This is a genomic window from Thalassotalea coralli (genome assembly GCF_055786205.1).
Genome location: NZ_JBVVBK010000003.1, coordinates 461,374 through 519,044, shown reverse-complemented (window position 1 = coordinate 519,044; position 57,671 = coordinate 461,374). Strand labels below are relative to the sequence as shown.

The 57,671-nt window shown below is 40.4% G+C and carries 55 protein-coding genes (2 of these 55 only partly in view); 34 read left to right on the top strand and 21 right to left on the bottom strand.

What is annotated here, in order from left to right:
• The 3 genes from ACOB80_RS10540 to melR all read right to left on the bottom strand — a co-directional run.
• A protein-coding gene (locus ACOB80_RS10540) for a glycoside hydrolase family 97 protein (protein ID WP_473165780.1) crosses the window boundary here: on the bottom strand, positions 1–500 show its beginning. It extends 1,522 nt beyond the left edge of the window; only the first 500 of its 2,022 coding nucleotides appear in the window; its start codon is at positions 498–500; its stop codon lies off the left edge, out of view.
• 21 nt (positions 501–521) lie between these two features.
• On the bottom strand, positions 522–2,543 hold the full coding sequence (locus ACOB80_RS10535; RefSeq protein WP_473165779.1) for a hypothetical protein: 2,022 nt from the start codon (positions 2,541–2,543) through the stop codon (positions 522–524).
• A 105-nt stretch (positions 2,544–2,648) separates the two neighbouring features.
• Complete coding sequence (gene melR / locus ACOB80_RS10530) at positions 2,649–3,554, bottom strand: transcriptional regulator MelR (RefSeq protein ID WP_473165778.1); 906 nt, start codon at positions 3,552–3,554, stop codon at positions 2,649–2,651.
• Positions 3,555–3,767: 213 nt separating this feature from the next.
• On the opposite strand from melR, the gene ACOB80_RS10525 reads away from it, so the two are divergent.
• Both ACOB80_RS10525 and ACOB80_RS10520 read left to right on the top strand, forming a co-directional pair.
• A complete protein-coding gene (locus ACOB80_RS10525; protein ID WP_473165777.1) occupies positions 3,768–5,342 on the top strand; it encodes a sulfatase family protein in 1,575 nt (524 codons plus the stop codon).
• Between the two features lie 272 nt (positions 5,343–5,614).
• Positions 5,615–8,524, top strand: a complete 2,910-nt coding sequence (locus ACOB80_RS10520; RefSeq protein ID WP_473165776.1) for a TonB-dependent receptor — start codon at positions 5,615–5,617, stop codon at positions 8,522–8,524.
• A 72-nt stretch (positions 8,525–8,596) separates the two neighbouring features.
• Here the strand turns inward: ACOB80_RS10520 and ACOB80_RS10515 are convergent, their stop codons facing one another.
• Entirely contained in the window at positions 8,597–9,286 is a 690-nt protein-coding gene (locus ACOB80_RS10515; RefSeq protein WP_473165775.1) for a metallophosphoesterase, read from the bottom strand.
• Between the two features lie 294 nt (positions 9,287–9,580).
• Here ACOB80_RS10515 and ACOB80_RS10510 point away from each other — a divergent pair, with 294 nt between their 5' ends.
• A complete protein-coding gene (locus ACOB80_RS10510; RefSeq protein WP_473165774.1) occupies positions 9,581–10,234 on the top strand; it encodes a hypothetical protein in 654 nt (217 codons plus the stop codon).
• A 21-nt stretch (positions 10,235–10,255) separates the two neighbouring features.
• Here the strand turns inward: ACOB80_RS10510 and yjeH are convergent, their stop codons facing one another.
• Positions 10,256–11,500 (bottom strand): L-methionine/branched-chain amino acid transporter, encoded by a 1,245-nt coding sequence (gene yjeH, locus ACOB80_RS10505; protein ID WP_473165773.1) that lies wholly within the window; start codon positions 11,498–11,500, stop codon positions 10,256–10,258.
• Positions 11,501–11,651: 151 nt separating this feature from the next.
• Here yjeH and ACOB80_RS10500 point away from each other — a divergent pair, with 151 nt between their 5' ends.
• The 5 genes from ACOB80_RS10500 (at position 11,652) to ACOB80_RS10480 (ending at position 16,197) form a co-directional block, all read left to right on the top strand.
• Positions 11,652–12,077, top strand: a complete 426-nt coding sequence (locus ACOB80_RS10500; protein WP_473165772.1) for an Lrp/AsnC family transcriptional regulator — start codon at positions 11,652–11,654, stop codon at positions 12,075–12,077.
• A 189-nt stretch (positions 12,078–12,266) separates the two neighbouring features.
• A complete protein-coding gene (gene pgi / locus ACOB80_RS10495) occupies positions 12,267–13,904 on the top strand; it encodes a glucose-6-phosphate isomerase (protein WP_473165771.1) in 1,638 nt (545 codons plus the stop codon).
• 119 nt (positions 13,905–14,023) lie between these two features.
• Positions 14,024–14,746 (top strand): DNA alkylation repair protein, encoded by a 723-nt coding sequence (locus ACOB80_RS10490; protein ID WP_473165770.1) that lies wholly within the window; start codon positions 14,024–14,026, stop codon positions 14,744–14,746.
• Positions 14,747–15,091: 345 nt separating this feature from the next.
• A complete protein-coding gene (locus ACOB80_RS10485; RefSeq protein WP_473165769.1) occupies positions 15,092–15,346 on the top strand; it encodes a hypothetical protein in 255 nt (84 codons plus the stop codon).
• A 125-nt stretch (positions 15,347–15,471) separates the two neighbouring features.
• The gene (locus ACOB80_RS10480; RefSeq protein ID WP_473165768.1) at positions 15,472–16,197 is read left to right on the top strand and encodes a helix-turn-helix domain-containing protein; all 726 of its coding nucleotides are present in this window, start codon (positions 15,472–15,474) and stop codon (positions 16,195–16,197) included.
• Between the two features lie 2 nt (positions 16,198–16,199).
• On the opposite strand, the gene ACOB80_RS10475 is transcribed toward ACOB80_RS10480, so the two are convergent.
• A complete protein-coding gene (locus tag ACOB80_RS10475) occupies positions 16,200–16,511 on the bottom strand; it encodes a hypothetical protein (protein ID WP_473165767.1) in 312 nt (103 codons plus the stop codon).
• 228 nt (positions 16,512–16,739) lie between these two features.
• On the opposite strand from ACOB80_RS10475, the gene ACOB80_RS10470 reads away from it, so the two are divergent.
• The 3 genes from ACOB80_RS10470 (at position 16,740) to ACOB80_RS10460 (ending at position 19,514) form a co-directional block, all read left to right on the top strand.
• Positions 16,740–17,498: a SapC family protein gene (locus ACOB80_RS10470; RefSeq protein ID WP_473165766.1), complete on the top strand. Its 759-nt coding sequence runs from the start codon at positions 16,740–16,742 to the stop codon at positions 17,496–17,498.
• Between the two features lie 118 nt (positions 17,499–17,616).
• Positions 17,617–18,846 (top strand): coiled-coil domain-containing protein, encoded by a 1,230-nt coding sequence (locus tag ACOB80_RS10465; protein WP_473165765.1) that lies wholly within the window; start codon positions 17,617–17,619, stop codon positions 18,844–18,846.
• Between the two features lie 68 nt (positions 18,847–18,914).
• A complete protein-coding gene (locus ACOB80_RS10460; RefSeq protein ID WP_473165764.1) occupies positions 18,915–19,514 on the top strand; it encodes a YjaG family protein in 600 nt (199 codons plus the stop codon).
• Here the strand turns inward: ACOB80_RS10460 and ACOB80_RS10455 are convergent.
• The 3 genes from ACOB80_RS10455 to ACOB80_RS10445 all read right to left on the bottom strand — a co-directional run bounded on the left by ACOB80_RS10455 (position 19,507) and on the right by ACOB80_RS10445 (position 21,500).
• Entirely contained in the window at positions 19,507–20,046 is a 540-nt protein-coding gene (locus ACOB80_RS10455; protein ID WP_473165763.1) for a hypothetical protein, read from the bottom strand. The genes ACOB80_RS10460 and ACOB80_RS10455 overlap by 8 nt on opposite strands.
• A gap of 9 nt (positions 20,047–20,055) precedes the next feature.
• Positions 20,056–20,505, bottom strand: coding sequence for a DUF3429 family protein (locus tag ACOB80_RS10450; RefSeq protein WP_473165762.1), 450 nt, complete (start codon positions 20,503–20,505; stop codon positions 20,056–20,058).
• A 71-nt stretch (positions 20,506–20,576) separates the two neighbouring features.
• The gene (locus tag ACOB80_RS10445; protein ID WP_473165761.1) at positions 20,577–21,500 is read right to left on the bottom strand and encodes a LytTR family DNA-binding domain-containing protein; all 924 of its coding nucleotides are present in this window, start codon (positions 21,498–21,500) and stop codon (positions 20,577–20,579) included.
• A 128-nt stretch (positions 21,501–21,628) separates the two neighbouring features.
• Here ACOB80_RS10445 and ACOB80_RS10440 point away from each other — a divergent pair, with 128 nt between their 5' ends.
• Complete coding sequence (locus ACOB80_RS10440; protein WP_473165760.1) at positions 21,629–22,867, top strand: acyltransferase family protein; 1,239 nt, start codon at positions 21,629–21,631, stop codon at positions 22,865–22,867.
• A 4-nt stretch (positions 22,868–22,871) separates the two neighbouring features.
• Here ACOB80_RS10440 and rsmD read toward each other — a convergent pair whose 3' ends face one another.
• Entirely contained in the window at positions 22,872–23,468 is a 597-nt protein-coding gene (gene rsmD, locus ACOB80_RS10435) for a 16S rRNA (guanine(966)-N(2))-methyltransferase RsmD (RefSeq protein WP_473165759.1), read from the bottom strand.
• A 117-nt stretch (positions 23,469–23,585) separates the two neighbouring features.
• Here rsmD and ftsY point away from each other — a divergent pair, with 117 nt between their 5' ends.
• Genes ftsY through ftsX form a run of 3 tightly spaced genes read left to right on the top strand, consistent with a single transcriptional unit; the run spans position 23,586 to position 26,534 of the window.
• A complete protein-coding gene (ftsY, locus tag ACOB80_RS10430; protein ID WP_473165758.1) occupies positions 23,586–24,842 on the top strand; it encodes a signal recognition particle-docking protein FtsY in 1,257 nt (418 codons plus the stop codon).
• Between the two features lie 20 nt (positions 24,843–24,862).
• On the top strand, positions 24,863–25,561 hold the full coding sequence (ftsE, locus tag ACOB80_RS10425; protein WP_473165757.1) for a cell division ATP-binding protein FtsE: 699 nt from the start codon (positions 24,863–24,865) through the stop codon (positions 25,559–25,561).
• Entirely contained in the window at positions 25,548–26,534 is a 987-nt protein-coding gene (ftsX, locus tag ACOB80_RS10420; RefSeq protein ID WP_473165756.1) for a permease-like cell division protein FtsX, read from the top strand. The genes ftsE and ftsX overlap by 14 nt, the downstream gene beginning before the upstream one ends.
• A 1-nt stretch (position 26,535) precedes the next feature.
• On the opposite strand, the gene ACOB80_RS10415 is transcribed toward ftsX, so the two are convergent.
• A complete protein-coding gene (locus tag ACOB80_RS10415) occupies positions 26,536–27,759 on the bottom strand; it encodes an EAL and HDOD domain-containing protein (RefSeq protein ID WP_473165755.1) in 1,224 nt (407 codons plus the stop codon).
• A gap of 310 nt (positions 27,760–28,069) precedes the next feature.
• On the opposite strand from ACOB80_RS10415, the gene rpoH reads away from it, so the two are divergent.
• The 3 genes from rpoH to ACOB80_RS10400 all read left to right on the top strand — a co-directional run bounded on the left by rpoH (position 28,070) and on the right by ACOB80_RS10400 (position 34,581).
• Positions 28,070–28,939 carry an RNA polymerase sigma factor RpoH gene (gene rpoH, locus ACOB80_RS10410; protein WP_473165754.1) on the top strand — a complete coding sequence of 290 codons (870 nt, stop codon included), beginning with the start codon at positions 28,070–28,072 and terminating at the stop codon, positions 28,937–28,939.
• Between the two features lie 362 nt (positions 28,940–29,301).
• Entirely contained in the window at positions 29,302–31,779 is a 2,478-nt protein-coding gene (locus ACOB80_RS10405; RefSeq protein WP_473165753.1) for a TonB-dependent receptor plug domain-containing protein, read from the top strand.
• A gap of 189 nt (positions 31,780–31,968) precedes the next feature.
• Entirely contained in the window at positions 31,969–34,581 is a 2,613-nt protein-coding gene (locus ACOB80_RS10400; RefSeq protein ID WP_473165752.1) for a sensor domain-containing phosphodiesterase, read from the top strand.
• Between the two features lie 9 nt (positions 34,582–34,590).
• On the opposite strand, the gene ACOB80_RS10395 is transcribed toward ACOB80_RS10400, so the two are convergent.
• The gene (locus ACOB80_RS10395) at positions 34,591–35,598 is read right to left on the bottom strand and encodes a hypothetical protein (protein WP_473165751.1); all 1,008 of its coding nucleotides are present in this window, start codon (positions 35,596–35,598) and stop codon (positions 34,591–34,593) included.
• Between the two features lie 92 nt (positions 35,599–35,690).
• Between ACOB80_RS10395 and tatA the strand changes: the two genes are divergently transcribed.
• Genes tatA through ACOB80_RS10360 form a run of 7 tightly spaced genes read left to right on the top strand, consistent with a single transcriptional unit; the run spans position 35,691 to position 41,563 of the window.
• Positions 35,691–35,915 carry a Sec-independent protein translocase subunit TatA gene (gene tatA, locus ACOB80_RS10390; RefSeq protein ID WP_473165750.1) on the top strand — a complete coding sequence of 75 codons (225 nt, stop codon included), beginning with the start codon at positions 35,691–35,693 and terminating at the stop codon, positions 35,913–35,915.
• A gap of 3 nt (positions 35,916–35,918) precedes the next feature.
• The gene (gene tatB / locus ACOB80_RS10385) at positions 35,919–36,290 is read left to right on the top strand and encodes a Sec-independent protein translocase protein TatB (protein ID WP_473165749.1); all 372 of its coding nucleotides are present in this window, start codon (positions 35,919–35,921) and stop codon (positions 36,288–36,290) included.
• Entirely contained in the window at positions 36,287–37,042 is a 756-nt protein-coding gene (tatC, locus tag ACOB80_RS10380; protein WP_473165748.1) for a twin-arginine translocase subunit TatC, read from the top strand. The genes tatB and tatC overlap by 4 nt, the downstream gene beginning before the upstream one ends.
• A gap of 14 nt (positions 37,043–37,056) precedes the next feature.
• Positions 37,057–37,854 carry a TatD family hydrolase gene (locus tag ACOB80_RS10375; RefSeq protein WP_473165747.1) on the top strand — a complete coding sequence of 266 codons (798 nt, stop codon included), beginning with the start codon at positions 37,057–37,059 and terminating at the stop codon, positions 37,852–37,854.
• Positions 37,847–39,670: a sensor domain-containing diguanylate cyclase gene (locus ACOB80_RS10370; protein WP_473165746.1), complete on the top strand. Its 1,824-nt coding sequence runs from the start codon at positions 37,847–37,849 to the stop codon at positions 39,668–39,670. The genes ACOB80_RS10375 and ACOB80_RS10370 overlap by 8 nt, the downstream gene beginning before the upstream one ends.
• Positions 39,671–40,687, top strand: a complete 1,017-nt coding sequence (gene hemB / locus ACOB80_RS10365; protein WP_473165745.1) for a porphobilinogen synthase — start codon at positions 39,671–39,673, stop codon at positions 40,685–40,687.
• Between the two features lie 21 nt (positions 40,688–40,708).
• A complete protein-coding gene (locus ACOB80_RS10360; RefSeq protein WP_473165744.1) occupies positions 40,709–41,563 on the top strand; it encodes a DMT family transporter in 855 nt (284 codons plus the stop codon).
• Here ACOB80_RS10360 and ACOB80_RS10355 read toward each other — a convergent pair.
• Both ACOB80_RS10355 and rhlB read right to left on the bottom strand, forming a co-directional pair.
• Complete coding sequence (locus tag ACOB80_RS10355) at positions 41,560–43,062, bottom strand: Ppx/GppA phosphatase family protein (protein ID WP_473165743.1); 1,503 nt, start codon at positions 43,060–43,062, stop codon at positions 41,560–41,562. The genes ACOB80_RS10360 and ACOB80_RS10355 overlap by 4 nt on opposite strands.
• Before the next feature lie 18 nt (positions 43,063–43,080).
• Positions 43,081–44,340: an ATP-dependent RNA helicase RhlB gene (gene rhlB / locus ACOB80_RS10350; protein WP_473165880.1), complete on the bottom strand. Its 1,260-nt coding sequence runs from the start codon at positions 44,338–44,340 to the stop codon at positions 43,081–43,083.
• 161 nt (positions 44,341–44,501) lie between these two features.
• Between rhlB and trxA the strand changes: the two genes are divergently transcribed.
• Positions 44,502–44,828 (top strand): thioredoxin TrxA, encoded by a 327-nt coding sequence (trxA, locus tag ACOB80_RS10345; protein ID WP_473165742.1) that lies wholly within the window; start codon positions 44,502–44,504, stop codon positions 44,826–44,828.
• A 192-nt stretch (positions 44,829–45,020) separates the two neighbouring features.
• On the top strand, positions 45,021–46,280 hold the full coding sequence (gene rho / locus ACOB80_RS10340; protein ID WP_473165741.1) for a transcription termination factor Rho: 1,260 nt from the start codon (positions 45,021–45,023) through the stop codon (positions 46,278–46,280).
• 45 nt (positions 46,281–46,325) lie between these two features.
• Here rho and ACOB80_RS10335 read toward each other — a convergent pair whose 3' ends face one another.
• Complete coding sequence (locus ACOB80_RS10335; RefSeq protein ID WP_473165740.1) at positions 46,326–46,817, bottom strand: hypothetical protein; 492 nt, start codon at positions 46,815–46,817, stop codon at positions 46,326–46,328.
• 124 nt (positions 46,818–46,941) lie between these two features.
• Between ACOB80_RS10335 and ubiD the strand changes: the two genes are divergently transcribed.
• Positions 46,942–48,417, top strand: coding sequence for a 4-hydroxy-3-polyprenylbenzoate decarboxylase (gene ubiD / locus ACOB80_RS10330; RefSeq protein WP_473165739.1), 1,476 nt, complete (start codon positions 46,942–46,944; stop codon positions 48,415–48,417).
• A 37-nt stretch (positions 48,418–48,454) separates the two neighbouring features.
• Positions 48,455–49,150 carry an NAD(P)H-flavin reductase gene (fre, locus tag ACOB80_RS10325; RefSeq protein WP_473165738.1) on the top strand — a complete coding sequence of 232 codons (696 nt, stop codon included), beginning with the start codon at positions 48,455–48,457 and terminating at the stop codon, positions 49,148–49,150.
• A 42-nt stretch (positions 49,151–49,192) separates the two neighbouring features.
• On the opposite strand, the gene ACOB80_RS10320 is transcribed toward fre, so the two are convergent.
• Positions 49,193–49,864 (bottom strand): DUF2982 domain-containing protein, encoded by a 672-nt coding sequence (locus tag ACOB80_RS10320; RefSeq protein WP_473165737.1) that lies wholly within the window; start codon positions 49,862–49,864, stop codon positions 49,193–49,195.
• Between the two features lie 121 nt (positions 49,865–49,985).
• Here ACOB80_RS10320 and ACOB80_RS10315 point away from each other — a divergent pair, with 121 nt between their 5' ends.
• The 4 genes from ACOB80_RS10315 (at position 49,986) to ACOB80_RS10300 (ending at position 52,373) form a co-directional block, all read left to right on the top strand.
• Positions 49,986–50,177 carry an alternative ribosome-rescue factor A gene (locus ACOB80_RS10315; protein ID WP_473165736.1) on the top strand — a complete coding sequence of 64 codons (192 nt, stop codon included), beginning with the start codon at positions 49,986–49,988 and terminating at the stop codon, positions 50,175–50,177.
• A 139-nt stretch (positions 50,178–50,316) separates the two neighbouring features.
• Positions 50,317–50,766 (top strand): hypothetical protein, encoded by a 450-nt coding sequence (locus ACOB80_RS10310; protein ID WP_473165735.1) that lies wholly within the window; start codon positions 50,317–50,319, stop codon positions 50,764–50,766.
• A gap of 39 nt (positions 50,767–50,805) precedes the next feature.
• Positions 50,806–51,234: a DUF6559 family protein gene (locus tag ACOB80_RS10305; RefSeq protein ID WP_473165734.1), complete on the top strand. Its 429-nt coding sequence runs from the start codon at positions 50,806–50,808 to the stop codon at positions 51,232–51,234.
• 71 nt (positions 51,235–51,305) lie between these two features.
• Positions 51,306–52,373 carry a DUF5694 domain-containing protein gene (locus ACOB80_RS10300; protein WP_473165733.1) on the top strand — a complete coding sequence of 356 codons (1,068 nt, stop codon included), beginning with the start codon at positions 51,306–51,308 and terminating at the stop codon, positions 52,371–52,373.
• A 99-nt stretch (positions 52,374–52,472) separates the two neighbouring features.
• Here the strand turns inward: ACOB80_RS10300 and bfr (ACOB80_RS10295) are convergent, their stop codons facing one another.
• The 3 genes from bfr (ACOB80_RS10295) to ACOB80_RS10285 all read right to left on the bottom strand — a co-directional run bounded on the left by bfr (ACOB80_RS10295) (position 52,473) and on the right by ACOB80_RS10285 (position 53,804).
• Complete coding sequence (gene bfr, locus ACOB80_RS10295) at positions 52,473–52,940, bottom strand: bacterioferritin (protein WP_473165732.1); 468 nt, start codon at positions 52,938–52,940, stop codon at positions 52,473–52,475.
• Positions 52,941–52,949: 9 nt separating this feature from the next.
• Positions 52,950–53,414 (bottom strand): bacterioferritin, encoded by a 465-nt coding sequence (gene bfr / locus ACOB80_RS10290; protein ID WP_473165731.1) that lies wholly within the window; start codon positions 53,412–53,414, stop codon positions 52,950–52,952.
• Between the two features lie 195 nt (positions 53,415–53,609).
• A complete protein-coding gene (locus ACOB80_RS10285) occupies positions 53,610–53,804 on the bottom strand; it encodes a (2Fe-2S)-binding protein (RefSeq protein WP_473165730.1) in 195 nt (64 codons plus the stop codon).
• 163 nt (positions 53,805–53,967) lie between these two features.
• On the opposite strand from ACOB80_RS10285, the gene chrA reads away from it, so the two are divergent.
• A complete protein-coding gene (gene chrA / locus ACOB80_RS10280) occupies positions 53,968–55,110 on the top strand; it encodes a chromate efflux transporter (protein WP_473165729.1) in 1,143 nt (380 codons plus the stop codon).
• 80 nt (positions 55,111–55,190) lie between these two features.
• Here chrA and ACOB80_RS10275 read toward each other — a convergent pair whose 3' ends face one another.
• Together ACOB80_RS10275 and ACOB80_RS10270 are read right to left on the bottom strand one after the other, a co-directional pair.
• A complete protein-coding gene (locus ACOB80_RS10275) occupies positions 55,191–56,366 on the bottom strand; it encodes a heme biosynthesis HemY N-terminal domain-containing protein (protein ID WP_473165728.1) in 1,176 nt (391 codons plus the stop codon).
• Positions 56,366–57,671, bottom strand: partial view of a uroporphyrinogen-III C-methyltransferase gene (locus ACOB80_RS10270; RefSeq protein WP_473165727.1) — the 3' portion only. 8 nt of this gene lie beyond the right edge of the window; the window shows 1,306 of its 1,314 coding nt (coding positions 9–1,314); its start codon lies off the right edge, out of view; the stop codon is at positions 56,366–56,368. Before ACOB80_RS10270 ends, ACOB80_RS10275 begins: the two co-directional genes overlap by 1 nt.

Genomic DNA, 57,671 nt, shown 5'->3' with positions numbered 1-57,671 from the left:
TGGTAGTTTCCGGCAAAATTTAGAGATACTAGCTCGTCATTAACGTGTAATTCGTCTAATCCTGAGGTGATAAAACGGTAAGCAACACCGTTGTTGAACGCTCTAAAAGCGATACTAATGTGCTCGCCATAAGTTAAAACCAGCTCATTGTAATGCTCTATGACCTTTTCAGACTTTTGCTTTACCGCTGGAAAAATGGTGCTGTTTTTCTCATGGTAAGTTGTTGAAATACGTTTGCTATCGTTAAAAAGCTTTAAAGACTCCTGCGTATTAAGGGCCGCCTGAGCACGGCTAATCGTGAGCTTGCCGTCAATATAGAGGGAGTATAAAACTTGGGTTTGCGAGTGTTGGTTTTTGGTTAGCTCAATACTAAGTGCTAACTTCTCGTCTGGAGACTTTAGAGAGTAAGCCCCCAGTGCTTGAGTATTGCTCGCTTTTGCGGTGCTAGTTAAACAAGCCAGCACCATAAATGTAAATATTGCTCGTATCAATGATTTCATTTGTGGTCTCTACCAATTCGATTAAAGAGTTATCGACATTGGCTTATCGCCACGCCAAGGAAAACGGCTTTGTTCTCCGTTTTCATCGGTCACCAAAATAGTGAAAGACGTTTTATCTTCGTTGCGCTGTACACATAAATCAAAGCGATTACTAAAGGCTCTAATTTTATTTAAACACATCTTGTCCCAACTACTTGGCAGGTAAGGCGCAACATCAAATCGATTGAAGCCTGTTGGCTCGATACCAAAAATCCCTTCAGTAACAACGCGCGCATATAAAGCACTTTCAGCAGACAAATGACGTTGATTTCCTTCTGGCCACGCTTCAACCGCATATGGGACATGATCCCCTAACAATCGTTTACGAGAGTAGTATTTGAAGTAACGCATCGCGGTATCCGTTTCTTGCGCAGCAAAAATACCTCTAAAGGCGTACAAGGTCGCTCTGTCCCAAAAGGTTTTATTGCCAGCCTCGGTGTAGATACCGTTTTCATTCCAAAGATGAGGTGATAAAAGAGCGTCAAGCGTACCTTGTTTGTGCTTGAATACGCCCATAGTAAATGGTAGCGCTATCCAAGCTCTAAGCTTGTCATTACCTTCATAATATCTATAGGTATCAAAACCTTGAACATTCGCTGCAAAGTATTTGTCGATATTGTTCAATAGCGTTTTTGCTTGTTTCTGATATTTTGTCGCGATGGCGTCGCGGCCCAGTTCACGGTTTAAATGGGCTGATGAAATTAAACCACCATAAGCGAGCATATTAGTACTTAAATTGTAGTCACCTGCAGGAAATCTCCCTTCAAGTTCATCACTATCAGAGGCAATTACGCCCTGATCAGACAATTTATTTAGGCTAAACTCCAAGCACCAGTCGATCAGTGGCAACAGCTCTGTCGCTTGTTTTTCATCGCCATAAGCTAAAGCAAAGCGGCTTGCACCGTAGGCGATCATAGCGCAATCGCCTCTATCGCCTGCGCCATTCCAGTAATCGATACCTTCGGCAATGATGGAAGATGGGATTGGCTCAAATTTGTCGTTCATGTAACGGGCAAAGTGTTCAAAGCTGTTAATAGCAGATTCGTTACCATTGTCATTGCCAAGGAATGGGAAAAATGGGTTGATATATTCAGCTTGGTCATTTGCCCAGATAGCCGCGTAATAACGCCCTCCGCCGGGACCGTGCATTAAGCCGCCTTTAGTTCTAAAGATGCTTTCTGTACCGCGCAATTTAGCAAAATCAAACATTTGATTAAGCACAGGGTCTGGAGTTTCTAGTTGTAAGTCTTGTTGAAGGCTTTGAACAAACGCTTGGCGATTAGCGATTTCTTGTTCACCATTTAACTGCACCTTTTGCCCTTGCTTTATTGCAGAAAAAGTAACGAAGAAGTCGATTTGAGCATTTGGTGCTAATTGAGTACTGCCAATTGACTGGCTTTGTGCGCTAATGGTGTAACTACCATAGACACCCTGCTCTTTATCTGTTTTATAACGATAATTATTTGGCAAGAATTCGACTTGTTTTCCCTTGTTACTAGTATTGTGTAGTCGGTAACGCTCTATCATTGCTGGTTCAGTTGTACTTGGCGATAAGGTGCGCGTAAGGACAATTCCATCACCTAAATTCGTGGTAAGGCTTAATGTGCCATCAATGCTAGCTTTGGTGAGCTTTTCTTTGGTTACTATCTTTCCGTCGATTTTGATAACTGGTGCAACGTCTAGCGGAAATTCGTGAATTAAGCTGGCATGGGTATCATTAGGAATGGTACGTAGCATAGGCCATACTAGTTTGCGGTTTAACGTTAAATTACCGTGCTCATCATTACCATAGTAAATAATAGTGGAGATTTGTTCGCCACTCATCTCAATGTGATCTTGATGCTGATCATTAACTTGCCAAGTAATAGCGTTGCCATTCTTCTGCCACCGGTTTTCTAGTTGGTTGGCTAAATCATCTAGCGAACTATTTGATGCATAGCTAGTGGCGGTAAGCCCTAAGCACAGAGAAATAATGGTTTTTTTAAAGTGAGAACGAGTAAACACGGCGTCTCCAATAGTTTATAGGTTGTACGTTAATGACAGACATTTAAGCACTGAAATCACGTACAATGATTCCTGTATTTGAAGAAATGAATGCCAAAAAATAACTTAACTAGCAGCTTTGGGGTAAGACATGTTCATCTTAGACATTTGCTGTCGATATTGCTGAGGCGTTACTTGAAATTCTCGTTGAAATAAATCGTAAAACCGGCTGGTTGAGCCAAAGCCGGCTTCAAGAGCTATGTTCAATACAGCATCATTGGTATCAATCAATAATGCTTGGGCATGTTGTAAGCGTAGCTTGTTGATGTACTGTTTAATGGAGATTTTCATCACGCGATTAAACAATTTCATCGCATAATTAGGGTGTAGCCCTGTAACCTGAGCGACTTCTTCTATGGTAACTTTCTTATCGTAATTATCGGCAATAAAACGCAATATAGCCTGAATATGTGGTAAGCCAGAGACCAAAGAACGGCTTTCTAACTGGTTAGGCTGTTTTGATAAATTAAAGGTGGAATAAGGCTCTAGTGACATTCTGCGCAAGCGATTACGGATTTCATCAATCACGTGAATCATCAAGCGGTAGTCATTTTTTTCTAAATCGTTTTCCCATTGAGAAGTAATTAACTTATCCGTTGGATGTAAGCGATCTGCTACGAGAACTTCACCGTGTAAAATATCGCTAATAAATTGATCGGAAAATTTCCAAGTGAGAAAAGCCTGTAGCGGGATATAAATGTTAACCATTTCACCATCACCTTCAGATGCGATCATTTGGTGAGGGATTGACGCCCAAAATATAATCATCCGCCCTTCTGGCACACTGATCTTTTTACCATTGATGAGATAATCGGCTGAACATCCATAGAGGTAATTAACTTCGATGTGGCCATGCCAATGGCTTGACTCCATAATTTGCGGTTTGTGTCGTTGAAAACCGAAATTAAATTCGTGAGCCTGAACTGTTAACGGACTACTTTGATCAAATTGAATTCTATTTACCCATTCCATTTTGCTAGCCAAGGTTAGAAATCGAGAGTTCACGTTATCTAAATCGGGGCAGTTACTCAATGCTGATGTTATTTTATGGGAACAAAAAGTGTAAAAACGGGACGGATTGCGCTGGGCAGAAAATTTACTGTTAAGTGGTGGAAAAGATTAGGCATTTCGAGTGCGCAAATAGTAAAGCGAATTCAGCTTTGGGTATCGATAAATGGAAACATCATGATAAATAGATTTCAATTAACTTGGCGACATTTAGGTATTAAGACATTATTTTTATTGGCTTTAATTGGGTGCCAAACCGATAGCGCTAAGAATACACCAGCTCAGGATAATGTCGCTGCAACAGATAAAGTACTAGTAAACAAAAAGCCAAATATTCTTTGGATATACGTTGAAGATATCTCTCAGGATATTGGTGCCTATGGTAACGAATTAGTACATACACCTACGCTAGATGAAATTGCTGAACAAGGCATTCGGTTTGACAATACCATCATGTCTGCGCCGGTTTGCTCTGCGCAACGTTCAGCGATGATGACAGGGGTGATGCAAACAACACTTGGTGTACATAATCATCATAGTGCTCGCACTGAAGACGCTGCTTTTTTCTTGCCTAAACACGTAAAAACCGTTCCTGAACTGTTTAAGAAAGCGGGTTATTTCACCTTTAACCATGGCAAAGACGATTACAATTTTACTTATGATCGAAAAGCTTTGTATTCAGGTGCCTACGCTGAGCACCCTTTGTATGGAAAGTCTGGACTTAAAATTGACTGGAATGATCGTAAAGATAAAAGCCAGCCTTTCTTTGGCCAAATTCAATTAAAAGGCGGCAAGCATATCTTTTCTAAGAAATTTAAAGAGAAAGTTCAGTTTCCAATAGATAGAAATAAAGTCACCTTACCCCCCTATTACCCTAATGACGAATTAGTGATAGAGGAATGGGCTCGATATTTAGAGTCGTTACAAATTACCGATCGCGAAGTAAAGGCGATATTGGAGCGTCTTGAGCGTGACGGTGAGTTAGAAAACACCTTAGTTTTTTTCTTTGCCGATCACGGTATGCGCTTCTTGCGCCATAAGCAGTTTCTTTATGAAGGTGGGATTAAAGTACCTTTTATTTTGTATGGTAAAAATCAAGAACACTTCGTTAAACCCGGGGTTAGAAAGGAACTTATTACAGGCTTTGATATAGGAGCCACCACTTTAGCACTAGCGGGTATAGATCTTCCTGACTATTTTGAAGGAAGTAACTTTCTCGCCAACGACTTTAATCCTGCCGAGTATGTTATCTCTGCGCGAGATAGATGTGATTTCACTATCGATAGGATCCGTTCCGTGCGCACTGAACGCTTTAAGTATATACGTAACTTTATGCCTGAACGCTCTATGATGCAGCCAAGTTATCGGGATGAGTGGCAACTTACGCAAACCATGCGTGAACTTTATGAAAACGGCAAGTTAAACCCTGTTCAGTCTAAGCTATTTGCCCCAACAAGAGCCAAAGAAGAGCTATATGATTTAGAAAAGGACCCTCATGAAATTAATAACTTAGCGGCAAACCCGGCGTTTCAATCTGTCTTAATGCATCACAGAAATTTACTAAACAAATGGATCGTATCATCTGGTGATTTAGGTGAGAAACCTGAACATGAACCTGCTTTAAAACTTATGTTAGGCATTTGGGGGGACATGGCGATAAACCCTGAGTTTGACGTGTTAAGAGCAAAGTACCCTGAGCTGTCAGGATCACAATACCCACTAAAAAATGAAAAGTTCAAAATCGTCAACTAACAACTTTAGGGTTAGTAAATAGGAACAAAGCAGCCAAAAAAAGGCTGCTTTTTTGTTGAAAATATGACCGATTAAAAGCCCGCTATAATCCAAGAATAATACGTTTAATTCTTGGAAGTACCGCCTTCCATTCCTTTTGTAGACTCGAAAATGTCCTATAAGTGCAGCAGTAACGTCACGGTGGACAAAAGTATCCAAGCGAAACAGCTAATTAAGATAACGATACCAACAATTACTTAAAAATTATAAGAAGTTTACTTAAGGAGAGCACCTTGAATAGGTTAACAAAACGACGAGCTCCACTTGCTCAAGATAGTACCTTTAAGCTATCGCCAATCGCCCTTGCCCTTTTACTGACTGCCAGTGGTCAAGCCATGGCGTTTGACGCACCATCTGCAATGCAACAAGATAATGCGCAAACAGCAAGTGAAGAAGAGAAAAAGAAAGAAGCAGAAGATGAAACGGAAGTTATCGTTGTTTCAGGGATCAGAAACAGTCTTAAAGAAGCACAATCCATTAAAAAGTTATCAGACAACGTAGTAGATGCCCTTGTTGCAGAAGATATAGGTAAGTTTCCTGATGAAAACGTTGCTGAAGCACTACAGCGAATTCCTGGTATTAGTGTGACCCGCAAAAACGGTGAAGGACAAACGGTGACTATTCGAGGTCTAACGGGTAATTACAATATTACTACCTTTAATGGTCGTAAGCTGGCATCAGACAACTCATCTCGCGATTTTAACTATGACGTTATTGCTTCAGAATTAGTTAATGAAATTCGCGTACATAAGACCCCTTCTGCTCATTTACAAGAAGGTGCAATTGGTGGTGTGGTCGAGATATTTTCTCGTCGTCCATTAGATGTTGGCCCAGCGTTATCAGCTTCAGTTGAAGCTGACTACAATGAACGTGCCGAAGCATGGAACCCGAAATACTCACTTATTGCCAGTGAAATGATCACTGACGATTTTGGTGTACTATTTTCTGTTGTTCACACTGAAACGACTTCTCGTTACGATTCTTACTGGTCGAGTTGGTGGAGTGATAATTCTTACGCAGACTTTGGCAACAACGTACAAATTCCTGCAGGTGCTTCTGCTGATGATGTTATGCGCGCGCCAAGCTTTCCAAAAATTAATATGAACCGTGCTGATCGCCAAAGAACTGGTGGTACGTTAGCGTTGCAATGGCTACCGACGCCGGAAATCGATGTTAACTTTGACGCTTTGTACACGACCTATGATATTGAATCTTCTGGTCGCGTACTTTCACTAGCGACACCACGCTCTTGGGGACCTTTTGGTGAATATACTGAGTTTTCTGTAGGCTCTGATGGTTTTGTCGATAGCATGGCGTGGAATGATGCCACGTTAGAGTTACTTGAAGATAGTGAGCCACGTGAAAGTGAAACTTATCAAGTGGGTTTAAATGTTAACTGGATAATTGATGATGTTACCTTAAACTTTGATGCAGCATATTCTGCCGCAGAAAACGTTAATAAAGGTGATACCAACTTTGTTGTGGTTCGTGCGGCAGTAGATGCGGCATCAATTAACTTTAATAACGGTCAAACCATTCCTGATATTTGGTTATCTAGCCCACTCGATGAAACCGCTGACTACGGTGCACACTACTCTCGTCGAGATGGTGTAAATGTTGAAGATGAAACGGGTCGACTTGTGGTAGATGGCGTTTGGGAATTAAACGACGGTATTGTCTCAGAAGTCTTGTTCGGTGCAGGCTACAACATGCAAGAAAAAGACAGAGTACATTACACGCCAATCAACGGTTCTATTTTCGCGCTAGACTTTATGGACGAAATCAATCCAACCTATGACGCTGAAACAGTGATGATTGGCGGCCAAGAAATGTGGAAGTTGCCTGCTCATATTATCTTACCGGGCTCTAGTGATAACTTTGGTGGTAACGCCAATGTTCCTGCTAGTTGGGCAAGTATCGATGTTGATGCATTATATGAATTCTACAAAGAATTAGATCCTGACGCCTATGCAAAGGTTATCCCTTCTCTAAATGAGTCGGGTGGAAACACTTATGCGGTTAAAGAAGAAACTTGGCATGCCTACGGTGAAATCAAGTTAAGAGATGAGCTTTTCGATATGCCGTACATGTTAGATGCAGGTGTTCGTTACGTTCGAACTGAAGTTACCTCACATGGTTATTCGCAAGACCCAGCTAATATCGAATTTGATGCAGACGGAAAGCCAGCTAATGAAAACTGGCGTGAGCGTCATCTAGTTAACTTTAAAGGTGACTACAGCGAATGGTTACCTAGTATTAACTTCAGATTAGAGCTAACTGACGAATTAGTTTTACGATTAGCGGCATCTAAAGCTATAGCGCGCCCAGGTTTATCAAATTTAAGACCGATCACCTCAATTACGCCTTATGCTGAATCCAGTCAAGATGGCCGAATTGAAAGAACGATGTTTGAAAATGATCCTGGCCTTTCACCATATACAGCCAAGCAGTTTGATACGGCCCTTGAATGGTACTACAGCGAATCGGGTAATTTGGCCCTTGCCACTTTCTATAAAGATGTGGAAGCGTTTGTTAAAGATGACGTGACGACGGAAGTGATTGCTGGACAAGAATTTCAGGTGACTCGTCCATATAACGACACTGAAAACGCCTCGGTTATTCGTGGTTATGAAATTGCGTGGTATCAAACCTTCGATGAATTCTTACCTGAAGCTTTTGCTGGATTTGGTATTGCTTTAAACCATACGTACAACAACAGTGAGTCAGGTGAATATGATGTTGAAGGCAAAGAAATTCCATTTTGGGGACTATCTGAGCATCAATCTAATGCACACTTGTTCTATGAAAACCATGGCTTCAGTGCAAGTATTGCTTACAATCGCCGCTCTGATTTTGCCGCTCGCAAAGCCTGGCATTGGACTTATGAAACCTTTGGCTGGGTTGATAACGAACAAGCAACGTCTAATGCTTGGGAAAGCTTAAGTGTGAGCTTTGCCTATGACGTTACTGAAAATCTGCGAATTACCGCTGATGGTAATAACTTATTAGATCCTGAAGATGTGTTAACTGTTGATGCCGCTAATACAGAGTTATTAGCAGCTGGCGCTAGTTCTGCTCAATACTATTTGAGTTCAGCAAGTTATGGTCGCCGCTACTCAATTGGTTTGCGATACCAGTTCTAACACCCTTGCAATTGCCAGCAACAAGGATGTTGCTAGCTCTTGCATTTTTTGTTTTCCTTTCTTAGTTATAAACTAACGTTGTGATAATAATTTTGCCGCTTGCTTGGCAGAAATAATGGTTAACTCGCCTGTCTTTATTAAGGTATCAATACACAGCTGATTATTGCGCCAAAGTACTTGGTTTAAATTGTTGTGTCCGTGAATGGTAAAATCGATATTTTCAATACCTTTTGAATTTCTGTTAGTAGACGACAGCTCTCTTGACCACATTAATACTTTTCTGGTGGCTTCATCGTTAGCACAATCTAACCAATTGCTTGGAGAATCGGCGTGACTCACACCAATATCACCGTATGGAGATTTTATTGTTAAGGTTAAAGGCATTTTTCTGACAATTTTTTCAGCAATTGAGATCAGTTTGTTTTTGTCGTTAAACAGCGGATGAAGCCACTCTCCACCGTGCCTTAACATCACTTGCCAATGAATTGGGTTGTCAAAACCTTTTAACAGCATTTCTTCATGATTGCCCAATGTTGCATAAAACCATGGGCAGTCGAGTAAAGCTAAGCAGCCAAGAGAATCTTCTCCTCTGTCGACAATATCTCCCGAAGATATTAGGCGATCAACCTCAAAGCGAAATCCTATATCGGATAGATCATTAAGAAGCTTTTGCTTGTTCCCGTGAACATCGCCAACGAAGTAATCGTCACCTTTAAGGTTTACATCAAGCTGTTGCGATACGGTTAAATGGTTTATGTACATGCTAGGTTGTTCTTAACGCTTTGTTTCTATAATAAGGGCGAAATATCGCAACACGGCGAACGTTATATAGTTGCCCATACTACCTAATACCTAAACATTGTCTAGTTATGGTTGGCCGGTGGCGGGTTTACTCACGCTGGCTATACTCAAAAGGCTTTGCTGTAAGTTGTTTAGTTTGGTCTAAGGCTTACTGACACGAAAGGACGATACAGCAAAGTGATTAAGTAATTCTTAGGCAATACCAACCTTTCTACTAACACTAACTGAAGTTTATCGAGATTTAAGGAGATCGAGATGGAAGAGAACAGTCGTAGTGAATTTGAAGTAGCAGGTGATGACCTAGCATATGTTGAAAAGTTAGTTGATGACTTAGTTGACTCCGCAGTTGAAGACGCAGAACTCGATGGGGATCCCTGTCATGACTTAGCATTAGCTACTTATCTTGCTGGTTATCTTTACGGTAGTAATGATGCATTTAGAAAAATAACAGACTCAAACCCTGAGCTCGCATGGGACTTTGCTGTTAATGCGTCGGCGGCACAAAGTATCTGTAATATTCCAGGTGCAAGTGTTATTTCTTATATGCCACAAAATGCTTTTTATATTGGCACCATCATTAAATGGATTATCAAGAGGTTAGGCAAAGCCGCGGCGAAAAAAGCTCTGAAGAAATGGCTGAAAAAACGTTTGAAAAAATGGATTAAAGCATGGGCTGAAAAAGGGTGGAAAGGGATTTGGGATAAACTGAAAAAGAAAGTACCTGGCTGGATTTTGGAAATATTTGCTTTAACTATAATTCTCGAACTCATCGAATCAATTTTTGAAGAGCAAGGCGAGAATCTAAATGACAAGCAGAAAAAGAAACTGCAATGGATCAAGGAGCAACTTGAAAAAGGCAATATTACGCCAGAAGATGCCGCTGGAATGATAGAAAACTTACTGAAATAAACTGTTTGTGACCGCTCTAGTTTAAGCGGTCACCTTTTTGGTTCTTCGTCGCTGTTGTAATAGCAGTAAAGGTACTACTAGACAAATAATTGCCAAAGCATAAGCCATTAGAGAGCCTAGCCCTATAACCAAGGCAATACATAATGTTGTGCTGATATGAATGGTTTTCAGGTATTTTCCATTTAACAATTTGTACGCAGCAAGCATAGACATCAAGTAGATGAGTACAAAGACACCATTCACCCAAAAGATAAGTTGCTCAAGTTCTTTTCCCGTAACGTAGGTAACAGTTAATACAATGGACATGATGAATAGTATGGTGACTAACGCATGACTAGGCACCGAATAACGATTTTTATGAGCAAAGAAGTTTGGAAATACGCCATCTTCGCTATAACTAGCCAATAATCTAGCAACACTTGCGGTGTAAACATTAACCGTTGCTAGGCCTCCAGCGATACCTAGTATACAAATAACTAGCTGGATTACAGAAGGGAAATGATTCCCGTATACCTCTAACATGGCTAGATTACCTTTGGCTGGTTCCGTTAATAAAATCCAAGTACAGATAATATAAATAAGACCGACTAACACAGTGCCTATAAGCATTGCAGGTAACAGGTCTTTTTCAGGATTTTTAAAATCACTGGCTAAATGTGCCATGGCTTCAATACCGAGAAAACTCCAAAAAGCCAGGCCCATGGCAAGCAATAATGGTGACATCTCTGGTTGAGTGGTTATTAAAGGTAAAGCGGGGACCGAACTTGATAAGTAAACCTGAAAAGCAAGGGCAATAACAACGATAACGATTGCTAGTGTTAACCCAAGTTGCAGTTTGGCTGATAGCTTAATGCCTCTAATATTCAGTAAAAAAACGATTATGAGCATACACAACTGCGCTAACCAAGCTTGAGCTTCAGACAGCGGTAGAATCATTTGTACAAATTGCATTGTCATTAAAATAGCAGCGGGCGCACCTAGTGGCACGGCAAGTAAAAAGCTTATGCCAAGGGTTTTGCCTGCTATTTTGCCAAAGGCTTTCTCGACAAAATAAGCAGGACCGGCTGCGTGAGGATACTGAGCAGCCAATCGACCAAAAACAAACGTGACAGGTAATAGTGCTATTGTTAAAAGTATCCAACCTAAAAGCGCACTATGATGGGCTATTTCTATGGTACTTTGTGGAAGAATAAATACACTTGTGCCAAGCAAAGTGGTGGCGAGTAAACCTGCACCCTGAGTGCGGCTAAGCTTTTTCTGAGTCATTAATATTTATAGTCATTCCGTAAATTATATGTAGAATAATACTGCAATCTAAAATGACAATCTGCGTGTATTTACCGACAAAATGACGGAATTGCCAACATTTTGCTGGTGTATTATTTCACTGTGCAGCGCAAAGTCGAGAGAGGCTTAGATGGACAAGTTTGATTCAGCAATTATTGCTCAACTTAGGGTAAATGCTAGAGTGAGTGTTTCTGATATCGCAAACCAGGTAAATTTGTCGCGATCAGCGGTAACAGAGCGAATTAAAAAGCTTGAAAAAACAGGTGTTATTAAAGGGTATCATGTTGCTTTAAGCGAGTCACAGAAGCAAGCGGTACAAGTTTACTTTGAGATTAAACATCAGTGCGCGAAATGCAGCGAGGTTGTACCGCTGTTTAGGCAGTTCCCAGAAGTTATAACCTGTCATGGTATTAGCGGTGATATGGATTTAATTGTTCATGTAAAAGCGTCTAATATGACGCGGATACACGAAATTAGAGAATATTTGGACCACCAAGCAGATATCGTTAAAATTAAAACCCACGTAGTTATGAGTGAATGGATCAACAATACGTAAAAAATAAAAAATGTTGTAATAAAACTACATAAATGGAATTTTTTGGCAATAAGTGATACTTTTTTGTATTGTTTTTTGTTAAATTTAGAAAATAATTTGTTTGCCGCCTTAGAATAAAAATAAAAACAGGCGTAATAACAGCAAGTTATTTTATTTTTTGTGATGATGTGTAAAAGGTAGGAATCTACTATGTTAAATGAGTCTCCCCAGTGGCAAGCACTGACGGACCATTATAAAGAAATTAGACCCGTGCATATGCGCGATCTTTTTTCTCAGGATAAACAGCGATTTTCTTTGTTTTCGACGAAAGCAGCAGGTATTACGTTAGATTATTCTAAAAATCGAGTCACCGATAAAACCATTGAATTGTTAATTGATTTAGCGAAAAAAGCCGATTTGTCAGGTTATCGGAGCCGTATGTTTACTGGAGAAGCGATAAACTTTACTGAAAATCGTGCGGTACTACATACTGCACTGCGCAATTTTTCTGGTAAACCTGTGTATGTTGATGGCGAAAATGTAATGCCACACATTACACAAACGTTAGAAAAAGTAAAACTGTTCGTTGATGCTGTATCTTCTGGCGATAAAAAAGGGTATTCCGGCAAAGCATTTACCGATATTGTCAGTATTGGTATTGGCGGTTCTTTTCTTGGGCCTAAAATAATGTCGGAGGCATTGAAGCCTTATCGTCAAAAACAACTTAATGTGCACTTTGTTGCCAATGTCGATGGCTGCCATTTACAAGATGTTTTAGCTAAGCTAAACCCTGAAACCACTATGGTGGTCACTTCATCAAAAACGCTAACGACACAGGAAACGTTACGTAATACCGAATCAGCAAAGGAATGGTTTTTGCGCTCGGCTACTCAGCAAGACGTTCAATATAACTTTGCTTGCGTATCAACGAATATTGAAGCTGCTGAATCATTTGGTATAGACCCAGACAATATCTTTCCTATGTGGGATTGGGTTGGTGGTCGATATTCGGTATGGTCAGCAATTGGCTTGCCACTAGCGTTAGCGATTGGTTTTGACAACTATCAAGCCTTCTTAGAGGGAGCATTTGAAATGGATGAACATTTCTTAAATGCGCCACTAGAAGAAAATATGCCGGTACTTATGGGGCTGCTTGGTATCTGGTATCGCAATTTCCACGGTGCTCAATCGCAGGTACTCTTACCTTACTATCATTATTTACGTGGGTTACCTGCCTATGTTCAGCAATTAGATATGGAAAGTAATGGTAAATCTGTTTCGATAGATAACAAAGAGTTACCTTACGATACCGGCCCAATTATATGGGGAAGTGAAGGTACAAATGGGCAACACTCTTTTCATCAATTGATTCATCAGAGTAAAACGCCGATTCCTGTTGATTTTATGTTGCCATTGCATCCGCATCATGACGTAGCTAATCATCACGATATGCTAGCATCTAATTGCTTTGGACAATCTCAAGCCTTGATGGAAGGTCAGTCTGAAGAGCAAGTTATTGCCGCGATGACCAAGGCAAAATGTAGTACAGATGAAATCGAAAACTTGTCTAGTCATAAAGTAATGAAGGGCAACAAGCCGAGTAATACACTTATTTTTGACCGACTAGATCCTAAAACTCTTGGTAGCTTAATTGCTTTGTATGAACACAAAGTGTTTGTTCAAGGGGTTATCTGGGATATTAATTCTTTTGATCAGTGGGGTGTGGAACTAGGTAAAGCGCTTGGTAAGCAAGTGTTATCCAAACTAACCGATAGCGAAGAGCCTTTAACAATGGATGGTTCTACAAACGCGCTAATTGATATGTTTAGGCAAAGACACCAAAGTTAATTTTCTCTACATAGTGTTTTTGAAAAAGCTCGTCATTTGATGAGCTTTTTTATTTTATAGCCACTACTAATGATTCACGTTATGGTTAATTAACTTTAACTGATTACCAAGCTACCAATATGGCGTTAACTGAATTAGCGTTACAAATGTCAAATACCATCGTTGCTTTAAAAGATGAGGAAAGTGCGCAAGCCGCTAGTCGATTTTTTAAAACGGGCGAGGGGGAGTATGGCGAAAACGACTGCTTCCTCGGTGTGCGTGTGCCTGTTCTTAGACAATACGTAAAACAATTTAAACATGCAGCACTAAGCGATATAGAGAGCCTATTGCCGAGTCAATACCACGAGATAAGGCTTTTTGCTTTGTTTATGATGGTGGCGCTATTTGAACGATCAAAAAAATCACCTAAGGTGCAACAGCAAATCGTAAACAGTTATTTAGCTCATACCCAATATATTAATAACTGGGACTTAGTTGACAGTTCGGCTTATAAGATTTTGGGGCCTTATCTTCTTGAGCGTGACAAATCTGTACTGATAGAGTTTGCTCATTCTCGCTCGATGTGGGAACGCAGAATTGCCATGATCACCTGCTATTGTTTTATCAAGCATCATCAATTTAAGGAATCGCTGTATATTGCCGATCTGTTGCTTGAAGATAGAGAAGATTTGATTCATAAAGCCGTGGGTTGGATGTTAAGGGAGATTGCAAATCGCGATAAAAAAACGGCAGAGGGCTTTTTATTGAAGCACTATAAGAAAATGCCAAGAACTATGTTGCGTTATGCGATAGAAAAGTTTTCTAAAGAAGAGCGCAGCGCCTATTTAAGCGGAAATGTCTAGGGCGTGTTGATCTTTCGAGGCTATTTTTTGTAGCAATTACTCATGTTTTTAAACAAGACTGAGCTTATGCCGTGTGGTTATTCTACATAAATAAGCGATAACACAGTAAAAAGGCGTGATAAATGCTGTCCTTTGGATTCGTTTACATGCACTTTTTTCATTGTTACTTGCTCTTTGCGTAGAATAACGATGCGTATCACAAGTGCCGCGATAAAAACGCATTTAATCCGAACAAAATTTAACCATTAAAGTTCAACACGCCCTAATATTATGCGTTAGATCAATAAGGCTAAATGTTTCGCTTGTATGATGTAGAAATCACTTTCAACTCTTAAGCGATAGCACATGACAGACAAAAAGCTTATTATCATACTCAAAATCGTTATTGTTTTCGGCCTTTGTTTATTGCTGCTTGGTCATTACTTACTGAGTTATGCCAATTTGCCAGAAAAAATGGGCGTAACGGGTATTGTTATCAGTGCTGGTTGTATTGCTTTAGGGTTAGTCTGCTCACTACCGACAAAAATGTACTTAACCTTCGTTATTATGAAGCGAGAAAATGAAGAATCTGGCTTAACAGATAAAACCAAGGGCAAATAAAAAACCTATATCCTTGGTATGCCAAATATTCTTCTGTATCACGGCATATTCATCTGTATATTCCTGATATGATAGCCAAGAATACGCTTGAAAATTAAAGATAATCAAGCAATAAGGAATGTATTATGAAACTTGGTGAAAAAATAAAACAGTTACGCCAACAAGCTGAATTAACGCAACCGGAACTCGCTGTTAAAGCTGGCATTGAGCAGTCTTATCTATCGAAATTGGAAAATGATAAAGGCTCTCCTTCTTTTGATGTGATTGCTAAAATAGCTCAAGCATTTGATATGGACGCAATGTCACTTATTGAATCTTTAGATGCTAATTATTTGCATGAACAGCTATCTCACTTACCTGAAGTCGCCATTAAAATAGAATCTAAACGACTAGCACAAATGGCGAAAATGCGTTCTGCTTATATTGCCGCGACCATTACCATTGTAATCGGCGTGATGATGGTACTAGCCGGCAATACGCGCAGCTTGTTTTCTGAAGTTGTGCATCAATATGAATCCCGAGGACTTATTAATAAGGGAGAAGTTAATGAGCACTTCAGCCCTGTTAATATTATGTTGCTAAATGAAGATCGCGAGGCAACCAGAAAGAGAATAGAAGCTAACAAGACGCGAATAGATGAAATGATTGTGACTACCCGAAATTATATGGGTCATTCCTTTGTCGAACACTACGGACAGAAGCGGAGGTTCTTTCAAAAGACAGGCTCAAAAGAAGTCGGCTCTACAATTCGTGAGCTTTGTTTAATCTTGGGCTTTGCTTGCTTAGTAGGGGGCGGACTATTCATGGGCTATACCTTTCGCTTTCTCAACCCGGAAAAAATAGGAAACTAGCGTTACCCGTTTCGGTACTGTCTATACTCTGGGTGGTAGTCGATAAAGTCACACCAATTACTGAAATTCTTGTAAGTATATCGCTTGTCGCGCACAGTAATCCATTGTGAGGTAGCAAATGGTGGCAAGCGAAACTTCTTTTTATGACCGTCAATTGCAACCCAACAAGCAAGATCTTTAGAGGTATCGTTTTTAATTTTTACGCGAGGAAACCCTTCCAAGCTATACCCGAAAGTTGGCTTAAATTTCGCCTTAGCTTGTACATGTGGACAAGAAAATAAGAATATTATTAAAAATAAGATTTTTTTGCTCACGTAAATTACTCTCGTTTAGTGGTATATATAACAATAGCTTACAAGGGAAAATCTGTAGGTATTCCTCTGAATGCAATCGCTATTTGCTAATTATCTCAATAAATTTTACTTTTAGCCATTGAAAGCACAAACCCTAGTCTCCATAACTTATTCACAAAGAGAAAACTGCGACACAAATTATTGATAAAAAGTCGTAGTGATAAGAACAATACTATTGAGTGAAAAGACATGACAAACATCGTAGCAGTTAAAAAAGACCAACACCAAAACCTTAAAGTTTCTTCAAAGCGTGATTTATCTCAATTTGCTGGACAGCATATTGCACCAGTAAATGTTCGTGAATTTGGTCAAGCTTCTACAAGCTACCCAATTGTGCTTATTCATGACGAGCAGGCTAAACAATACCGTTGTGTTGCTATGCTTGGCTTGGAAACAGGTGAAAACTTATACTTAGAAGAAGAGAAGTGGCAAGCGATTTACGTTCCACAAGCATTTTCTACTATCCCTTTCTCTTTAGGTTTAGACCCTGATAAAGAGCAAACATTAACATCATGCATTGACTTAGACAGCCCATTTGTTGGTGAAGACAAAGATCTTGCGCTATTTGACGAGAATGGTGAAGAGTCAGAGTTCTACAAGTCAATCCATGATCAACTAGGTCGTTTATACGAAAGTGAAATTGCAACACAAAACTTCGTTAAAATGTTAGAAGAAAATGACTTACTACAAGAATTAGAATTGAAAGTTGATTTCAACGATGGTCAAAATAAGCGTTTAGTTGGCTTATTTGGTATCAACGAGAAGAAATTAATGGAATTAGCTGATGATAAAGTACTAGAAATGCATAAGTCTGGTGCATTTATGGCTATTTACTCTCTGTTATCTTCAGCAGGCCAAATCAATCGTTTAGCACAGTTAAGAAACACAGGTACTAACTCACAAAAAGTAGTAAACGTTCAGTTTGGACTTAAAAAAGAAGAGAAGTAAGCCTTCTATCACTTGTTAACCTAACGGTTATTTTATAAAAAGGGAGCAGTAAGCTCCCTTTTTTAATAGTTAAAGCTATGCTAATTTAAAAGGATACTGGTTAATTCAAGGAGTAAATATGGCGAAAAAGCCTCACTTGCCGAGTGAATTAGACGAGCAGCTACAAGAGTTATTGGAGCGCTCGCGAGCCAGTTTTGATGAACATCTTGTTTCTTTGCTTACGTCTTATCTAGGTGATGACGCACAGCAGCAAGCAACTCAACAGGACGATACTGAACGACTCTTGTTGCATGAATCTCTTGAGCTGGCACAACAAGAAAAGCAGGACATCGAAAAACAGTGGTCTAACGAATCAAAAGATCTCAAACAACAACTGGCATCATTAAACTCCAAATTAGAAGAATCCAATAAAGAAAACGAAACGCTCAGTCAAGCGTTAAGAGATAAACAGCTTGCCGTGACCGACCTCGAACAGGCGATATTATCGCTTGAGTCTGAAAACCAACAACTAGATATTCTAAAGAAGTCGCTCGAAGAAGAAGAGCAAACCAGCCAGCAACTTAAGCAACAATTTTTAGCCAATAGCGCAACATTCGATGTGCAAAATCAACAGATCAGCCAACTTACCTCTGAAGCCAACGAAGCCAAGGCGCGTAATGAGTTATTGCAAAGTCAGTTAACACAAGAGCAAACATCGAATAGTGAATTAGAGCAATACATAGCAAAACAAAAAAGTGAGTTAGAGCAGAGTGTGGAATTGGAAAATGAAGCAAAGTTAAAGCAACAATCGCTTGAACAAGAACTAGCGCAACTCAATACTGAAAAATCACAACTTGTGAGTGAACGTGCGCAATTAGAGCAAGAATTCTCAAATAAGAGTGAAAACTTAGCTGCCTCGGTTAGCAAATTAGAGCAGCAAACTGTTCAACTTCAACAGCAATTGCAAGATCAAAAGGATAAAGAGGCACAGCAGCTACAAGAGATAGAAGAGGTAAGGGCTCAATTAACGGAAAGAGAAACTCTTTTTTCTGAAAATGAGAGCAAAGTTGCTGAGTTAAGGGAAAATTTGGATAAAACTCAGAGCGATCTAGAGCAAGAGAAAAGCGCTTCAGAACAGGAGCGTCAGCAATTTTTGTCAGTAGAGAAAAAGCTCGACTCTATAATGCAGAAGCGTGCTCAACAAGAAGCTGAATATGAAAAAGCTCGCGATACTATCAAGTATCTAAGAGATGAAAATCATCAATTACAGCAAGAATTAGAAAATAAGGTGGCAACACTTGAGCAGCAAGTCACGGAATATCGATTACGTTTTGAATACGCCCAGCGAGAACTGACAAAAAAAGTGTGAACTTTAACCTGGTTAGGTATACTCACCTCATCAGCTCACCAACACATTGCAATGAGTTTGTTTTTATTGTGACTATTCGACTACCTTTCACCAAGTTAACGACTTGGCAGCAAAATGTTTTTGCGGCAGCTATTTTAGAACGCATGTTACCCAACTATCAGATGTTTAGTGAAGCAACTCAATTTGGTGATAGTGCATTACTAAAAAATCAATTGTCTTTAGTTTGGCAGCGCGCAGCTAAAGCAAAGTCGGCGAAGCTAAACGCTGATGCGCAACTAGAAAAGCTAGAGCCTAATATACCTGAGCCGAATGAGTTCGAGTTTTTCGGCGTTTTTCCTGCTTTAGATACTGTGATGGGGCTTGCGGCGTTATTACAGTTTCAGCAAGATAAAGAAGTTGAAAATATTGAGCAAGTATCTCGTTTGTCGGAAAACAGTGTCATGGCATACGTTGAGCTATTGTTAGCTGAAGAATTAGAAGAAGAGGGTGAGCTGGAAGACCTTACCCCTCAAATTAAAAAGCACCCATTGTATGAATGGGAGAAAGCGACGCAAAATGAGCTTTTTGATCTGTTAAAAAATGCACCTGAGAATGAAGCGACGATAAAAAAAGCTAAAGCGTTAGTCTTATCAGAAGGTGTGTCTAATTTAGGTGTAGAAATTATCTAGACGCAACCTTTTGTTCATCGATAGCGCTGCGCAGTTTGTTCAGCGCATCGACCGAAAACCCTTCATCGTAGAAAAATACCACAGTCCCTGATTGGTCTAAAAGAATAACTCTTGCATTATTTGGCGACATATTCCCCGTGAATTGCTGAATCTTGTCACCACCTTGATAGACAGTGATAACGCCTTGCCATAAGCTCTTTGGAATGCCTTTGCGCATACCGTTATCGATAACCGTACTGAACATGCGCGGAAACATCCCTTGAATGGTAGGAATTTCATAAACAGGTGTAGAAACTTGTGTCATATCTAAACCGATCAGCCAACGATCAATATCAAACTGACTATCCTGTTTATATCCTAATAATAAAATAGTCGTTGTGCCCAAAAAATATTGAGGTAATTCAATCACCTGTTTTTCTAAATTGTTACCTGTAACTTGAGGGAAAGCTTGAGAAACGGGTGTCTTGTTTGGGTAGTTTGTGCTGCAACCACTAATAATGATGACTAATATAGCTATGAGAAATGACTTCATGGTGTTGCCTTAGGTTGCTCTTGGTAATATCTGGTTAATCACGAACGCAATACCGTGAAGAGTAATGACGATGATCGTGACGCGGGTTCGCGTAGTTAGATAGTGAAGATCGCTCGCCGAAGGGTTATCGGTTACTAATTGCTTTTCCGCCATCAGCAGGCAAATGTAACTCAGCAGCAGTATGATCAGGCTAATGTTTATTGGCAGCATTAAACATAAAAAACTGAGTAGGCTGATGATGTTAGTTAGCAAGGGCAGTGATAGACCTAACGCCTTTCCTTGTAAATGCCACAGCGAGCCTGCAACAAAGTTAATAATGACTACAGAGTAATAAACAAATAATAGCTGACTGTCGATTTTCAATGGTAGCGAAGGATACAAACCTAGCAGCAAAAATAAAGCGAAAGGTAAGATACCTAAATAGGCAAGTGTGGTTTTTAACGGAACGTTTTGATACATGGTTGCACTGTAATTCTTTGTGATGTGAGGTAATACGTGTGCAACGATGAATAAGATTACTTTAGACTAAACTAGACCCTACTCAATTCTTGGATTTGTTGATCAAATTCACTTTTGTAACGTCGTGATAATTTAACTTTTTCACCGCTTTTTAGTTTAACTTCGCCATCTCCAGAACTAAGCATGGCTATATGGTCTATCTGATGAATATTGACTATATGTGATCGATGAATTCGCACAAATCCCAAGGAAACCGCTTTTTGACTAAATTCCGATAGCGTTGTGCGCATTGGATAAACGTCACCATTAATATGGAGATTAAGGTAATTTCCTGAAGACTGCGCCCAGGTGATATCTCGAGTGCTAATGAGAAACTCTTTGCCCAATTTTCTCACTAACATTTTTTCAGGTAATACTTGTGGGGTTCTCACTTGAATCGTTTCTGAATTTTTCTTTGTTTTCGCAAATTCAGTTTCGGTTAATTCAGCAATCGGTGAAATGTCACCTAGCCACTGTTTTACAGCATAACGATACACTTCAATGGCAACGACAAAAAAGAAAAAATTCCAAACATCTTTTCTTAGCTCATAGAGAAATTCAAACAGTAATGTGTGTAGGCTATCGGCAAAGTTATAGTCACTCGTTGAAAAAAGATAGGCTATTTCACGCATTGCCACCATAAGCGCAACATGGGCAAAACAAAACACAATGGCCGCACATAAGTATCGAAGCAGGGAAGTTAAATTATCGTGCCAAAGCCAAGGGCATTTTTTTGTAAACTGAGCGATCAATGGAATGAGTAACACCGTAGAAAATGCACTAGATAATTCCCATACAAATGGCTCCCACAGTGAGAAGCTGAGTTGATCATCTCGCATATCCTGCATTATCACAGTCGTCGCATTAACGATGCCATTAATAGCAAAGTAACCAAGCAATAACAGTAGTTCTGTTCGTTTTTTATATGTTTGGAACCACGTTTTTAACTGTGTCATAAAAAATATCAATCCCTAAATTCCACCGCTTATCACTTTTATCAATCAAAACAGTACGTTGATTCAAATATGAGCGTAAAGAGATGATACATATTTTATCAAGCTTTCATCAACATAATATTATAGGTATGACTTTACGCACTCAAAAACCAATAGAACCAATAGAACGAATTCCCGCTTTGGATTTATTGCGTGTTATCGCGATAGGGGTTCTCGTTTTCTACCACCACCTAATGATCTACGTGCCTGAATGGGGCTTTCATTTTAAGCTTGAATCTAGTTGGCGCTGGTTACAAAACGTGATGCTGTTAAGCTCTCCTTGGCGATTGGGCTTACTGTGGTTAGTGTCAGGTATATCTATGGGCTTTATGATGAAGAAGGTGCCGATAGGCGCTGCTTTCTATCGTCGTAGCACTCAACTGTTGTTTCCTTTATTAATAGGTGTGTTGATTGTCGTGCCTCCTCAGCTTTATGTTGAAATGAAGCAAGCGCAAGCCATGCCGCTAGATTTTGGCCAGTTTTTTTACGCCCTATATTTCGACCGACAGCACTATTTTGACAGCTTCACTGCCGGTATTTGGCCAAGTATCGATGTTAATCACTTATGGTTTATACGCTCTCTTTGGCAGTTCTCTTTAATTGCTATTCTGTTAACACCCTTATTGGCATTGTCCAAGGTGGAAAGAACGATCGCTGTATTGGCCAACCGCCTGACGTTATTGGTGGCGATCTTGTTTTTTATTATTGGCTATATCGAAATGAATTTATCGGGTGAAATTATTCGAGAGCTATACGGGTTAACCTGGTTCTTGTTTGGCTTTTTATTTGGCACAAAAAAAGCATTTTGGTTGTCGTTGGCAAAACACTGCAAGAGTTTTTTACTCTTGGCGGGAATTTCGGTTGTCATTGTGCAGCTCGGCTTTGTTTATGTTTGGCCAAAGCAAGAAGAAGCGGGAAATCTATTAATCTTGTTAAAAGGGTTTTATTGGCTAAATAAAACGGTGCTACCAATAGCAATTCTGGCTGCCGTTTATTCATGGTTGAATCGAGAAAATGACCGTATTAAAACGCTCAGTTCTTATGTTTTTCCTTTGTATATCGTGCATCAAACCATCAGTATTTTGCTTGCATATTGGTTATCTACAAGCGTTTTAAATGACTCTCTGTCGATAGAATGGCAAATGCTGTTATCTGGTGTGTTAGTACTGTTTGTAAGTGTTTGCTTACTATTTGTTATAGGAAAATTTAACTTTCTTCGAGTGGGCTTTGGCATGAAGCTCGTCGATATCCCTCAAGAAAAACAAGTTGTCATTCAACGGATTCTGTTCTGCTGTTGTTTGCCGGTCGGCTATGAGATTTTGTTTTAGCTACTTAACTCACTTGGTATAGACGATAGCAAACCTGACCCGCGCTTTTTTCTTTCAGCAATTGCCAGTTCGTTGGAATGATGGATGCAGAAAAGCTTTGTTCAGTTTCGATATACACTAGGCTGTCTTTTGCGAGCCAGCCTTCAGTTAACAGTGGAATAAGCTTTTCAACAAAGCCAAGGTTAAAAGGGGGGTCTACAAATACGATGTCCTGCGCTTTAGCAGGTTGAGCGGCTAAGTAGGTTAAGGTGTCGGTATGATGAATGTTGCACGACGTACTGTTTAACAATGTCGCATTGGCTTTTAATTGTTGGCTTGCTGCTTTATCTTTTTCTAACATAATGATGCTTGCCGCACCGCGAGAATATGCTTCAAAGCCCAAGCTGCCAGCGCCAGCAAAACAGTCCAAACAATCTGCACCATGAATATAGGGCATAAGCCAGTTAAACAAGGTTTCTTTAACTCTGTCTGTGGTAGGTCTTAACCCTTCAGAAGATAATACAGGAAGCTTTCTTCCTCGGTGCTTGCCGGCGATTATGCGGATACTACCCTTTGCAGATTGACCTTTTTGACGAGGGTGTGATTTTGAACCTTTTTTCATAGTGAAAAGCTTTTGTTTTGTGTCACAGAGTTAGGTGATAAACTAGCGGCAATTTTATCCTTTATCTATGCGTGATGACCACAACTATTCACGTATTTTAATGAAAGAAAGCGAATTATGTCGGAAAAAAAAGGTATGTTTTCTTGGTTAGGTTTTGGCAGCAAAAAAGAAAAGCAGCCTGAACCAGAAAAAGTAGAAACTGAACAGCAAGATACACAGGTGGAAGAGCAAGCTGAACAACAAGGGTCGGCAGAAACTTCACAAATAGACACAAAAGAAAGCTTGCCAGAAGCGTCAGCAACTGAACAAACTGTTGAACCAGAGCCAGAGCCAGAGCCAGAGCCAGAGCCAGAGCCAGAGCCAGAGCCAGAGCCAGAGCCAGAGCCAGAGCCAGAGCCAGAGCCAGAGCCAGAGCCAGAGCCAGAGCCAGAGCCAGAGCCAGAGCCAAAATTAGGCTTTTTTGCTCGATTGAAAAAAGGCCTAAGTAAAACCAGCCAAAATATTGGTGGAGGTTTATTCGGCCTGTTTCGCGGTAAAAAAATTGATGACGATCTTTTTGAAGAATTAGAAACGCATCTGCTTATGGCTGATGTTGGTGTTGAAACAACGATGAAGATCATCGAGTCACTTACTGAGAAAGCTTCACGCAGTGAATTAAAAGATGCTGAAGCGCTTTATGACCTACTAAAACAAGAGCTAAAAGACATTGTGGCACCAGTTGATAAACCACTGAGTGTTGAAGGACAAGGTTCTCCTTACGTGATTTTGATGGTGGGCGTAAATGGTGTAGGTAAAACAACCACTATTGGTAAAATGGCTAAACAATTCCAAGCACAAGGTAAGTCGGTGATGTTAGCAGCAGGAGACACCTTTAGAGCCGCTGCGGTAGAACAATTGCAAGTGTGGGGCGAACGTAACGATATTCCTGTTATTGCTCAACATACTGGTGCCGATAGTGCCTCGGTTATTTTTGATGCAATTAGTGCGGCTAAGGCGCGTGGCGTTGATGTACTTATTGCCGATACTGCAGGTCGTTTACAAAATAAAGCGCACTTGATGGAAGAGCTGAAAAAAGTGGTCCGTGTGATGAAAAAACAGGATGAGAACGCTCCTCACGAAATCATGCTTACTATTGATGCAGGTACTGGTCAGAATGCGTTAAGTCAAACACAATTGTTTGACGATGCTGTCGGTTTAACGGGCTTAACGCTCACCAAATTAGACGGAACTGCGAAAGGTGGCGTTGTATTTGCGGTCGCAGACAAATATAGTATTCCTATTAGATACTTAGGTGTTGGTGAAGGTATTGACGACTTACGTGCGTTTAATAGTACTGACTTTATCGATGCGCTTTTTAGTGAACAAGAGCAATAACAAATAATAGATAACTCACGATGATCCGCTTTGAACAGGTAAACAAAACCTACCCCGGTGGCTTTTTAGCGCTTAATAACGTTAGCTTTCGCATAGCGGCTGGTGAAATGGCGTTTTTAACTGGCCATTCAGGTGCTGGTAAAAGTACGTTGCTTAAACTGATGAGTTTAATGGAAAAGCCAACTAGTGGACGTGTGGTTATCAATGATACCGACTTATCTACGGTAAAGTATAATCAAATTCCGTATGTACGCCGTGGCATAGGCATGATTTTTCAAAATCATAACCTGCTAATGGATCGTACGGTTTTTGATAATGTTGCTTTGCCTTTGGTCATTGAAGGTGTTAGCCATAAAGAAACCAAAAAGCGCGTTGAAGCAGCATTAGAAAAAGTACACTTAGGCAACAAAATTCGTTGTTACCCGCATATGTTATCTGGTGGTGAGCAACAACGCATTGGTATTGCTAGAGCAATAGTTAACAAACCTCCAATTTTATTGGCCGATGAGCCAACTGGAAACCTAGATCCAAAACTGTCTTTAGAAATTATCCGATTGTTTGAAGAGTTTAATGACATGGGGGTTGCTGTGTTAATTGCCACCCATGATTTAGGTTTAATTGCTCGGCTTAAGTATCGCACCTTAACGCTTAAGCAAGGTAGTATGATTAATGATGGCCTGATGGAAGGGTTGCAAGGAGCCAGCGATGAATACGCCTAACTCTGCAAATCAGCTAGATAGCGAGGTGCGTTCTCGCTCTATTTTCAGTCGAATTAGCGCTCGTATTGTTCGTCATTTACAGCAAAGCATTGGCAGCTTAGGCGATCTATGGCGTACACCTTTTACGACTGTGATGACCATCTTGGTGTTAGGTATAAGCTTAACTTTACCTGCTACTTTGCATGTTTTTGTTAAAAATGCTCAGGCGATAGGCGAAAAATGGCAATCGGCGTCTGAAATTACCTTGTTTTTAAAACTGTCAACATCTGACAAAGCGGCCCAGCAGGTAGCGCAAAGAATTCGTCTATATGATGATGTCGCTAGTGTTCGCTATATTTCCGCAAAACAAGCAATGGAAGACTTTAAAACCACCTCTGGTTTAGGCGACTCTCTCGCTTATCTCAACACTAATCCGCTGCCAGCGACACTTATTGTGGTGCCAACAGAAAGAGCCAGCCAAGTACAGGCTGCAGAAGAGCTACTCCAAGCCTTGTTAAATGAACGAGAAGTTGAGCAAGGTAAATTAGACTTAGAGTGGTTAACCAAGCTAGCGGCCATCGCGACCTTAATAGAAGATATTGTCGTGGGTATAGGTCTTTTACTGTGTGCATCGGTGGTGCTCATCATTGGTAACACCATTCGTTTAGCGATATTAAATCAGCGCACTGAAATAGCAGTGATGAAACTTGTTGGCGCTACCGACAGTTTCATTCAACGCCCCTTTTTATATGCTGGCGTGTGGTATGGCATTTTAGGCGGTATGGTTGCTGTGCTTTGCGTAACTGCTTTAGTGCACTATTTCGCATCTTCAATTGTTGAGTTAACTGACTTATATCAGAGCAACTTTGCGTTACAAGGACTTTCTAGTTCAGAAATGCTAACGTTAATTTTCTTTGCGGTTGTTCTCGGCTTATCAGGTAGTTATATATCCGTTAGAAAACATATTAGAGCGATAGAGCCAACTGCAGAATAATTTACGGTGATTCAGTCACCGACAGCATGCCATCGGCCCATTCGATAGCCTCTTGGTAAGACGCTAAACAAAAAGACTCGGATAACTCAAGACTCGCCGCTTTTGCTTGGCTTCTTCGCCATTGACCTTGCTCAATATGCTTCACGAGACTCAAATAATGATCGAGATAATTTCCTTGCTGAAGTAAGGCGGCTTTTATTTCTTCGTGTATCGGCAACACAGAAAGCACATAATCAAGGTCGTGATCTAAAATCCCATCTATTAAAGACAGCATACCCGTTAAGAAGGCTTTGGGCGGGTTTTCTTCATCATTCCTTTTATTGGCAATAAGCTCGCAAAACTTAGCGCGGACTAACGACAATTTTGTCACTTCACTGCATTTGCGTTGCGCTAGGTCTGACAGTGCTAATAACGAAATAAACTTTTTCAGCTCCGCCTCACCTATATATATCAGTGCATGTTTTAAAGAGGTAATTTCTTGCGAGGTACCATAGGTTGGGCTATTGATAAATCGCAGTAATTTATAGGTTAACCCAGGGTCGCTGCTAAATATTAAGCTAATAGCATCGAAATCCAGTTGCCGTTGATTAGCATGATGCAATAATTCAAACAGAGATTGTTTGTCTGTTATTACTTTGCGTTGCTTCATCATTTCAGGCTTAGCGAAGAAATAGCCTTGGAACTGATCAAATCCTAGCATTTTGAGCTTATCAAATTGCTCTTTCGTCTCGACTTTTTCAGCGAGTAGCGTGATATCCCACTTTTTCGTTTCCCGGGCAAATTTACTGAGCTTTAAAATAGGCGTTTCCAGTACATCGATTTTGATTATATCAATATAAGGAAATAACACCTCCCATTTTGGGTCAAAGTCATGATCGTCTAAGGCAAGTTGGTAGCCTTTTTCCTTTAACGATTTAACAGCTGAAACTAATTCATCGCAAATATCTATGTCTTCTAATATCTCAATAACGACTTTCTTTGGGTCAAGAAAGCTAGGAAAACGTTTAATTAATGTTTTTGCGTGAAAGTTGATAAAAGCAGGTTTGCCAGCAGTAATTTTTTCAACACCCAATGTTAGGTGGTTATTGGTGAGTATATTTGACGTTGCCTGATTAGGGTCAATATTGGGAAAGCTATTACTTTTTCCATCTCGAAAGAGTAATTCGTATGCGATCACCGATTTGTTGGCGTCTAAAATTGGCTGTCTAGCAACATAAGAGTACAATACTTCACCTCTTTGCTTCCATGTAATAAAAAATTAAAGATCTTTAACTCATTGTTTTATTTGATCTAAGTCCCAGTTGATACAAAATTATACAATTTTTACACTGTGCTTATGAAACCATTTATTCTATGCTCCTGTCTACTACTACGACATGTTTATCTTTCAAGGCTTTATTTTCTCTAGCTTTTGAGCCAAAACCAGAATAACTTCGTACAAGAAAACATGTACTGTTTTAGCTAAAAATTAGCTATCGATCAATTGAAAGGTTCGTGTTATTATCGCGAGCCACGTTAGAAAAAGGGTTTACTAAATGAGTGACACTATGCAATCAATGGCGCTAGCCGTACCACAAAGCGGAAGCATTGAGGCTTATGTTCAGTCAGCTTATAGCATTCCAATGTTAACAGCTGAGCGTGAGCATGAATTAGCGACTCGTTTAAATGAAGAAAATGACCTGCAGGCGGCACAAGAGTTAATTATGTCGCACCTACGTTTTGTTATTCATGTTGCTAAAGGCTATGCCGGATATGGTTTAGCACAAGCTGACTTGATTCAAGAAGGTAATGTTGGGCTAATGAAGGCCGTTAAGCGATTTAACCCGAGTGTTGGTGTGCGCTTGGTGTCTTTTGCCGTTCATTGGATCAAAGCTGAAATTCATGAGTTTGTGTTACGTAACTGGCGTATTGTTAAAGTTGCTACGACGAAAGCGCAACGCAAACTATTCTTTAACTTACGCAAAAATAAGAAGCGTTTAGGTTGGTTTAGCAATGATGAAGTGTCTCATGTTGCAGAATCTCTTGGCGTAAGTGAAAAAGACGTGTTGGAAATGGAATCTCGCATGACCAGCCAAGACCAAACGTTTGAAATGTCTAATGATGACGATGACTCTGCGTCAGGTTCTGGCTCATTTGCTCCTGCACAATACTTGGAAGATAAGAGTTCTGATATTGCTGTTCAAGTTGAAGAGTCTAACTGGGAACAACACGCCAATAACCGTTTAGCGAGTGCTTTAGTTGCTCTGGATGAAAGAAGCCAAGACATTATCAAAACACGTTGGTTAGACGAAGATAAAGCGACACTACAAGAGTTAGCGGATAAATACCAAATTTCTGCTGAGCGAGTGCGTCAGTTAGAAAAAAATGCGTTAAATAAGCTAAAAGCGGGTATGGCTAAGCACTAGCTTATACGTCCACACCAAGCTCGTTTCAATTCTAAAATCCCTTGCCTGATGGCAGGGGATTTTTCATTTTACCTGTCTAAAACATTTAGCCTATTACTCGCGAATACTACTTATACTAATTTAATGTCATTGGTATTAACCTATCGCTCATTATGAATTACCTTTCAAAGCCGCTTGTTACAATTGTTGCAGTTTTTGGCTGGTTTTGTTCATTAAATGCGCCAATTTCGAACAAAGTTACAATCTCGTTGCGCTGATAACAATTCTCCGACAATAAGTAACGAACTTTCTAGTTTCTCTCAAGCACACTCAAGTCACCAGCACAGGTGTGCTAGGAATATATTTATAAAAGAGAGATCCTGATGTACTTAACTAAATTATCTTCTTCGGTTAAGCGCGCTTTGTCATACAGCGCTCTTATTACCTTAACCGCTTCCCCGCAAGCGTTCGCTGCTGATGACGTAGAAAAGCTAGAAAGAATTGAAGTAACTGGTTCGAGAATTAATAGAACTGACATTGAAACAGCAAGTCCTGTTACCGTTATTTCTTCTGATTTTATTATGCAAAACGGTTTCCAGTCGGTTGAAGAAATCCTGTCTAATCAACCGAGTGTCGCAGGTATGAATATCGGTGCTAGCTCGAATAATGGTTCGGGTGGTAGTGCGACAGTTAATTTACGTGGAATGGGCGAACAGCGCACTTTAGTATTACTAAATGGTCGACGCATGGTCGCTTCGGGAACAGGTGCTGACGCTTCGGTTGACTTAAACACCATTCCTGTTGCCATGATCAAGTCGATAGAAATCTTAAAAGACGGTGCTTCTGCTGTTTATGGTTCAGACGCGATTGCCGGTGTGGTTAATATCATTACTAAAAAGGATTTCGAAGGCACAGAATTGACGGTAGATGCGAGCCAAACCGATAAAGGTGATGGAACGTCGGCTGGTTTTAGCTTATTACACGGTATGGACTTAGGCGACGGTAATTTAGTTATTGGCGTACAATACTCGGATCGCGGCGAAGTTATTCAATCGGATAGAGATTTTGTGCCACCAGGGGAATCTTCATTTATCCCTGACGGGACAATTGGCGGTAAGGTACCTGATGGTAATGGTGGTTGGAAAGACCGTGACACTAGTTACGATTACACGACCTCTAGCTATGCACAAACACCGAACGAAATTGCTAGTTTATTCTCAAGCTATACAACAGAGTTAGATGGTGACACTGAACTTAATATTGACTTGATGTACACACATCGTTCTTCGAATCAACAGATGGCACCACAGCCAGCATCTATTGATTTGAGCGTAGAGAAGTTGCTTGAAAATGTTGATGGTATTTCACCTCCTGATGTGGGTATTCCAGGTTTAGATCTAGAAGAAATTGAATATAAGCGCCGTATGACTGATGCTGGCCCTAGAATTTACGAACAAACCACTAACACTTATCGTTTATCAGCTGGAATCCAAGGTACTTTAGATAGCGACATTAATTGGGATATCTCAGCCACTTATGGTCGAAACGACTCTAAAGATAAAGTGCAAAACTCAATCCATGCCGGCAACATGGAGCAAGCGATTTACGATGATCCAAGTTTATGGATTGGTGAAAACCAAAACATTACGCGTGATTACTTAGTGGACACTGGTGTTATTTACACTGAAGAAAACGAAGGTGGCAATGAGCAATTCTTACTATCTGCAGGCTTTAGTGGCATAACTGAATTTGATTTAGGCTGGGCTGTAGGTGTTGAGAACCGTTTCGAAAGTGGTTTCTATACACCTGACGAAATTACTCAGCGTGGTGAAAGTACAGCTGCACAGCAAGACCCTACAGAAGGTGACTATACTGTTCAATCTATTTACAGTGAATTTTCATTGCCGTTACTTGACGATGCATTAACCTTAGATGCCGCATTACGTTACGATAATTACTCTACCTTCGGTGGAGCAACGACATGGAAATTAGGGGCGACGTATCGCTTTAATGATCAGTTTATGGTTCGTGGTGTTGCTGCCACAGGTTTTAGAGCCCCTAACGTAAGTGAGTTGTATGGCGGTAATACTGGTTCGTATGACTATTTAGAAGATCCATGGGGCCGTGAAGAAGATTCTCAAATATTAGTGAACTACACTAGTGACGAGAATTTACAGCCAGAAGAAAGTGAATCATTAACCTTTGGTGCAGTATGGGAAATCACAGATGGGTTATCTACAACGTTAGACTATTGGAAATTTGATATCACTAACGCTATTAGCCGTGTTGATGTGCAAAATGAGCTAAATAAGTGTTACAACGGTGATGCAGTAGCGTGTGATACTATCAATATTACGGCAGATGGTGATTTATCTGAATTGACTTCGCCATTAACAAACTTAGGTTACCAAAAAACCTCAGGTATCGATTGGAACATAAACTGGCGCTACGACATCTTCAAAGTGTCACTTGATACCACGTATTTAATTGAGTTTGAACAAGACGATGTTGATTACACAGGAAGAATCGATGGCAACATGGGCGGCTACTCAGAGCTTAAATCTAACCTAAGCTTACAAGCTCAGCTTACCGAGCAAATCAACTTAATATATCGAGCTCAGTATATTCAGGGCATGGAGGGTAACGCTTGGGGCGATGAATACTCAACAGATGACGTTGTTTATCATCATATTTCAGCGGCGTATCAGATTAACGATGATATTGTTGTCACTGGTGGTGTGAAAAATATCTTTGACACAGAGCCTGAAGAGGTTCCTGACGGTAATGATATGAATACAGTGCCAGAAATTTATGATGTTGTAGGTAGAACATTTTTCTTAAGTACGACTTTCAGATTTTAGAAAACAGACTTGTTACCCATGAAAAAAAGCGACAGATGTCGCTTTTTTTTTTAGCTATCAATAAAAATGTTGCCAAATTGTAAAAGTAATGGTTAAAAAATAAACTTTTGCACTGGTTAATTCTGACAAATTTGTTAGACTAATTGACCAATAATAATACTAATAACTGATAACTATGGGTTGCCTTAGATGGAAGTAAAGGCGAAAACGGATATACATGCGGCGAAACAGCTACCTAAATTAAAGTCGCTGTTAAAAAAATATCGTCAAGTAAAAACGATGCAGTCGGGTTTACTGCGTTTGTCAGAATTGGCAAGTACAGTAACGGATATGTCGTCTTTTTACTGTGCCTTGGAATCAGTAATAAAGTCATTATTAATTACCGATAGTTTTCATATAGTTTTATTAAATAAATCTCGCCAATTAACATTAGCTCACGCCCATAACAGCAAAGAAGTTAGCCTATTAAAACACCTAGAAAATAATAAGTGGTATAACAGCCTCACCCATATTGTCTTTGAAGAGAACGAACCGCTTCATTGCAGCTCTGCTGAACGTATGGCATTAGCAAAAGCAGAGAAGATAGCCCTATATGGCTCCTCATGTGTTGATTGGCTTGGAGTGCCGCTGGTTCGTGGCCACCAGGTTATCGGTGTCATCGCTTTGCAAAGCTATGATGAAAAGCTTTATTTTGATGACCGGGATTGTCAGTTGCTTGAATTTATTGCCGAGCATCTCGTTACAGCAATTGATAGGGTAAAAAGCAGAGAACTGCTTGAGAAAAATATTCGTCAACGCACCCAAAAGCTTACGGAAACCAATCGCAAGTTACAGTTAGAAATTGCTGAGCGACAAAAAGCGGTTAAGATTTATAAAGCGATGTTGGCCATCAGCGAATTGTCGGCAGCGCACCAAGATATCGAGCAATTTTATTTAACGCTACATCAACATATAAAAGGCTTTGTTCAAGCTGAAAACCTTTATATCGCGTTAGTTAAGAATGAAAGTAAACAGCTTAACTTTTCTTACTTTTCCGATGAAAAAGTATCAAATGATACGACAAAAGCGATGCTAAGCAATTTAAGTGATATTGCTATTAGCTCAGCCAGCCCTTGTTTGATCACTAAAGGTAGCGTATTTAATTTAGACGAAGATGGGCAAATTGACCAAAAGGCTTTTACTTTACAGTACCCCGCTGAACAGATGCCTAAAGCATGGCTAGGCGTACCGCTTGTTGGCGATAACAAAACATTTGGCGTTTTAGCTATTCAACATTACGACAATGAACATGCATATCAATATGCAGACTTGGAATTAATGCGTTTTGTTGGTCATCATATTGCCAGTGCGATTATGCGCTTAAAAGCGAAGGAAGCGACTCAACGTAGTCATGATGAGCTTGAGCGTATGGTGAATCAACGCACCCAAGAGCTACAAGCGACTAACCTTAATTTGCGTATGCAAATTGAAGAACGTAGAAAAGCAGAACAACAGCTTTATTTTGAAGCCCATCACGATGCACTGACTAAGCTACCTAATCGAGCAATGTTTTCTGATCGTTTGTCTTATGCGTTGAGTCATGTGAAGCGCCACCCTAATCATCGTTTTGCAGTATTATTTATTGATTTAGATCGCTTTAAAATTATTAACGACACATTAGGGCATCATGCTGGTGATGAGTTTCTAAAAGAAATTGCCGCACGACTTTCTTTATGTGTGCGTGATAATGATATTCTCGCCCGTTTAGGGGGAGATGAATTTGTTATCTTACTTGATTCACTGCAATCACAAGATGATGTTGAAGAAGTGGCAATCCGTATCATAAGTGCGATAGAAAAGCCTTTTGATATCGAAAATAATACCCTTTATTCAAACGCGAGTATTGGTATTGCGCTGTGTAATCACCATTATAAAGACGCGAATGAAATACTACGTGATGCTGATGCTGCTATGTATCAAGCGAAAAGCTTAGGCCGTGGCAGATACGTATTCTTTGATGAAAGTATGCGTGAGCAACTCCTTGCTAGCTTAACTCTAGAGCAAGAATTACGTATTGCCATTAAGCAAAAACAATTTGAGTTGCATTACCAGCAAATTTCAAATTTACAAAGCACGTCAACACTGGGCTTCGAAGCGCTACTGCGTTGGAATCACCCTAACAAAGGAACGCTTACTCCTAGCGAGTTTTTATTTATGGCCGAAGAATCGGGCATGATTTTAGAAATTGAAACTTGGGTGATCGAAGAAGTTTGTCAACAATTACGTGATTGGCAAGAGAATGACGTTTATCAACATGCGTTTATCGGTATTAATTTGTCTGGACGCCATTTGACACAGGCAAACCAGCTCAACAAATTGATAGACTTAATTAAGCAAAATACAGTGCAGCCAGAAAGGCTCATTTTAGAGTTTAATGAGTCGGCGTTTTCACAGCACACCGAATTAGCATTAAAAGGGTTGCGTAAACTTAAAGAGTTTGGCGTCAAATTAGCACTTGATGATTATGGTGCTGGCCTTTCTTCCTTTAACTTCCTTCATAGTTATCCTTTTGAATTTATTAAGCTTGATCGCAGTTTGATACGTTCCATCAATAATAATGAAACTAATATTTCATTGGTAAAAGCGCTACATGAGTTGGGTGCGCAGTTTGGTTATCGTTTAGTTGCTGAAGGTATTGAATCGCAGGAAATGCTAGAGAAATTAAACAAAGTAGGCTGTGAATATGGCCAAGGCTATCATATCGCTAAGCCCAAAAAATTCTCTGATCAAGCTGAATTAGTGCTTCCTAAGGTCACTGCCTAATCTTTATTCTTACTTTTTAGAAAAATAGCCTTCAACACGCAGTGCTAATCCAGGCGTTGTTGAATAGTTTTCTGTTTCTGGAAATTCTACAAAAGGTTCAATTTCAAAAAATAGCCATTTACGAACGGCATTGAAACGATATCGATAATAAAGCTTGTATTCGTCGATAATAAAGCCGCGCTCGCCGTTTCTTTCTCCTTCGACTTCTATGCCTGTTAGACCGGCAGATTTATTATCAAACTGGCGCAGATGATAAAAGCCATGTTTCCAACGAAGGCCGCTAAATGATTCAGAGCCGCGCACTGAGTAGTCGATACGAAGTTGGCTAGTGTCACTTAATTGATAGTCATACTCCATCAACAACCTTGCCCCTAAACCTTCATCAAGAAAGTAATAAATTGATGGCTCTACTTTAAGACTGTGTTTATCTTGATAATAAAATCGTTTAGATAGTTTTGAGCGCAAAAAAATATCGCCACCTGATAAGCCAACTCGAGTGGTAAATAAGCGATCTTTGTTTTCACTGTGAGTAAATCTAAGAGATGCCGAAAAGTTTTCATCTTCAGCATCGGGTTTGGCTTTAAAGGATTCGAGTGGCAACTGGCTTTGATCAGCTTCTTCATCATCTGACAAAATAAGGTCTACTTTATTTTGAAAGTGTGGCAGCCTGACTTTAATTCGAAACCTTGCATCAAATTCACTAAAGTCTCTTGCTTTGGGCTCCCAGCCTAAACGAATACGGGCGCTTGTCTTTGGAGAAGTTTGTTCATTTTCTTCATCAAGAAAGAATTTATCAAACCAAACCGCCGACTGAAACACTGAATTAGACACAGTATCGTGTAACGACTCAATCCAGTGCTCATTGTCTTCCAAGTCTTGCTTTTTTATTTTAGGTGCAGGTTTAGGCTCACCACTTTTTTGTTGTGAGTGTTGATCTTGTGCAGCATAAGTAACATTAAATAATAGTATGCTACTTAAAAAGACTAACAATTTTCGCTTTAACAACAGGCGATGCAAGTATAAATATCCTTATATTTTCTCTGGCTAACGGGTGCTTTTTTAAATTATCACTTTATAATGAACTTACTTGAATTATAGGAGCTTTTTCAATGGGCGGAATTAGTATTTGGCAATTATTGATCGTTGCCGTGATCATTGTTTTATTGTTTGGCACAAAGAAACTACGTAACTTAGGTTCTGACCTAGGTTCGGCAGTTAAAGGGTTTAAAAAAGCCGTAACTGACGAAGAAAAGCAGCAAGAAGATACGCCTCCTTTAGCTGACAATAGCACTCAACAAAGCAAAACATCAACTGAAGAAAAAGATAAAGTATAAACTATGTTTGATATCGGCTTTTGGGAGCTTTTACTTATTTCTATCATAGGCTTAGTAGTACTGGGCCCTGAGCGCTTGCCTGTGGCTATTCGCACTGTCAGTGGTTGGATTAAAAACATTAAGGCGTTCAGTCAAAGTGTTAAGAGTGAAATTTCTCAAGAGTTGCGTATTCAGGAGTTGCATGCCGATTTAAAAAAGGCAGAACAGGCAAACTTTGAAGATTTATCGCCACAGGTCGCTGAATCGTTAAAGTCTCTAAAAGAAGCCGCAAAAGCTGTGCAAAACCCATACGAAGATAAGTTGATTGGCGAAAACAAAGAAGTTGAAGCAACTAAATCAAACGAAGAAAACGATACAAACGACATAAAAAAATGACAGATTCTTCAACAAACTACACCTTGTTTGATCACCTGCTAGAGTTAAGAGATAGAATTTTACGCGCAGTTATTGCTGTTCTCGTTATTTTTTGTTCTATGGTGTATTTTGCCAATGACATATACGAATATGTTTCTCAGCCGCTCATTGCGGTGATGCCAGAAGGTGGGCAAATGATTGCAACTGACGTTGCTTCTTCGTTTTTTGCTCCATTTAAATTAACTATGGTATTGGCGATTTTTATCGCAATGCCATTTATTTTGTATCAAGTTTGGGCGTTTATAGCACCAGGCTTGTACAAGAATGAAAAGCGTTTAGTTGCTCCATTATTATTTGGCAGTAGTTTTCTATTTTATGCAGGTATTTGTTTCGTTTACTTTGTCGTTTTTCCAATAATTTTTGCGTTCTTTACTTCAGTCGCACCGGAAGGTGTGAATATCGCCACCGACATTTCTAGTTATCTGGACTTTGTTCTTAAATTGTTTTTTGCTTTCGGGATGGCCTTTGAAGTACCTGTAGTTATTATGTTGCTTTGCTGGACCGGCTTTACCACACCTGAAAGATTAAAAGCTAAACGCCCTTACGTTATCGTTGGTGCGTTTGTTATTGGTATGTTGTTAACACCTCCTGACGTTATATCTCAGACTTTGTTGGCTGTTCCTATGCTGTTATTATTTGAAGTAGGCCTGATAATCGCTAAGTTTTATGTGGCAAAACCTGAAGATTCGCAAGAATCTGAGTCGTCGAATTAAAGCGAGATAAGCAGGTGAGCGATATTGGCTTAATCGACATAGGCGTCAACCTTACGAATCAGCGGTTTGAAAAAGACTTTGATGATGTTTTATCGCGCGCCGAGGCTGCCAATATCTGTGGCATGTTAGTGACAGGTACCAATGTTAGGGAAAGCCAAACGGCGTTAGAACTTGCAAAAAAATACCCTCATTTACTCGCGTCTACAGCTGGCGTTCATCCACACGATGCCGACAATGTTAGTGAAGATTACTTATCACAGTTAAAGCATCTCGCGTCCTTTTCACAGGTAAGAGCAATAGGTGAATGTGGATTAGACTTTAACCGCAACTTTTCGACACCAGAGAACCAGCAGCGAGTGTTTAAAGAACAAGTTGAATTAGCGGTAGAGCTCAACATGCCATTGTTTTTGCATCAACGAGATGCTTTTGCACCTTGGTTTGAGATTTTGTCACCTCACTTGGCTAACTTACCTGCTGCAGTCACTCATTGTTTTACCGGAAATAAACAAGAGCTATTGCAATGTTTGGACGCTGGAATGTATGTCGGCATTACAGGCTGGTTGTGCGATGAAAGACGTGGTCAAGAACTAAGAGATATCGTCAAGCATATTCCGTTATCTCGATTAATGATTGAAACCGATGCTCCTTATTTAACCCCAAGAACTATCAGGCCTAAACCGAAAAGTAGCCGTAATGAGCCTGCTTATTTATCGTATGTTGTTCAAGCCTTAGTGGAAACAACGGGTTATAGCGAGTCAGACATTATTAATCACAGTCGAGAAAATGCAGCTCGGGTATTTCGTTTTGTATAAGCTAGATAGACATAGGTTTTCTTTAGCGAATAGTGTGATGCTGTTTGTCTTGGCCTTGATGTCCTTTCAATTATCTGCGGAAAATATTGTAGTCGCCAAATATCTTGGTAGTGATGACACCATCTCTAAAGTTTCTACGAGTAGATCGAGTCAGTGGCAAACCGCTGATATTGAAAACCTTACTTTTTCGACAGGCAAACATTGGTTAAGAGTGTCTCTGGATGCTAGAGTTGCACAGCAAAATGTTGCTTTCGTTGTTTTATTCGCTGATAATTCTATGGGCCATGTTGCTGCCTATCAGAAGAAAGGTGGAGTTGGCTTTGAAACTTTACCCGTTGATACCAGTGTTGATGGCCAACATCACATCAGCTTACCTGTCGCCAAATATTCTATTGAGGAATTTTGGTTAGAACTCAACGTGGTGCAAGCAGGTAATTATTCACTCGCAGCTTACCATCAAAGTAACTATCGTTCATTTTTGCTAGAGCATTACCTTACTTTCGGCTTTTTTGTTGGTGTTTTGGTAGCGTACGCCATCGCCATTGCTTGTGTCTTTATGAGCACTAAACGCCGACCATTAGCTTATCTTGCTGGGTATTTTTCGTTACAAGCTATAGGTGTTGTTGTTTTAAACGGTGTCAATGTTGGCAGCTTGGTTGGCTTATCAACGAGTTTCACGGTTTCTGTTATTTTTGTCTTTAGCTCAGTGTTAATTTTGGCATTCGCAGCAGAAGTGTTTACGTTAAAGTCACTAAATCGAAAATTATTGGTGGCTTTTAGATTAACGAGCACTTTTATGGTGCTGTACTTAGTTGTTTGTTGGTTTTTATCACATACTGTTCAATGGTATGCAGTACCGGCAATCGGCTCATTAACCTTGATATTAATCACGGTACTTGCGATCCAATTGTGGCGAAATCGGATTGTTATGGCACGCTTTTTTGCAACCTTAGTGGTCTTGCAGTATTTGTTCAAATTCATCCATATCTATTGGTTTGGTATTGATCAACTTATTGCTGATTATTATGCGATTGATTGCATCATTACTGGCATGTTTATTATTGGCTTGCTGGCGTATCAGTCAAGTTTAGATAACAAAGAAAAAGAACGCGCGCAGCAGGAGGCGTTAGATTACGCCACACAAAAACGACAAGCCCAAGAAGAGTTACTAGCCGTGCAAGAAGAAGCGCAAGAGCAATTGGAAAATGCGGTACAAGAGCGCACATTCGAATTGAATATCGCGTTGCAAGAATTAGAAGATGCCAACCAAGAATTAGAGAAGAAAAACACCATAGACGAATTAACAGGACTGTTTAATCGTCGTTACTACGATCAAAAACTACAAGCAGAGTTTAGACGAAGCCGCCGAAATTTAACGCCTTTAAGTCTTGTTGTTGTAGATATTGATCATTTTAAAAATATTAATGACAGCTATGGTCACTCCATTGGCGATATGTGCATCCAACAATTAGCAGTTCTCATCAAAAGTACATTGCGACGCAGTGGCGATATTGGCTGCCGTTATGGTGGTGAGGAGTTCTGTTTAATTTTGCCTGAAACAGAACAGCAAGGTGCAGAGCAACTCGCTGATGACCTGCGTACAACCGTAAGTGAACACCCGTTTCATTTTCCTGGCGTCGAACTTAGCATCACCATCAGTTGTGGTGTTAGTACGTATCTACAGCAGGAAAATGTTGAAGCTATCGATATATTTAATTCAGCAGATAAAGCCTTGTATCAAGCGAAAAAGTCAGGGCGTAATCAAGTGTTCTGCATAGAAATTAGTGTGCCTGAAGCACAACAAGAGGAAGATTAAATGAGCCAAGTAAACCAATTCCTAGCTAAAAGACCAAGACGTATGCGCAGAGATGAGTTTTCGCGCAAATTAATGGCGGAAAACACGTTAACTGTTAATGATTTAATCTATCCTGTTTTTGTTTTGGAAGGCGAGCAGCAACGAGAAGCGGTTGCCTCTATGCCTGGAGTGGAACGTAAAAGCATCGATTTATTGCTAGAAGAAGCACAAGAGTTGGTAGACTTAGGCGTTCCTGCCATTGCTCTATTCCCTGTAACTCCTGGGGATAAAAAATCGTTAATGGCAGAAGAAGCTTACAACCCTGAAGGGTTAGCGCAACGTGCTGTGCGCGCTTTAAAAGCTCGCTTTCCTGACTTAGGTGTTATTACTGATGTGGCTTTAGATCCATTTACTACGCATGGCCAAGACGGCATTCTAGGTGAGTCAGGTAAAGATGAGGGCTATGTATTAAACGATATCACGACTGATATTTTAGTGAAGCAAGCGCTATCTCACGCAGAAGCTGGTGCGGATGTGGTAGCGCCTTCAGATATGATGGATGGCCGCGTTGGTGCAATTCGTGACGCACTAGAGCAAGCGGGTCATGTAAATACCCGTATTCTGGCTTATTCAGCCAAATACGCTTCAAATTATTATGGGCCATTTAGAGATGCAGTTGGCTCTGCTGGGAATATCAAAGGCGGTAATAAGTACTCGTATCAAATGGATCCTGCTAATAGCGATGAAGCGATTGTTGAAGTGGCTTTAGACATTGAGCAAGGTGCGGATATGGTCATGGTAAAACCAGGCATGCCGTATCTTGATATTGTTCGTCGAGTTAAAGATGAATTTAGAATACCAACTTATGCCTATCAAGTCAGCGGTGAGTACGCTATGCACATGGCTGCTATTCAAAATGGCTGGCTTGCCGAAAAGCCTTGTGTCATGGAAGGCTTACTTGCATTTAAACGAGCGGGTGCTGATGGCATTTTAACGTACTTCGCTAAGCAAGTGGCTAGGTGGCTAAAAGAAGGCTAAGTTTTCACTCAAGCAGTCTTTATGGAAACTAGACACGGCTTTATCGCCTTGCATGGCGCAGTTTTACTGTTTGCCATTTCAGGCTTGTTTGGAAAATGGCTATCCTTACCTGCCGTATATATAACCTTTGGGCGAGCCGCGTTTGCAGCGCTCGCTATTTGGCTGTTATTACTCTTCACTCAGAAAGCCATTTCAATCACCAAAAAGCAATTTGTGGCATTGGCGGCAACTGGCGCCGTATTGGCTTTCCATTGGGCGAGTTTCTTTCATGCTATTCAAATATCCAGTGTTGCAATCGGCTTAATTACTTTTGCGACTTTCCCTGTCTTTGTCAGTTTTATCGAGCCCTATTTGTTTAAAGAAAGGTGGCGCTCTAGTTCACTGATACAAGCCATGTTAACCGTGCTAGGTGTTTACCTGGTGTTACCTCAGGATGGCTTGGGTTCAGCAAACATGCTGGGCGTATATTGGGGCTTAGCTTCTGCTCTAACGTTTGCTTTGCTCACTATTTTAAATCGTAAGTTTGTTAAAGATATCTCGGCTAAGAAAGTGGCGATGTACCAAAATGGTGTAGCCGCACTATGCTTATCGCCAATTTTTTGGGTGCTACCTATTTCTATAACAACGGAACAATGGGGTTTGCTATTTATTTTGGGGATAGTGTTTACCGCATTTGCCCACTCTATTTTTAATCATTCATTAAAGACGGTGAAAGCACATACTGCTAGTATCGCGGTAAGCTTGGAGCCTGTTTATGGCATTTTGGCGGCATTTTTGTTTTTAGGAGAACAGCTTACCGCACTTATGCTATTGGGTGGTTCAATCATTTTACTCACCAATGTTTGGGCGGCTTTGCAACAAAGAACAACGACTTAACGGTTAAGTGTTAACGTAAACCCAAGGGCAGAAATAAACGCGACTTCTTGTCGAAGTTCATCAGCAATTAACGGATGACAAGCTAGCCAAGTATCGGCAATGGACAAATTGATGTTGTTGTTATTGACGGAAAGAACCACATCAGGTCCTGATTCATCATTGCGTCGACGACATAAAATCACCGATAAGCGCAGAATGACTAGCAGTTTATTCGCATATTCTTGTGCTATTGCCGCTTGGTTGATACTTCCTTCACAAAGTTCGCCCTTATAATGCTCAATTAACCTTGCGATTAAACGCTTTTCGGCTTGATCAAACCCTGGCAGCTGTGCATGTTGAATAATATAGGCACCATGTTGTTGGTGGTTTTTAAAATCTAACAATAAACCGATTTCATGTAATAAGCAGGCAATGTTAAGCAGCTGATTGTTATCACTGTTGGTTAACTGCCAGTCGGTTTTCGCTTGGTTAAGAAGCGATAATGCTGTGCTACTTACATTAAGGGCATGTTCTTTATCGATGTGAAAGCGGTCAACTAAAGAATTCACTGTGAGCTGGCGAATGTCTTTAGATTGTTGCTCTGGCAGCATTTGATAAAGCAATCCTTCGCGTAAGGCGCCATTGGACAGTTGAATGTTTTCAATATCAAATAATTCTGCAATGGCAATGAGTATTGCTAACCCTGAAGGTAGAACTGGCTTACGTGAATCTTGCAGGCCGGGTAACTCAATACTGTCTAGTTGGGCGCAATCGATAAGCGATTGCCTGATTTGATATAAATAATCTTTCGATACTATGTTGGGCTTTTTAGCGTAAGTAAGCATCTCCGTTAAGGCTTGCATCGTGCCTGAGCCACTTAAGACTTGCTGCCAACCATGTTCTTTATATTGCTCAACCAATGGGAGTAGTTGGGATTTCGCTTCTTTCGTAGCAGAGTCAAAGTTACTTTTAGACAGCTTGCTATCAGAGAAAAAACGGTTCAAATAAGTGACACAGCCAATATCTAAGCTATTGACTACAGAGGGCTCTGTACCTTTGCCGACAACTAACTCGGTACTAGCGCCACCGATATCAATGACTAAGCGATCACTGTTGCCTACACTCGTAAAAGCAACGCCGCGATAGATGTACTCGGCTTCTTCTAGCCCCGTTAATAAAGAGACTGGCGCCTGTAATATTTCATTGGCTTTTTCCAGAAATGCTTGACCATTAGTGGCAATACGAAGTGTTGCTGTTGCAACCATTTTTACGTTTTCGCTAGGAATATCTTGTAAGCGTTCCGCAAAAAAGCGCAAGCATTCATAGCCTCGCGCCATCGCTTCTTCATTCAGTTGATTGTTGCTATCTAGCCCAGACGCTAACCTCACCTTCCGTTTCACTTTATCGACGATTTGCACGCTGTTGGCTAATTGTCGTGTGATCAACATGTGAAAGCTATTGGAGCCTAAGTCAATGACTGCATATAAAGGCTCGCTTGAGGTAATGTTCGGGCTATTCATAAATACAACTTTTAGCTATTAAGCCTTTCTTCGATTTCCGCCAGTTTTACCGCGATTTTGACCACCGTTATGAGGACGATGACGTCTTTGTCTTGGTTTAGGTGCAGGGAAATCGGTTATCAAAGCGTCCGGATCGTATTTACTCACTGGCAACGCGTGATCGATATACGTTTCGATGGCCGGAAGATTGAATACGTAATCTTCACAGGCAAAGCTAATCGCATGACCTGTAGCACCAGCACGACCTGTTCGACCTATACGGTGAACATAGTCTTCACAGTCATCAGGTAAATCATAGTTAAATACATGTGTTACTTGAGGAATGTGTAAGCCACGTGCTGCAACGTCAGTCGCTACTAAAACGTCTAACTGGCCTTTGGTAAACTGCTCTAAAATTTTTAGGCGTTTCTTCTGCATTACATCGCCAGTAAGTAAACCAACGCGCACTTTGTCTGCATGCAAATGTGCGTAAATATTTTCACAGCTGTGTTTAGTATTCGCGAAAATAATGGCTTTATCTGGCCACTCTTCTTCGATAAGCGTTTGTAACAGTACCATCTTATCGTCGTTTGAAGGGTAAAATAGCTCTTCAGTTATACGGACGTTAGTACGCTGCTCTGGCGCAATTTCAACACTTACCGGATCATTCATGTGTTCAAAAGCGAGTTCTTTAACACGGAAAGACAGTGTCGCCGAGAATAACATGCTAATTCTTTCTGTTGCCGGTGGCATGCGTCTGAATAAATAACGAATGTCTTTAATAAAACCTAAATCGAACATACGATCGGCTTCATCTAGCACGACAACTTGAATATTATTCAATTGGTAAATGCCTTGCTTATAATAATCTATTAAACGGCCACACGTGCCGATTAAAATATCAACACCTTTTGATAGCTCGTCACGTTGACTTTCGTAACCTTCGCCCCCATATACAATACCAAGGCGTAACCCAGTTGATTTCGCCATCTCTATCGCATCGCGATGGATTTGGATGGCAAGTTCGCGGGTTGGTGCCATGATCAATGCACGAGGCTGATTATGGTCAGCAGGGCCTTGATTAATAAGGTGATGGAAAGTGGCCGCTAAAAAAGCGATGGTCTTGCCTTCACCTGTTTGGGCTTGACCAGCAATATCTTTTCCGTCGATAACAACAGGTAAAGACTTTGCTTGAATATTGGTGCATTGCTCAAAGCCCATGGCGTTTAGGCCTTCAAGGACTTTATCGGCTAGGTTCAGCTCGCTGAACTTTGTTTGGGATAAGTGTGTTTTGTTCATAGCCGACAAGCTTAACACCTTAGTGGTTTAATAAACACCACTAAGGTGAATTAATCTCCCGACAAAACGGGAGCGTTTTAACTTTTAATGATGGTAATTCCAAGTGATATGAGTATAATCTCGATCATCTTGGCGTTTGGCCAATCTTAACGGAGAAAAAAATGAGCGAAAAAATTGTTCAGTTAACAGATGACAGCTTTGACGCAGATGTAATCAATGCGTCTGGTTTAGTTTTAGTCGATTTTTGGGCTGAATGGTGTGGTCCATGTAAAATGATTGCTCCTTTGCTTAACGATGTTGCAGAAGAGTATGCTGGCCAGCTTACTGTTGGTAAACTAAACATTGACCAAAACGATGCTACACCTCCAAAGTATGGTATTCGTGGTATTCCAACGTTACTTCTTTTTAAAGATGGTAATGTTGTTGATACTAAAGTTGGCGCACTTTCTAAAACGCAATTAAAAGAATTTATCGACGCTAACGTGTAGTTTTATTGTGAAAAGGCTTGTTAAATACAAGCCTTTTTCATATTCGCACATCTGGTACTTTACGCATTCGATATTTAATGCTAACTTTATAAACCAACAGTACAGAACTTTTCATCTGACCTATTCATTTCACTAAACACAATATGCCAGCAGGCAGAACTATAAACGTTTAAAAGTTTAAGAACCTCTATTATGAATCTTACCGAACTAAAACAAAAATCGATCAATGAACTTCTCGCATTGGCTGAGTCAATGCAATTAGAGCACTTAGCTCGTAACCGTAAACAAGATATTATATTTGCCATATTAAAAGCGCATGCTAAAAGTGGTGAAGATATTTTCGGTGGCGGCGTTTTAGAAATATTACAAGACGGATTTGGTTTCTTACGTTCTGCAGACTCTTCGTATTTAGCTGGCCCAGATGACATTTATGTATCGCCAAGTCAAATTCGCCGCTTTAGTATGCGTACCGGTGATACTATTCAAGGTAAAATTCGTCCACCTAAAGATGGTGAACGCTACTTTGCTTTATTAAAAGTTAACGAAGTTAACTCTGATCGCCCAGAAAACTCTCGCAGCAAAATTCTTTTTGAAAACTTAACACCTATCCACGCTAACCACAGACTAGGTATGGAGCGTGGTAACGGCTCTACTGAAGATATTACTGCACGTGTTTTAGACTTAGCTGCCCCAATTGGTAAAGGCCAACGTGGCTTGATTGTTGCTCCGCCGAAAGCGGGTAAAACGCTACTTCTTCAAAATATTGCGCAAAGCATTACCCGTAATCACCCTGAATGTGAGGTGATGGTATTGCTTATTGATGAGCGCCCGGAAGAAGTAACCGAGATGCAGCGCCTTGTTAAAGGTGAAGTTGTTGCGTCAACGTTTGATGAGCCAGCAAGTCGCCACGTTCAAGTAGCTGAAATGGTGATTGAGAAAGCAAAGCGTTTAGTAGAACATAAGAAAGATGTGGTTATCTTACTTGATTCAATTACGCGTTTAGCACGTGCATACAACACAGTTATTCCTTCGTCAGGTAAAATCCTAACTGGTGGTGTCGATGCGAATGCTCTTCATCGTCCTAAGCGTTTCTTTGGTGCGGCTCGTAACATCGAAGAAGGTGGTAGCTTAACTATTATCGCGACAGCGCTTATTGAAACTGGCTCGAAAATGGATGAAGTTATCTACGAAGAATTTAAAGGTACAGGTAATATGGAATTACACCTTTCTCGCAAAATTGCAGAAAAACGTGTATTCCCAGCTATTCACTTTAACCGCAGTGGTACACGTCGTGAAGAGCTTCTTACTAAGCCAGACGAATTACAAAAAATGTGGATCTTACGTAAAATCGTTCATGAGATGGGCGAGATTGACGCAATGGAATTCCTTATCGATAAGTTGGCGATGACCAAAACAAACGATGAATTCTTTGATTCAATGAAGCGCAAGTAAGCTTTTAGCATTCAAAAAAAACGCCAGCTAGATGCTGGCGTTTTTTTATTGTGGTTTGGCTTTCTGATAATAACCGTTAAATGCTGTTTGCCAGGTTTTGCCATTGTCTCGGCTAGTTTGCCAATGTTGATTGACTCGACCGTCTGCTAGGGCCTGCCAAGTTATTTTATTTAATTGAGTGCCTTGCGCCGATTGAGTTTTACCCGCCATAACCATTTTTCCGTCGGTAAACTTGCCAGATAGCTTTAACACCAGGCCGCTATTATCCATCCATGTTTGGTGCCACATACCACTTGCACGGTCATACATATTCAAGCTTTTGCCCTGATAACCATCGGGTGTCGTATATTCTTCTAATAAAGTGCAACCGTTATTGATCAAAGAGATACGGTTTGTGCGTATGACATTGTCGCTTTCTATTGAAACGTTCCAGTGGCCTAACCAGAAATCGAATTGGCGGTATTCAGGTGCAGCACATTGATTACGAGCGACACTAGAAAAGGAAGCAATAAGCAGTAAACACAACAAAATACGCATAAAAGTTTGTCCATTTAAGTTGGCAAGGCTTAATTAACCTTAATACAAATAGTTGTCTTTTTAAACGACAAAACATCCACAATAGTGTACTATGCGCGCCTTAAATAGAGAGATTAGTCCCAGTATGAAATATCAGGATTTACGAGACTTTATAGAGCAACTCGAGAAAATTGGTCAGCTTAAACGCATTAAACAACCGATTTCTACCGACTTAGTGATGACAGAAATTAGCGACCGCACCTTGCGTGCTGGTGGACCTGCGTTGCTATTTGAAAATCCTGAAGGGTACGATATCCCTGTACTTACTAATTTATTTGGTACGCCAGATCGCGTGGCTTTAGCAATGGGGCAGCCTGATGTATCGGCTCTTCGCGATGTCGGTAAATTACTTGCGTTATTGAAAGAGCCTGAGCCGCCAAAAGGCTTTAAAGATGCACTAGATAAATTGCCTATTTATAAGCAAGTGCTAAACATGCCTGCAAAAGTTGTTAAGAAAGCGCCTTGTCAGGATGTGGTTTTTACCGGTGACGATGTTGATTTAACTAAACTCCCTATTCAAAAATGTTGGCCGGGAGACGTTGCTCCACTAATTACTTGGGGTTTGACTGTTACCCGGGGGCCACATAAAGAAAGACAAAACTTAGGCATTTATCGCCAACAACTACTGGGTAAAAACAAAGTCATTATGCGCTGGCTATCTCATCGTGGTGGTGCGTTAGACTTTCAGGAGTGGAAACAACAACACCCTGGTAAGCCTTATCCAGTGTCAGTGGCATTAGGCGCAGATCCTGCGACTATTTTGGGGGCGGTAACTCCAGTACCTGATAGCTTATCGGAATATGCTTTTGCAGGTTTACTTCGAGGTAGCAAAACAGAAGTCGTGCAATGTCTAAGTAACGATTTACAAGTGCCTTCATCTGCAGAGATTGTTTTAGAAGGTTATATTGATCCCGAGGAAATGGCGCCCGAAGGCCCATATGGAGATCACACCGGTTACTACAATGAAGTTGACGACTTCCCTGTGTTTACCGTGACACACGTCACTATGCGTAAAGACCCGATTTATCATAGTACTTATACCGGTAGGCCGCCTGATGAGCCAGCAATTTTAGGTGTTGCCTTGAATGAGGTGTTTGTTCCTATTATTCAAAAGCAGTTTCCTGAAATCGTCGACTTTTACTTGCCACCAGAAGGTTGTTCATACCGACTGGCTGTTGTCACGATGAAGAAACAATACCCAGGACACGCTAAACGCGTGATGATGGGGGTTTGGTCTTTCTTGCGACAATTTATGTACACCAAATTTGTTATTGTCTGTGATGACGATGTCAATGCTCGCGATTGGCATGATGTTATCTGGGCTATGACGACGCGTATGGATCCTGCTCGCGATACCGTGATGATAGAAAATACGCCAATTGATTATTTAGACTTTGCTTCTCCAGTATCGGGTTTAGGCTCGAAAATGGGTATGGACGCCACCAATAAATGGCCGGGAGAAACCGACCGCGAATGGGGCGAACCAATTGTGATGGATGAAGCCGTTAAAAATGCCGTAGATGAAATATGGCAAGAACTTGGAATTGATGAACAAGAATAGTGTTAGCGCACTTGTTCACTGTATTAAAGGTTATTCAATGAAAACTATTCAATGTCAGGTTCAGTCAGTTACTAATTTGACTGAACACGTATACAAAGTGATGTTAAAGCCTGCTGAAAAAGTAGCGTTTATTGCTGGTCAATACCTAAACTTTGTCATGGATGAAGAAGACAAACGTCCTTTCTCTATTGCTAGCTCGCCAAATGATGAGCTAATAGAGTTACAAATTGGTGCTTTTGGCGCTGACAGCTACCCAATGCAAGTGGTTGATCGTGTACGTGAGCAAAGTACAGTAGAAATCGAAATTCCATTAGGTAAAGCTGAGCTGCGTGAAAGCAGTGAACGTCCACTATTACTTGTTGCTGGTGGTACAGGCTTTTCTTACATTAAATCTATGTTTACTTACTTAGCACAAGAAAACTCTACGCGTGAGATTCACGTTTACTGGGGCTTGCGTGATCCAAGTGCTTGTTATGAATTAAATGAAACGCGTCAAATCATTGAAAGTATGGATAACGGTCACTTTTATCCTGTGGTTGAAACGCCACATGATGACTGGAATGAACGTATTGGTATGGTGCATAAAGTTGTGATGAAAGATATCAATAACCTAGGTGATTTTGATATTTATGTTGCTGGTCGCTTTGATATGGTTGGTGTAGTCAGAACCGACTTTGTTGAACAAGGCGCGAACTTAGAGCATATGTACGCTGATGCTTTTGCTTTTATCTAATCGCTATTAGGAACTAGCTCATTTTAGTAGTAGGCAAGTTATCTAATTATTGTTGATACTTGCCTGCTTACATTCTTTCAACAGCGCAATAAACTCTTCTGTCGACCTATCCAAGCTATTTTCGCCAATAAATAGATGCGAGCCAAGCGCTGATTTTAATACTTCAGCTTGATGCAAAAACCCCGCTAATGGTCCTTTAACTACTTTGCCTGAAGGACAAACGAAGGGCTCAAAGTTCATCACTGCTTGCTCCATAGTAATAAGCTGTCTTGAAAGGCAATAACGCACTAAGGGTTGTTGTTCATGAATAAGATTGTTAGCTAGGCGCAATGAGATAACATCAACTAAATCTTCCAGGTTTTCAAGCGCTAGGCCTATATAAGCTAACTCATCTTTTTCTACACCATAGGTGTTATTGACACTGTTAATGTTTCGGATTTTCTGCCATGGCAATTGCCACCTACCTTTGCGGTGGATAAAGGTTAGATGCTCAGGGGTAATGACGACGCTTTTCTGTGGCTCAAAATATTTCAGTAACCCCAATAACATGCCACATAGAATGAATAAAATAAGAAACATCAGCGCAAACTTTGCATCTTGCCAATAGGCACTGGCAAAAGGGGTCACCAAGCACAATGAGATAAAGGATGCTAACACTATGGATAAGCCATTGTGTCGGGCGCGCGGTTTGATGGTAATTTCTCGTTTTGTCATGAAATGGTCTTTACTGCTAATCCAACTTTTATTGTATACTAGCCGTAGCTCAAATTTCGATCACTTCAACAGTGTTTAATCGGAGAAATGAGCTTTATTAGTTTAATTTTATTAAGAGATGATGATGAAAACGAAAAAACAAAACAATTCGCCAACTGAACTTGGTAGAGGCGAAATTAAAGACAATTTTCTCGCGGCACTTGTTACGTCAAAGGCCTATAGAACTCAAGTTGTTAAAGCGAAGAAAGGCAAAGGCTCATTTAATCGTAAGGCAAAACATAAAGGCCAAGAGCCTTATTTAATGGCAGCTTAAACACGCATTTCAGCTGCCATTAAATAAGACTCTTCTCCTTTGCGCATAATTCGGCGAAAAAGTGTGTAATAAATCACCACTACCAACGACTAAGCTATTAAATCTTTGCGCTTTTTGATTGAATTAGTTTGGAGGTAAGATGAAATTTAGCACTTTTATTGAAACGCCAAAGAGTTCGGTTGAAGACTTTACTTTTGCTAAGCATATCTTGTGCAGTAATGGTTTTACGCTCACGCACGCCGACGACAAGGTCATGACTTTAAAAGGGGAAGGAACCACTAGCACCAATCAAGATCCACTTAAAGGTGCAACCCAAATAACCCTCGAGAAAGATACCGATCAAGTTAGGTTAAACGCAACTCTTGGCGGCGTTACTTTCCTTACTTACTTTGTTTTCTTTATGCTGTTCATTTTTCCTGTTGGGTTGTTGTATATCCTATCAGGTGATTTAACCGCTTTTACTGTTAGTCATGGCTTAATGGCTTTGTTGCTATTCGTATCAATAAGCTATTGGCTACGCTACAGGACAACTAGAGCATTAAAAAACTTGTTAATCAGCATGCGTGCAGATGCTGAATCAAAATGTTAACGAGTAATACCTACCTATCGTAATAAAAGGAGTTAGAAAATGTTTAAGTCATTTTTTCGCAAACGCAATATTCGAAAGTGTGCTCGAAAACTGCCAAGAGAATTAAAAGCTCAATATGGTCAAAAGGCTTTTTATTCTAAAGAGCAAGTGGATGAGATTTTAAGGCGTAAAAATTTAGTAACGTCTGCGGCTGGTTCTTCAATTGTGCTAAATAGCTATGCCTATGCCATGTACTGCTCTCCAGAAGAATTCGAACAAATACATCAAACGGCTGGAGCTGAGTGCGATTATCAAGCAACGCGCACGGAAATTTCTGATACCGTATTTAATGGATCTTCTGACTTTAACTTTTCATCGTTATTAGCCGTTTCAACTCCTGCTAGTACAAGCTTTTCAGATAGTAGTTCCAGTGGTGGCGGCTTTGGAGGTGGTTTTGGTGATGGTGGTGGCGCAGACGGGGGCTGCTAATCATTTTAGGCCTAAAAGGCCTTCTAACGCTTAAACGTGAACAATTTAAATTAATTCATAAAAGGAATGATATGAAGTATTTGGCAGTTTTATTTTTCGTTACGTGCTGCGCTTTTGCAGCACACGCAAAGCAATCGTTGATCCAAGAAGTAAAACCCTATTCTAAAAAACCGACGAAAGTCATGGTATTGGCTTCCGCTCATTTAAGGGCGATAAAAGAGCCTATCACTTTTGCAGATATGGGGTCAGTAGTCGGTAAGCTCGACAAATTTTCGCCGGATGCGATTGCAATCGAAGCACTGCGCCCGAGCGATATTCTCGCGATGCAAATGAATAGCCAAGCTTATGAATCGGTTGTTAATCAATTTGTTGGGCATGAATTCATTGAACTATCTGAACAAATTCAACAACAACTGTCACTTACCGCCATAGAAGCACGTATTGAATTAACTAAACACTTAGATAAACAGCTTTTTGACCAAGCGTGGCACGAACAAGCGATCAAACTCGCTATTGCGTCCTATGAAAAGCATACCGCGTTACTTCACTATGCTTACTTACAATCAAATAAATCCGCCTTGGCAAAGCCGATAGAAGCTTATCTAGCTAAGCTATTTAGTCGCAACAATGAGATTAAGTTGATTGCGATTAATGTGGCGATGAAACATAAGCACTTGCGTTTACATCCAATGGATGACCATCTAGATAAAGATCAGTATTTAGCCTTAATGCCTAAGCTAATGCCGAGTATGAAAAAGTCAGAGGCCGCCAAGAAAATAGGTGCAAGCGAATATGTTACTAAGATCAAAACACTGATGAAACAGGGGGCAGAAACAAAGGACTGGGATACGTTATATCGTTGGTTAAATGGTGGCGAATATCAGCGCCAAGTACTTAATGATGAGTGGCGTTTGTTTTTAGATAAAGATTTAGCCGTTGAGCCCGCTTTAGCTCGAGTTGCCTTATGGGAGGTTCGCAATTTAAATATGGTCTCGAATATTATGCGCCTAGTTGCCGACAATGTTGGTGGAGAGGTATTAGTTATTGTTGGTGCGAATCATAAAGTATTTTTTGAGTCGTATTTGCGCAATATGATTGGTGTAGAACTGGTTCAATACAATGAACTGAGTAGCATATAAATAACAATAACGTAGGAATCGTCGCAGGGTAAGAAAGCAGGTAATTACTTTTCAATAGTCATGTTGAGTTGAATGTAATTACCTGCAGGTTATTTACGGTTATAGCTGCGACTGCAAATAGTTTTCTAAACCGATTTTATCTATTAAGCCAATTTGCTGTTCTAACCAAAAGGCGTGGTCAACTTCAGTATCGTTGATCAGAGTTTGCAGGATATCTCTACTGACAAAGTCCTGCTTGGTTTCACACAGTGCCATCACTTCTTTAAGCTTGGCATCAACTGCATATTCAACACGCAGATCGCTTTTAAGCATTTCTGGCACGGTAGCGCCGATTTGCAGGCCGTCACGCGTAGTCATGTCAGGTACACCTTCTAAAAACAAAATACGTTCAATCAGTGCAGATGCGTGTCCTTTTTCGTCGTCAAATTCGTGATCAATGCGCTCAAATAGTTTATTGAAGCCCCAATCTTGGTACATACGAGAATGAATAAAATATTGATCCATTGCAGCAAGTTCAAATGCTAACAATTGGTTTAGTCCGGTAATAACCTCTTTATCGCCTTGCATAATTTGCTCCTAAAGCTGCGCTTGTAGGTACTTTTCAATACCCATTTGTTGAATTTGATACTCTTGTGCTTCTAACCAATCTACGTGCTCTTCTTCACCATTTAAAATCCCTGTAAGAATGTCACGACTAACAAAGTCTTTTGCTTGTTCACAAAAGACGATAGCTGCCTTTATGGTTGGGATTTGGTTTAGTTCAAACTTCATGTCGCAACCAAGCATCTCTTCGGTATTTTCGCCAATTGAAAGTGAACCCAATTGCTGAAGGTTTGGTAGGCCTTCAAGAAATAGAATACGCTCAATAAGTTTATCAGCTTGCTTCATGTCTAAAATAGACTTCTTATAGCAGGCGTCATTTAAGGCACTAAAGCCCCAATTCTTATAAATACGTGCATGAAGAAAGTATTGATTAATGGAAGTTAGCTCAGTAGTTAAGACCTTATTGAGCTGTTGAACAATATCCGCAGAAGTTTTCATGTAGTTATGCCCTGTTATCAATGTTTGATTGAGTATAGGATAACTTAAGTATTTTGCAAAAATATTAACAAAAACAATGCGTTAGTAATGATAATGGTTATTGATACCATTATTAATTGGCCAATAAATACCTGATTAAAAGAATGAATTCTTTTAACTATTATTGTGTGTGAAATTTAAGGTAGGTGAGAAAGCTTAACTAACTTCTTGGAATAGGCTTTCATCGACGATAGTGTCGTTAATAATTTGGGCAGCAACTTTAGAACAAGATCCGCATTGAGAGGCAAGATCTAGGTGTCTTTTAAGCTCGCGCACAGAGCCAACACCTGCTTCAGTAACTAATTGTTTAATTTGTGTATCTGTTATGCCTTTGCATATACAAACGTACATAGAAACCTCTCAATAATATGAACGCAAGTGATAATAGTTCTTATTAATGCTATTAACAAGCTAAAATTTGTCACAAAAACTTAATCGTTTGAAATTACTTTAAATTTATTTTTAATCACTTTAGAGTAGCCATCATTATTGAGCTAAAGAGCTTTTACGTCTTATGTGGCAAGTGTTTACTTCATTCTTTTTACTAGGCTGGACATCATTTGGTGGTCCAGCAGCTCATCTAGGGTATTTTCGTCGAGTATTTGTTGAAGAAAAGCAATGGCTTTCTGATAAAGAGTATGGAAATTTGGTGGCGCTAAGCCAATTTCTACCTGGGCCCGGCTCCAGCCAAGTGTGCTTTGCGATAGGTTTACAACGGGCTGGCTTGCTTGGTGCTATTGTCGCTTTTGTCGCCTTTACCTTGCCGTCTTTTATCTTGATGAGCGTGTTTGCTTACTTCCAAGGGCAAATGGCTGATCAAGGTTGGCTTTATCACGTGATATCTGGACTAAAAATAGTTGCCGTGGTTGTAGTGTTTGATGCGGTTTTGGGTATGTATAAAGCGTTTTGCCAAGAAAAGCATCATCAACTGATTGCTGCGGCTACTGCTGTGGCCTTATTGGTGATAACAACGGTATGGGCGCAAATAGGTGTGCTGTTTGCAGCTGCTGCTATCGGTGTGTTGTTGGCAAAACCTGAACAACAAGAGAAGAAGCCTTCGGGATTTAGCCTGTCGTTGCCTTTACTGGCTTTTGTCGTCTTGTTTGGTTTGAGCTTTATCGCCTTTTCAAGCTCAGAGGCAAGAATGTTTTTTAATTACTTTCAAGCGGGTAGTTTAGTGTTTGGTGGTGGCCATGTTGTATTGCCATTATTACAATCAATGACAGCTGCTACTGTGGATGTTAATACATTTTTATCGGGTTATGCTGCAGCTCAAGCCATTCCGGGTCCTATGTTTACCTTCGCCACTTTCCTGGGGTTTGTTGAACATTCACAGTCTCCGTGGCTTGGTGCTTCCATTGCTACTCTGGCGATTTTCCTTCCAGGGTTTTTATTGATGGCGGCATTTTTACCGTCGTGGCAAAAATTAAGTGAACTACCCAAAGTTGCATCGGGTGTAGCAGCGATAAATGCTGCTGTCGTCGGGTTGTTGTTTTCGGCGTTATATCAGCCTATTTTCACCTCAGCGGTAACTAGTGCTGTAGATATGGCATGGGTGCTTGTGGGAATTGCTCTGTTAAGAGTTCTGCAATGGCCTATTTTAGCGGTTATTGCATGTGCTGTTGCTAGTGCTTTAATGAAGTTCTATTTACTGTAATTAACAGACAACGGGCGTTTAAATGAGAGCGCTCGTTGTCCTTATAATTCTGACATGTTTATGCGGTTGGTTTTAAACCGTTAACCAATAGCTTTTTGTAAAATTGTGACCGCATGCTCAGGTTTATCTTGTTGCTTTAACACTTCGGCAAATACTCGGATGTCATCAAGATCTACCTCGTCTTGTTGGAACAAGGAATTAAAGGCCTTCTCTGCCATATCCCACTGCTGAGACGCCGCGGAAAAATGAGCGAGTAAGCCCAGCCACTGAGCCGATTTAGGGTCTTTGTGTAAATGTTTTTGAATAGCGGCAATCAAAGTGTCGTTGTGTTGCAAAGGAATCGCGCGAATTGCTTTGATAAAGGAAGGGCTCGCTTGTTTTTTGATTGCCGGTAACAGAATATCTTCTAATCCTTTAGTTAACTGCTGCGCTGCTAACACTTGGCAATAAGCTAATAAAACGGTTTCGCGCTGTTTTACTTTTTTAGGTAAGTTATTCCAGTAGGTATTGAGTGCTTGTTGGTCTTCTTTGATGATTTTTTCATTAAAAGCGCCTTTAGCAGCACTAGACTCCCAGCGTTCAATTTGCTGTTCTGTTAACACCTTACTTTTTCTTGCTTTAACTAACGCTTCCATGGCGTGTAAATAACGTTGCTCAATTAAGCTAAGCTCTATGTCTTGTGCTAATAATCTATCGTCATGACCAATGTGTTTATGAAACTGATCTAACAACTCGCGCGCTTGACCATAGTTTTTCTGGGCCATATGAAGCTGCAAGGTGATAAGTAGTGACTCGATACCGCCTTCTTTGATAGAGATATCTGGTAGTTGTTCTAGATAGTGTTTAGCGTTTTCTGTGTTGTTTTGTTGCTGCGCAGCACTAGCGGCCATCAAGTAAGCGGTTTTGTCGAACTTAGTTCGCTTGGTACTATCAACTAGCAATTGTTCAGCTTGTTTAAAGTCGCCTAACGCGTACGCGGTCACACCTTGTTGGAATTGGCGAAGGCCACGACGCTGGTTTGCAAACCTAATTTTGTGCCAAGAGCCAATGCTAAAATTTAAGCCATGCTTTAATAGCTTTAAAACAAGTAACAATACAAGAAAGGCAATAATTAAGAAAAAACCAGCGGTAACTACGGTGGATTCGACTGTGTAGTCGCCCATCGCGATGAGGATATAGCCTTTCTCGCCAATAAGATAAGAACTTGCCGCGATGGAAACGATTAAAATAACAAAGAAAAATAACAAGCGTTTCATTATTGAACTCCTACATTATCTTGTTCATTTTCACTTGTGTTGGTATTCGTTTCCTCTTCTTTAATTTCTTCTTCGTTAACTGATTGAGTTTCATTCATCACTGATAACAGTGCATCGTAAGACGATAAGTTGTTAGGGAAATCAAACGCTACCGTTTCTTGTTTTAATGCTTCTATGGCTAAATAAAAGTTTTCTGTTTTTGCTTGGCTTAAATCGAAGTACTCTGTTAACCAAGCAAGTGCGGTGTCGATACTCGCTTGATATAGTTGAGGGTTTTCTTGTCGAGCTGCCCATTGAATTTTTTCTAACTGTAGCGCAAGATTTTCTTTCAAATTGCTTTGCTGTTGAGGCGTCATTAACGCTTCTACTTGGCCTGAGCGGCGTCTAACCGTAATAAAGTCTTGTAAAAAGCGTTGCCAAGTTTTCGATAAATTTTCACGCCAGTCAGCAGGATCATCCGTTAGCTCAAGATCTGGCTCTTGTTCAACAGAGTCTGGTATTTGCGCCATCGCTAATGTTAGGCCACCTATTTGGTTTGATAGTGCCATTAGCGTTAAGGTCACCTCTTCAGTCGCCAGTGTTGGCATCAACTCAAGTGCTTTAATATCGTTAGCAATTAGCTGTCTTACTGGCAAATACTTAGGATGCTTTAATTGCAGTAAACGTTGGTCAGCTTCTTTCAATAACCCAGCTGCAGCATTGGTATCTCTTTCTAACCAAATAGAGCGAATTGCGACGCGAATTAAGTATTCAGCTTCGTGTAACAACCATTCTGACGGTTGACGGCTAGTTAAGTTGTTTACTTGTGTTTGAATTTGATTAATTTGTTGCTGATTCGCGTGTAATAGCGATTGTTCAGCTTGCGCTAATTGCTCAGCATTTGCTTTTTTTTGTTCGGCAAGTAATTGCTGTTGTTGACTAATTGAACTATCGAGTTGTTGTTTCAATTGCGAGATTTGGGCTTGGTTTTGGCTTATCACATCTTGATGATACTGCTGTTGTTGCAGATGATGTAAGTAACCTGCTCCTCCTATCCCTGCTATTGCTATGATGCTAAGCAATAATGCTAACCAAGCGACAAATGAGCTCCCTGATTTTGGCTTAACGTCTGCTGTTTTTGCACTACGATGGGCTCTTGTTCTCTCTGAAGTCCCAGAAGACTTAGCTGTGCTCTTTTCTGCTGATGCAGAGCTAGTTGATGAAGAAGCTGAATCAGGTGTTTTGGATGCGCTTAAAGATGACTCAGCTTTCGCTTCGTTATCCTTGTCTGCTGATTTTGGAGATGCTTCTAATTCTGGTGTTTGT

Coding starts and splice junctions, on each gene's coding strand:
- melR (WP_473165778.1), bottom strand. CDS start 3,554: ATGGAATGGGTAAATAGAATTCAATTTGATCAAAGTAGTCCGTTAACA.
- ACOB80_RS10525 (WP_473165777.1), top strand. CDS start 3,768: ATGATAAATAGATTTCAATTAACTTGGCGACATTTAGGTATTAAGACA.
- ACOB80_RS10515 (WP_473165775.1), bottom strand. CDS start 9,286: ATGTACATAAACCATTTAACCGTATCGCAACAGCTTGATGTAAACCTT.
- ACOB80_RS10510 (WP_473165774.1), top strand. CDS start 9,581: ATGGAAGAGAACAGTCGTAGTGAATTTGAAGTAGCAGGTGATGACCTA.
- yjeH (WP_473165773.1), bottom strand. CDS start 11,500: ATGACTCAGAAAAAGCTTAGCCGCACTCAGGGTGCAGGTTTACTCGCC.
- ACOB80_RS10500 (WP_473165772.1), top strand. CDS start 11,652: ATGGACAAGTTTGATTCAGCAATTATTGCTCAACTTAGGGTAAATGCT.
- pgi (WP_473165771.1), top strand. CDS start 12,267: ATGTTAAATGAGTCTCCCCAGTGGCAAGCACTGACGGACCATTATAAA.
- ACOB80_RS10490 (WP_473165770.1), top strand. CDS start 14,024: ATGGCGTTAACTGAATTAGCGTTACAAATGTCAAATACCATCGTTGCT.
- ACOB80_RS10485 (WP_473165769.1), top strand. CDS start 15,092: ATGACAGACAAAAAGCTTATTATCATACTCAAAATCGTTATTGTTTTC.
- ACOB80_RS10480 (WP_473165768.1), top strand. CDS start 15,472: ATGAAACTTGGTGAAAAAATAAAACAGTTACGCCAACAAGCTGAATTA.
- ACOB80_RS10470 (WP_473165766.1), top strand. CDS start 16,740: ATGACAAACATCGTAGCAGTTAAAAAAGACCAACACCAAAACCTTAAA.
- ACOB80_RS10465 (WP_473165765.1), top strand. CDS start 17,617: ATGGCGAAAAAGCCTCACTTGCCGAGTGAATTAGACGAGCAGCTACAA.
- ACOB80_RS10455 (WP_473165763.1), bottom strand. CDS start 20,046: ATGAAGTCATTTCTCATAGCTATATTAGTCATCATTATTAGTGGTTGC.
- ACOB80_RS10450 (WP_473165762.1), bottom strand. CDS start 20,505: ATGTATCAAAACGTTCCGTTAAAAACCACACTTGCCTATTTAGGTATC.
- ACOB80_RS10445 (WP_473165761.1), bottom strand. CDS start 21,500: ATGACACAGTTAAAAACGTGGTTCCAAACATATAAAAAACGAACAGAA.
- ACOB80_RS10440 (WP_473165760.1), top strand. CDS start 21,629: ATGACTTTACGCACTCAAAAACCAATAGAACCAATAGAACGAATTCCC.
- rsmD (WP_473165759.1), bottom strand. CDS start 23,468: ATGAAAAAAGGTTCAAAATCACACCCTCGTCAAAAAGGTCAATCTGCA.
- ftsY (WP_473165758.1), top strand. CDS start 23,586: ATGTCGGAAAAAAAAGGTATGTTTTCTTGGTTAGGTTTTGGCAGCAAA.
- ftsE (WP_473165757.1), top strand. CDS start 24,863: ATGATCCGCTTTGAACAGGTAAACAAAACCTACCCCGGTGGCTTTTTA.
- ftsX (WP_473165756.1), top strand. CDS start 25,548: ATGAATACGCCTAACTCTGCAAATCAGCTAGATAGCGAGGTGCGTTCT.
- rpoH (WP_473165754.1), top strand. CDS start 28,070: ATGAGTGACACTATGCAATCAATGGCGCTAGCCGTACCACAAAGCGGA.
- ACOB80_RS10405 (WP_473165753.1), top strand. CDS start 29,302: ATGTACTTAACTAAATTATCTTCTTCGGTTAAGCGCGCTTTGTCATAC.
- ACOB80_RS10400 (WP_473165752.1), top strand. CDS start 31,969: ATGGAAGTAAAGGCGAAAACGGATATACATGCGGCGAAACAGCTACCT.
- tatA (WP_473165750.1), top strand. CDS start 35,691: ATGGGCGGAATTAGTATTTGGCAATTATTGATCGTTGCCGTGATCATT.
- tatB (WP_473165749.1), top strand. CDS start 35,919: ATGTTTGATATCGGCTTTTGGGAGCTTTTACTTATTTCTATCATAGGC.
- tatC (WP_473165748.1), top strand. CDS start 36,287: ATGACAGATTCTTCAACAAACTACACCTTGTTTGATCACCTGCTAGAG.
- hemB (WP_473165745.1), top strand. CDS start 39,671: ATGAGCCAAGTAAACCAATTCCTAGCTAAAAGACCAAGACGTATGCGC.
- ACOB80_RS10360 (WP_473165744.1), top strand. CDS start 40,709: ATGGAAACTAGACACGGCTTTATCGCCTTGCATGGCGCAGTTTTACTG.
- ACOB80_RS10355 (WP_473165743.1), bottom strand. CDS start 43,062: ATGAATAGCCCGAACATTACCTCAAGCGAGCCTTTATATGCAGTCATT.
- rhlB (WP_473165880.1), bottom strand. CDS start 44,340: ATGAACAAAACACACTTATCCCAAACAAAGTTCAGCGAGCTGAACCTA.
- trxA (WP_473165742.1), top strand. CDS start 44,502: ATGAGCGAAAAAATTGTTCAGTTAACAGATGACAGCTTTGACGCAGAT.
- rho (WP_473165741.1), top strand. CDS start 45,021: ATGAATCTTACCGAACTAAAACAAAAATCGATCAATGAACTTCTCGCA.
- ACOB80_RS10335 (WP_473165740.1), bottom strand. CDS start 46,817: ATGCGTATTTTGTTGTGTTTACTGCTTATTGCTTCCTTTTCTAGTGTC.
- ubiD (WP_473165739.1), top strand. CDS start 46,942: ATGAAATATCAGGATTTACGAGACTTTATAGAGCAACTCGAGAAAATT.
- fre (WP_473165738.1), top strand. CDS start 48,455: ATGAAAACTATTCAATGTCAGGTTCAGTCAGTTACTAATTTGACTGAA.
- ACOB80_RS10320 (WP_473165737.1), bottom strand. CDS start 49,864: ATGACAAAACGAGAAATTACCATCAAACCGCGCGCCCGACACAATGGC.
- ACOB80_RS10315 (WP_473165736.1), top strand. CDS start 49,986: ATGATGAAAACGAAAAAACAAAACAATTCGCCAACTGAACTTGGTAGA.
- ACOB80_RS10310 (WP_473165735.1), top strand. CDS start 50,317: ATGAAATTTAGCACTTTTATTGAAACGCCAAAGAGTTCGGTTGAAGAC.
- ACOB80_RS10305 (WP_473165734.1), top strand. CDS start 50,806: ATGTTTAAGTCATTTTTTCGCAAACGCAATATTCGAAAGTGTGCTCGA.
- ACOB80_RS10300 (WP_473165733.1), top strand. CDS start 51,306: ATGAAGTATTTGGCAGTTTTATTTTTCGTTACGTGCTGCGCTTTTGCA.
- bfr (WP_473165732.1), bottom strand. CDS start 52,940: ATGCAAGGCGATAAAGAGGTTATTACCGGACTAAACCAATTGTTAGCA.
- bfr (WP_473165731.1), bottom strand. CDS start 53,414: ATGAAAACTTCTGCGGATATTGTTCAACAGCTCAATAAGGTCTTAACT.
- ACOB80_RS10285 (WP_473165730.1), bottom strand. CDS start 53,804: ATGTACGTTTGTATATGCAAAGGCATAACAGATACACAAATTAAACAA.
- chrA (WP_473165729.1), top strand. CDS start 53,968: ATGTGGCAAGTGTTTACTTCATTCTTTTTACTAGGCTGGACATCATTT.
- ACOB80_RS10275 (WP_473165728.1), bottom strand. CDS start 56,366: ATGAAACGCTTGTTATTTTTCTTTGTTATTTTAATCGTTTCCATCGCG.